The 57,671-nt window shown below is 53.8% G+C and carries 53 protein-coding genes, 2 tRNA genes and 2 pseudogenes (1 of these 57 running past the window's edge); 33 read left to right on the top strand and 24 right to left on the bottom strand.

Annotated elements, in window-relative coordinates:
• Positions 1-375, top strand: the 3' portion of a protein-coding gene (locus tag IE105_RS07350) for a hypothetical protein (RefSeq protein ID WP_189496995.1). The gene continues 102 nt to the left of window position 1, outside the view; only the last 375 of its 477 coding nucleotides appear in the window; its start codon lies beyond the left edge, outside the window; it ends in the stop codon at positions 373-375.
• Position 376: 1 nt separating this feature from the next.
• Here IE105_RS07350 and IE105_RS07345 read toward each other — a convergent pair whose 3' ends face one another.
• A complete protein-coding gene (locus tag IE105_RS07345; RefSeq protein WP_189496993.1) occupies positions 377-823 on the bottom strand; it encodes a prepilin peptidase in 447 nt (148 codons plus the stop codon).
• A 104-nt stretch (positions 824-927) separates the two neighbouring features.
• Here IE105_RS07345 and mgtE point away from each other — a divergent pair, with 104 nt between their 5' ends.
• From mgtE to IE105_RS07325, 4 genes are all read left to right on the top strand, one after another.
• Positions 928-2,307 carry a magnesium transporter gene (mgtE, locus tag IE105_RS07340; protein ID WP_189496991.1) on the top strand — a complete coding sequence of 460 codons (1,380 nt, stop codon included), beginning with the start codon at positions 928-930 and terminating at the stop codon, positions 2,305-2,307.
• A gap of 130 nt (positions 2,308-2,437) precedes the next feature.
• Positions 2,438-4,195, top strand: coding sequence for a lysozyme (locus tag IE105_RS07335; RefSeq protein ID WP_189496990.1), 1,758 nt, complete (start codon positions 2,438-2,440; stop codon positions 4,193-4,195).
• Positions 4,196-4,329: 134 nt separating this feature from the next.
• Positions 4,330-5,349: a hypothetical protein gene (locus IE105_RS07330; protein WP_189496988.1), complete on the top strand. Its 1,020-nt coding sequence runs from the start codon at positions 4,330-4,332 to the stop codon at positions 5,347-5,349.
• A 268-nt stretch (positions 5,350-5,617) separates the two neighbouring features.
• Entirely contained in the window at positions 5,618-6,037 is a 420-nt protein-coding gene (locus IE105_RS07325; RefSeq protein WP_189496986.1) for a VOC family protein, read from the top strand.
• Positions 6,038-6,042: 5 nt separating this feature from the next.
• Here the strand turns inward: IE105_RS07325 and IE105_RS07320 are convergent, their stop codons facing one another.
• Entirely contained in the window at positions 6,043-6,813 is a 771-nt protein-coding gene (locus tag IE105_RS07320; RefSeq protein WP_189496984.1) for an enoyl-CoA hydratase/isomerase family protein, read from the bottom strand.
• A 197-nt stretch (positions 6,814-7,010) separates the two neighbouring features.
• Here IE105_RS07320 and IE105_RS07315 point away from each other — a divergent pair, with 197 nt between their 5' ends.
• The 7 genes from IE105_RS07315 to IE105_RS07285 all read left to right on the top strand — a co-directional run bounded on the left by IE105_RS07315 (position 7,011) and on the right by IE105_RS07285 (position 14,600).
• The gene (locus IE105_RS07315) at positions 7,011-8,186 is read left to right on the top strand and encodes an acetyl-CoA C-acyltransferase (RefSeq protein ID WP_189496982.1); all 1,176 of its coding nucleotides are present in this window, start codon (positions 7,011-7,013) and stop codon (positions 8,184-8,186) included.
• A gap of 183 nt (positions 8,187-8,369) precedes the next feature.
• Positions 8,370-9,284 carry an SDR family NAD(P)-dependent oxidoreductase gene (locus IE105_RS07310; protein WP_189496980.1) on the top strand — a complete coding sequence of 305 codons (915 nt, stop codon included), beginning with the start codon at positions 8,370-8,372 and terminating at the stop codon, positions 9,282-9,284.
• On the top strand, positions 9,281-10,465 hold the full coding sequence (locus IE105_RS07305) for an acyl-CoA dehydrogenase family protein (protein WP_189496978.1): 1,185 nt from the start codon (positions 9,281-9,283) through the stop codon (positions 10,463-10,465). The genes IE105_RS07310 and IE105_RS07305 overlap by 4 nt, the downstream gene beginning before the upstream one ends.
• A gap of 142 nt (positions 10,466-10,607) precedes the next feature.
• Positions 10,608-11,726, top strand: a complete 1,119-nt coding sequence (locus IE105_RS07300; protein ID WP_189496976.1) for an acyl-CoA dehydrogenase family protein — start codon at positions 10,608-10,610, stop codon at positions 11,724-11,726.
• 128 nt (positions 11,727-11,854) lie between these two features.
• Positions 11,855-12,310 carry a MaoC family dehydratase gene (locus tag IE105_RS07295; protein ID WP_189496974.1) on the top strand — a complete coding sequence of 152 codons (456 nt, stop codon included), beginning with the start codon at positions 11,855-11,857 and terminating at the stop codon, positions 12,308-12,310.
• Between the two features lie 8 nt (positions 12,311-12,318).
• Positions 12,319-13,515 (top strand): acyl-CoA dehydrogenase family protein, encoded by a 1,197-nt coding sequence (locus tag IE105_RS07290; protein WP_189496972.1) that lies wholly within the window; start codon positions 12,319-12,321, stop codon positions 13,513-13,515.
• Positions 13,516-13,526: 11 nt separating this feature from the next.
• Positions 13,527-14,600: an acyl-CoA dehydrogenase family protein gene (locus IE105_RS07285; protein ID WP_189496970.1), complete on the top strand. Its 1,074-nt coding sequence runs from the start codon at positions 13,527-13,529 to the stop codon at positions 14,598-14,600.
• Here IE105_RS07285 and IE105_RS07280 read toward each other — a convergent pair.
• The gene (locus IE105_RS07280) at positions 14,544-15,569 is read right to left on the bottom strand and encodes a glycosyltransferase family 2 protein (protein ID WP_189496968.1); all 1,026 of its coding nucleotides are present in this window, start codon (positions 15,567-15,569) and stop codon (positions 14,544-14,546) included. The genes IE105_RS07285 and IE105_RS07280 overlap by 57 nt on opposite strands.
• Before the next feature lie 93 nt (positions 15,570-15,662).
• Complete coding sequence (locus IE105_RS07275) at positions 15,663-17,099, bottom strand: MFS transporter (protein WP_189496966.1); 1,437 nt, start codon at positions 17,097-17,099, stop codon at positions 15,663-15,665.
• Between the two features lie 100 nt (positions 17,100-17,199).
• Between IE105_RS07275 and IE105_RS07270 the strand changes: the two genes are divergently transcribed.
• On the top strand, positions 17,200-18,972 hold the full coding sequence (locus tag IE105_RS07270; RefSeq protein ID WP_189496964.1) for an autotransporter assembly complex protein TamA: 1,773 nt from the start codon (positions 17,200-17,202) through the stop codon (positions 18,970-18,972).
• 11 nt (positions 18,973-18,983) lie between these two features.
• Positions 18,984-23,027, top strand: a complete 4,044-nt coding sequence (locus IE105_RS07265) for a translocation/assembly module TamB domain-containing protein (RefSeq protein WP_189496962.1) — start codon at positions 18,984-18,986, stop codon at positions 23,025-23,027.
• A gap of 346 nt (positions 23,028-23,373) precedes the next feature.
• On the opposite strand, the gene IE105_RS07260 is transcribed toward IE105_RS07265, so the two are convergent.
• Positions 23,374-23,449 (bottom strand) — tRNA-Asn (locus tag IE105_RS07260).
• Between the two features lie 254 nt (positions 23,450-23,703).
• Here IE105_RS07260 and IE105_RS07255 point away from each other — a divergent pair.
• Positions 23,704-24,048, top strand: coding sequence for an Mpo1-like protein (locus tag IE105_RS07255; protein ID WP_189496960.1), 345 nt, complete (start codon positions 23,704-23,706; stop codon positions 24,046-24,048).
• Here IE105_RS07255 and pyrC read toward each other — a convergent pair.
• From pyrC to IE105_RS07225, 6 genes are all read right to left on the bottom strand, one after another.
• Positions 24,033-25,301, bottom strand: a complete 1,269-nt coding sequence (gene pyrC / locus IE105_RS07250; RefSeq protein ID WP_189496958.1) for a dihydroorotase — start codon at positions 25,299-25,301, stop codon at positions 24,033-24,035. The two genes, IE105_RS07255 and pyrC, sit on opposite strands and share 16 nt — an antisense overlap.
• Complete coding sequence (locus IE105_RS07245; protein WP_233354038.1) at positions 25,298-26,245, bottom strand: aspartate carbamoyltransferase catalytic subunit; 948 nt, start codon at positions 26,243-26,245, stop codon at positions 25,298-25,300. Before IE105_RS07245 ends, pyrC begins: the two co-directional genes overlap by 4 nt.
• A gap of 55 nt (positions 26,246-26,300) precedes the next feature.
• On the bottom strand, positions 26,301-26,753 hold the full coding sequence (ruvX, locus tag IE105_RS07240; protein WP_189496956.1) for a Holliday junction resolvase RuvX: 453 nt from the start codon (positions 26,751-26,753) through the stop codon (positions 26,301-26,303).
• A gap of 11 nt (positions 26,754-26,764) precedes the next feature.
• Complete coding sequence (locus IE105_RS07235) at positions 26,765-27,361, bottom strand: cobalamin biosynthesis protein CobQ (protein ID WP_189496955.1); 597 nt, start codon at positions 27,359-27,361, stop codon at positions 26,765-26,767.
• A 23-nt stretch (positions 27,362-27,384) separates the two neighbouring features.
• Positions 27,385-28,044: a 1-acyl-sn-glycerol-3-phosphate acyltransferase gene (locus tag IE105_RS07230; RefSeq protein ID WP_189496953.1), complete on the bottom strand. Its 660-nt coding sequence runs from the start codon at positions 28,042-28,044 to the stop codon at positions 27,385-27,387.
• Positions 28,045-28,134: 90 nt separating this feature from the next.
• The gene (locus IE105_RS07225) at positions 28,135-28,728 is read right to left on the bottom strand and encodes a 1-acyl-sn-glycerol-3-phosphate acyltransferase (RefSeq protein ID WP_189496952.1); all 594 of its coding nucleotides are present in this window, start codon (positions 28,726-28,728) and stop codon (positions 28,135-28,137) included.
• A 109-nt stretch (positions 28,729-28,837) separates the two neighbouring features.
• Between IE105_RS07225 and IE105_RS07220 the strand changes: the two genes are divergently transcribed.
• From IE105_RS07220 to IE105_RS07180, 9 genes are all read left to right on the top strand, one after another.
• Positions 28,838-30,970 carry an alpha/beta hydrolase family protein gene (locus IE105_RS07220; RefSeq protein ID WP_189496950.1) on the top strand — a complete coding sequence of 711 codons (2,133 nt, stop codon included), beginning with the start codon at positions 28,838-28,840 and terminating at the stop codon, positions 30,968-30,970.
• A 210-nt stretch (positions 30,971-31,180) separates the two neighbouring features.
• Complete coding sequence (locus IE105_RS07215; protein ID WP_233354065.1) at positions 31,181-33,214, top strand: alpha/beta hydrolase family protein; 2,034 nt, start codon at positions 31,181-31,183, stop codon at positions 33,212-33,214.
• A 182-nt stretch (positions 33,215-33,396) separates the two neighbouring features.
• Positions 33,397-33,699 carry an Asp-tRNA(Asn)/Glu-tRNA(Gln) amidotransferase subunit GatC gene (gene gatC, locus IE105_RS07210; protein WP_233354037.1) on the top strand — a complete coding sequence of 101 codons (303 nt, stop codon included), beginning with the start codon at positions 33,397-33,399 and terminating at the stop codon, positions 33,697-33,699.
• A 3-nt stretch (positions 33,700-33,702) separates the two neighbouring features.
• A complete protein-coding gene (gene gatA / locus IE105_RS07205; RefSeq protein WP_189496945.1) occupies positions 33,703-35,169 on the top strand; it encodes an Asp-tRNA(Asn)/Glu-tRNA(Gln) amidotransferase subunit GatA in 1,467 nt (488 codons plus the stop codon).
• Positions 35,170-35,172: 3 nt separating this feature from the next.
• Entirely contained in the window at positions 35,173-36,651 is a 1,479-nt protein-coding gene (gene gatB / locus IE105_RS07200; protein ID WP_189496943.1) for an Asp-tRNA(Asn)/Glu-tRNA(Gln) amidotransferase subunit GatB, read from the top strand.
• Positions 36,648-36,872, top strand: a complete 225-nt coding sequence (locus IE105_RS07195; RefSeq protein ID WP_189496942.1) for a hypothetical protein — start codon at positions 36,648-36,650, stop codon at positions 36,870-36,872. Before gatB ends, IE105_RS07195 begins: the two co-directional genes overlap by 4 nt.
• The gene (locus tag IE105_RS07190; RefSeq protein WP_189496940.1) at positions 36,869-37,045 is read left to right on the top strand and encodes a hypothetical protein; all 177 of its coding nucleotides are present in this window, start codon (positions 36,869-36,871) and stop codon (positions 37,043-37,045) included. Before IE105_RS07195 ends, IE105_RS07190 begins: the two co-directional genes overlap by 4 nt.
• Positions 37,042-37,731: a nitroreductase gene (locus IE105_RS07185; RefSeq protein WP_189496938.1), complete on the top strand. Its 690-nt coding sequence runs from the start codon at positions 37,042-37,044 to the stop codon at positions 37,729-37,731. The genes IE105_RS07190 and IE105_RS07185 overlap by 4 nt, the downstream gene beginning before the upstream one ends.
• 287 nt (positions 37,732-38,018) lie before the next feature.
• On the top strand, positions 38,019-38,309 hold the full coding sequence (locus tag IE105_RS07180) for a hypothetical protein (RefSeq protein ID WP_189496936.1): 291 nt from the start codon (positions 38,019-38,021) through the stop codon (positions 38,307-38,309).
• Positions 38,310-38,442: 133 nt separating this feature from the next.
• Here IE105_RS07180 and IE105_RS07175 read toward each other — a convergent pair whose 3' ends face one another.
• On the bottom strand, positions 38,443-39,315 hold the full coding sequence (locus IE105_RS07175) for a polysaccharide biosynthesis/export family protein (RefSeq protein ID WP_189496934.1): 873 nt from the start codon (positions 39,313-39,315) through the stop codon (positions 38,443-38,445).
• Between the two features lie 128 nt (positions 39,316-39,443).
• Between IE105_RS07175 and IE105_RS07170 the strand changes: the two genes are divergently transcribed.
• On the top strand, positions 39,444-41,315 hold the full coding sequence (locus IE105_RS07170) for a GumC family protein (RefSeq protein ID WP_189496932.1): 1,872 nt from the start codon (positions 39,444-39,446) through the stop codon (positions 41,313-41,315).
• A 26-nt stretch (positions 41,316-41,341) separates the two neighbouring features.
• On the opposite strand, the gene IE105_RS07165 is transcribed toward IE105_RS07170, so the two are convergent.
• Genes IE105_RS07165 through IE105_RS07145 form a run of 5 tightly spaced genes read right to left on the bottom strand, consistent with a single transcriptional unit; the run spans position 41,342 to position 46,962 of the window.
• A complete protein-coding gene (locus IE105_RS07165) occupies positions 41,342-42,268 on the bottom strand; it encodes a glycosyltransferase family 2 protein (RefSeq protein WP_189496930.1) in 927 nt (308 codons plus the stop codon).
• A complete protein-coding gene (locus tag IE105_RS07160; protein ID WP_189496928.1) occupies positions 42,265-43,017 on the bottom strand; it encodes a polysaccharide deacetylase family protein in 753 nt (250 codons plus the stop codon). Before IE105_RS07160 ends, IE105_RS07165 begins: the two co-directional genes overlap by 4 nt.
• Positions 43,014-43,907 carry a glycosyltransferase family 2 protein gene (locus IE105_RS07155; RefSeq protein WP_189496925.1) on the bottom strand — a complete coding sequence of 298 codons (894 nt, stop codon included), beginning with the start codon at positions 43,905-43,907 and terminating at the stop codon, positions 43,014-43,016. Before IE105_RS07155 ends, IE105_RS07160 begins: the two co-directional genes overlap by 4 nt.
• Positions 43,904-45,391 carry a lipopolysaccharide biosynthesis protein gene (locus IE105_RS07150; RefSeq protein ID WP_189496923.1) on the bottom strand — a complete coding sequence of 496 codons (1,488 nt, stop codon included), beginning with the start codon at positions 45,389-45,391 and terminating at the stop codon, positions 43,904-43,906. Before IE105_RS07150 ends, IE105_RS07155 begins: the two co-directional genes overlap by 4 nt.
• Positions 45,388-46,962 (bottom strand): exopolysaccharide biosynthesis polyprenyl glycosylphosphotransferase, encoded by a 1,575-nt coding sequence (locus tag IE105_RS07145; RefSeq protein ID WP_189496921.1) that lies wholly within the window; start codon positions 46,960-46,962, stop codon positions 45,388-45,390. The genes IE105_RS07150 and IE105_RS07145 overlap by 4 nt, the downstream gene beginning before the upstream one ends.
• A 243-nt stretch (positions 46,963-47,205) precedes the next feature.
• Between IE105_RS07145 and IE105_RS07140 the strand changes: the two genes are divergently transcribed.
• Positions 47,206-47,296, top strand: a tRNA-Ser gene (locus IE105_RS07140).
• Between the two features lie 257 nt (positions 47,297-47,553).
• Here the strand turns inward: IE105_RS07140 and IE105_RS15520 are convergent.
• Positions 47,554-47,829, bottom strand: a complete 276-nt coding sequence (locus IE105_RS15520) for a recombinase family protein (protein WP_189496913.1) — start codon at positions 47,827-47,829, stop codon at positions 47,554-47,556.
• A 96-nt stretch (positions 47,830-47,925) separates the two neighbouring features.
• On the opposite strand from IE105_RS15520, the pseudogene IE105_RS07130 reads away from it, so the two are divergent.
• Positions 47,926-48,507: pseudogene (locus IE105_RS07130) on the top strand (TonB-dependent receptor domain-containing protein); the annotation flags it as partial.
• A 113-nt stretch (positions 48,508-48,620) separates the two neighbouring features.
• Here IE105_RS07130 and IE105_RS15570 read toward each other — a convergent pair.
• From IE105_RS15570 to IE105_RS07100, 6 genes and pseudogenes are all read right to left on the bottom strand, one after another.
• Positions 48,621-48,728: pseudogene (locus tag IE105_RS15570) on the bottom strand (cytochrome ubiquinol oxidase subunit I); the annotation flags it as partial.
• Between the two features lie 106 nt (positions 48,729-48,834).
• A complete protein-coding gene (locus IE105_RS07120; protein ID WP_189496911.1) occupies positions 48,835-50,580 on the bottom strand; it encodes a SulP family inorganic anion transporter in 1,746 nt (581 codons plus the stop codon).
• 37 nt (positions 50,581-50,617) lie between these two features.
• Positions 50,618-52,318 carry a bifunctional protein tyrosine phosphatase family protein/NAD(P)/FAD-dependent oxidoreductase gene (locus IE105_RS07115; RefSeq protein WP_189496899.1) on the bottom strand — a complete coding sequence of 567 codons (1,701 nt, stop codon included), beginning with the start codon at positions 52,316-52,318 and terminating at the stop codon, positions 50,618-50,620.
• A gap of 8 nt (positions 52,319-52,326) precedes the next feature.
• Positions 52,327-53,196: an MBL fold metallo-hydrolase gene (locus IE105_RS07110; RefSeq protein WP_189496898.1), complete on the bottom strand. Its 870-nt coding sequence runs from the start codon at positions 53,194-53,196 to the stop codon at positions 52,327-52,329.
• A gap of 2 nt (positions 53,197-53,198) precedes the next feature.
• The gene (locus IE105_RS07105; RefSeq protein WP_189496896.1) at positions 53,199-53,654 is read right to left on the bottom strand and encodes an ArsR/SmtB family transcription factor; all 456 of its coding nucleotides are present in this window, start codon (positions 53,652-53,654) and stop codon (positions 53,199-53,201) included.
• Complete coding sequence (locus IE105_RS07100; protein ID WP_189496894.1) at positions 53,654-54,346, bottom strand: peroxiredoxin; 693 nt, start codon at positions 54,344-54,346, stop codon at positions 53,654-53,656. The genes IE105_RS07105 and IE105_RS07100 overlap by 1 nt, the downstream gene beginning before the upstream one ends.
• Positions 54,347-54,502: 156 nt before the next feature.
• Between IE105_RS07100 and IE105_RS07095 the strand changes: the two genes are divergently transcribed.
• From IE105_RS07095 to IE105_RS07075, 6 genes are all read left to right on the top strand, one after another.
• Positions 54,503-55,132, top strand: a complete 630-nt coding sequence (locus IE105_RS07095; protein ID WP_189496892.1) for a peroxiredoxin — start codon at positions 54,503-54,505, stop codon at positions 55,130-55,132.
• Between the two features lie 68 nt (positions 55,133-55,200).
• Complete coding sequence (locus tag IE105_RS07090) at positions 55,201-55,626, top strand: YeeE/YedE family protein (RefSeq protein WP_189496890.1); 426 nt, start codon at positions 55,201-55,203, stop codon at positions 55,624-55,626.
• 1 nt (position 55,627) lies between these two features.
• Positions 55,628-56,044 (top strand): DUF6691 family protein, encoded by a 417-nt coding sequence (locus tag IE105_RS07085; RefSeq protein WP_189496888.1) that lies wholly within the window; start codon positions 55,628-55,630, stop codon positions 56,042-56,044.
• 173 nt (positions 56,045-56,217) lie between these two features.
• Entirely contained in the window at positions 56,218-56,418 is a 201-nt protein-coding gene (locus IE105_RS07080; protein ID WP_189496886.1) for a hypothetical protein, read from the top strand.
• Between the two features lie 369 nt (positions 56,419-56,787).
• Positions 56,788-56,922, top strand: a complete 135-nt coding sequence (locus tag IE105_RS15515) for a hypothetical protein (protein WP_267904664.1) — start codon at positions 56,788-56,790, stop codon at positions 56,920-56,922.
• 147 nt (positions 56,923-57,069) lie between these two features.
• Positions 57,070-57,291 (top strand): hypothetical protein, encoded by a 222-nt coding sequence (locus IE105_RS07075; RefSeq protein WP_189496884.1) that lies wholly within the window; start codon positions 57,070-57,072, stop codon positions 57,289-57,291.
• Positions 57,292-57,671: the final 380 nt, after the last annotated feature.

Genomic DNA, 57,671 nt, shown 5'->3' with positions numbered 1-57,671 from the left:
CGCGTCAATGCGGTTCTTGCGTCTCCACAACCGGCTGTTGGACTGCCCGCGCAAACGCTTACTCCCGGAGAGTGCGGGTTATTCGGGTGGGACACGTCGATCCGCCCGACATTTGTGTTTTTCACGACAGCCAAGCAGGCGCTCTACTTGTCTTCTGATGGCGTGACCAAAACTCTGACACCAGTGGGGCCGTTTCCAAGCGTGGATTATGGCTCGCTCAAACTGACCTTGGGCGCGGCGGAACAATTGATTGCCGGAACGCGCTACCCGCAAGCGCGGGTGACGCAAGTGCTAGACGATGGCTATACCCGCGTGCGTCCGCTCGTGATCTTGCGGAGCTGTCAAACCCCGGATCAGTCAGCGGGATTATTTTAGTCTAAAACAATTGTTGCGATAACCAGACAATGCCAATGCCGATGGCCAAGAACGGGCCGAACGCGATACGGCACTGCCGATCGCTTTTTGGCAGGACATAGGCGAGCGCCGCGAGGCTGGCGATCAGGACAATAATCGGGAGCGCCCACGCGCCGCACCACGCGCCGCCCACGGCCAAGAGCTTGGCATCGCCCCGCCCGAGCCCGTCGCGTTTTCGAATGAGGCGGTAGATGACTTCGACGGCCCAGAAGACGCCATAGCCCAAGGCCGCGCCCAGCAGATGGATATAAAAATCATCGACTGTTCCAAAGGCCCAGACGAGCCCGGCGGCAAGCAACGGCAAAGTAATGAGATTGGGCAAGCGGTGTGTCGCCCAATCGATCCGCGCCAATTGGATAAGGGCCACGATTAAGATAATTCCGCTCAGAAATGTGACGGTTGTGAACATGGGTCAGCTTTATCCGAAAAGCCTTTGGACGGAAGCAGCAAAATCGGTCATAGGCGCCCTGTCTTCCATTCAGTGAATCGCCCCGTTCTTCAAAGGAGTCACGCATGTCCAACACGCCTAATCTCCTCGAACAACAAGATGGCTTTTCCAGCGATTATGAGGCGGAAAACCCGATTGTGTCGGCGCTTGATCTGTCGAGTGACGCAGAAGTTCGGGTCCGGCTCGAAGCCCTGCATCCGGCAGATTTCTCTGATTTTGTCGAAGAACTGACAGACGCGCAACGCGCGACTTTAATCGAACGCGCGCCGGAATTGATTACGGGTGAGCTTCTCGCTGAACTCGATGATGATGTTGTTGAGGATGTTCTGCTCTTGCTGGAACCGCACCTCATTGCCAATGCGCTGACCGAGTTGGACAGTGATGACGTCACCCAGATTATGGAGGAGATGGAGGACGCCCAGCGCGAAGATGTGCTGGGGGCGATGCAGCCCCTTGAGCGCGCCGAAGTCGAAGCGTCGCTGGCTTTTGATGATGAGACTATCGGTCGTCTCATGCAGCGCGAATTTGTGTCCGCGCCAGAGTTTTGGACGGTCGGCGATACGCTTGATCATATGCGCGAAACTGGTGAAGATCTGCCGGACGTTTTTTACAATGTTTATGTCGTCGATCCGCGCCTGCGCCCGATCGGGTATGTGCCTCTCTCAAAATTGATCCGAAAGTCACGCACGACCACACTCGCGTCCTTGATGAAAGAAAAGCTGGTCACGATTGACCAAAATCTTGATCAGGAAGACGCCGCTTATTTATTCGAAAAATATCACCTGATTTCCGCCCCCGTCGTGAATGCGGATGGCCGGATGGTCGGGATGATGACCGTCGATGATATTTTGGAAATTATCCAAGATGAAAACAAGGAAGATATTCTTGCGCTGGCCGGTGTCTCGGAAGCGGGGATCACAGATACAGCGTTTGAAACGGTCAAATCTCGCGCGCCTTGGTTGTTGATTAATTTGGGCACAGCGATCCTGGCCTCCTTGGTCATCGCGCGATTTGACTATGCGATTGAACAAATTGTCGCGCTCGCCGTTTTAATGCCAATTGTTGCCTCTATGGGCGGCAATGCCGGCACGCAGGCGCTGACCGTTGCCGTGCGCGGCCTCTCTGAGCGGGACCTGACGTCGGCGACAGCGTGGCGCGCGATCCGGCGTGAGGGCGTATCCGCCCTGATTATCGGCATTATCTTCGCCGTGGCGATGGCCGGGATTGCTTATGTTTGGTTTAAAGACTGGCGACTGGCTGGCGTGGCCTTCGCCGCTATGATTATCAATCATGTGTTGGCGGGTTTGGCCGGTATTTTGATCCCGCTGGGATTAAAGCGCGCCGGCGCCGACCCTGCGGTCAGCAGTTCTGTCTTTGTGACCACAGTGACGGATGTGGTCGGCTTTGCGGCCTTCCTCGGCTTTGCGGCCTTGATCCTGCTCTAGCCCCCTTTTGCGTTGCAGGGCGCTCTGCGTTAACGAATGGCTAACCATGAATGTCGGTGGGTCTCTCCTGTCAGGGGAATCGGCATAACCCTTGCAACTTGGATCGGGTGAACCGAGCAAGAGTGTATTTATGACACGAACATTGGCAATATCCGATACTGGTCTTCGCCTGATCAAGGCGTTTGAGGGCTATCGCCCAGACGACCGCACGCTTGTGACGGGAACCCGCGTCGTGGGTTACGGTCATCGACTAAAAACAGACGATGACCCGGTCCATATGTCCCGTGCCGATGCAGAAGAGCAATTGCTCGACGACTTGGAACCCATCGAAGAGGTTGTGAATGATGAAGTTCACGCGCCGCTAAGCCAAGGCCAATTCGATGCGCTGTGCTCGCTCGCCTTTAATATTGGCATCGACGCCTTTCGCGCGTCCGACATTGTTCGGGCGATGAATAATGGCCGCGTGCTTGATGCAGCCAATGGCTTTGATGTGTGGCGTAAGGCGACCGTTAACGGCAAAACCTATGTCGTTGATGCTTTGATGCGTCGCCGGACAGCCGAAAAATCTCTTTTCTTGCGCAATGAACCCGCCGTTCCGGCCCCTAGCGCTATGTTACAACCTCGGCCAGACAGCACGGCTCCGTTCGGCCCCACGGATGATGGATTGCCCAAAGTGACAGCCGCCACCGCCACCGGCGTGATTGATGCGGCGAATATCATCAACGCAGAACGGGTTGATCCTGTTGAAACACCCGTCGATATTCTTTCTTTGTCCGGTCTCGCCGCGCGGACGGACAAGCTCGATGAGACTTTGGATGACGTCGACCGTCACGCAGATGATGACGTCGAGAGCATGGATGATGACGATCTCGAACTCGAAGAGATCGACTTTGCCGATAATGATGTTGACGCCGATGACTCCGATTTTGCGACTGAAGACGCATTCGAAGATGAAGACGTGTTGATTGATGAGGCGGTGTCTGACGAAGATGACAATGCCGACGAAGATGACGAAGATGACGATGACGAATATGACGATGATCTGTTGGCGGACGACGACGCTTTTGATGACTTACTCAACGCGGACGAAGATGATGACGAATTGGATGAGACCGAATTGGACATTTCCGCTCTAATTCCCTCAGCCGAAATTGACATGATCGCGCAAGATGAGGCTGATCATGTCGAGGCTGATGATATGTCAGATGTCGTAAAGTCTGACGCTGAGGATGACCAAAATTCATCGGCTATCTCATCCGCCGCGACGTCACTCGGTGACCGGTTGAGCGCCTTGCTCGATTCTGACGAGGTGGAGACGAAAGAAAAAACGCTCGAATCTCTGCCGACATCTTTGCTCCAGCCTGTGCAAACAGAGCGTGAGATTAAGGCTAAAACCGTGGACGAGCTTTTATTGGACCAAGTGGATGATAGCTCGAGATCAAATCTTGTGTCCTTCCCGAAACGGGAACTAGTTTTAGAGGGCCCTATCGCCGCTGATCCGGTGTCGGTCGATACGATCCAGCCTGACACCGTTGCAGAGACAGGTGACATGCTGGTCATTGATGATCTGGCCGCGGATGATGTCATTCGCGCCAGTCGTGACCCGGAAAACCCTGTCTTTGATCCTGAAGGGGATCCGATTGAAAACGCAATGCGTTATCTTGAACGTCAGGCGAGTGAAAAGCAGGCTAAGAAATCTGGCGGCGGAATGTGGATTCCAATCGCATTAGGGGCATTACTCGTGGGCGCGAGTGCCGTTTTAATCGGTCGCGGTGCAACGCAAATGCTCTCCACATGGGGGCCAACAGCCGTCACGGCGGCGGCAATTACGGGCGGGCTGACTATATTGTTTGCGATTTACGCTGCGGCGCGCGGGCGGTCGACTTAGTCTCGAATTACGGTTTAATCCCAGTCTGGAACAGAGCGTGCCTAGCGCGGAGTTAACGCCTCGGTGTCAGAGATTTAATCCCTTTGTGAGATGCTGGGCGTTCAAAACCCGAGAGTATTTTCAAGGATAGACCGATGACTTCCCTCGACGCTGCTGCCACAATTATGGACGCCGATATTGTTGAGACCCCAGAGACGGAGGCGCCTGAACCCGTTGCAGCGACGATACTGGACGGCTGGTCCGAAGAACAGACAGCTTCGTTCCAAAAAGACATTCTCACGTTCCGTCATCGGCTCGAAGACACGGGTCTGTTTACGGACGCGGCTTTAATCGACCTGTTGGAGCGCCATCCCGCCAATATGTTGGATGTGTGCACGATGGGCGCTACAAATGACCCGCTTTACCCGAATAAGTTCAGGACAGGCGACTTTCGTGATGCGTCAGCCGCTGACCTCCTCGCGGCCGCAAAAGCGGGCTGTATTTGGATCAATGCCCGTAAGGCCATGAATATTCATGCCGATTATAATGCCGTGTTAAAACGGATGTATGGAGATTTGTCAGAAGCCACGGGAAATCGCGCCTTTAACGCCAATGGCGGTATCTTGATCAGTTCTCCTGTCGCGCGGGTGCCCTATCATTTTGATAAAACTGAAGTGATCCTCTGGCATGTCCGGGGGCAAAAAACCGTCCATGTTTGGCCGGTATCCCAAGACTTTATCCCTGATCGTGCCGTTGAAGCGACCTTGACCAATATGATCGAGGATGACCTGCCTTATACGGCCGCGTTTGAGGATCATTCCACCGTTTTGAAACTCCAGCCGGGGCAGGGCGCGACATGGCCGCTGAATGCGCCGCACCGGGTTGATAATGAAACCTTCTGCGTCTCTGTCACAACAGAATATTCGACGACGGAAAGCGCCACAAAAAACGCGGCCATGATGACCAATGCAACGCTGCGACGTTATTTCGGCATGAATCCCCTCTATGAACGCGATGGTGCCGTCGCCCGTCGACTAAAATCCATTGCAGGACGTGTTATCCGCAAGACACCTCTGGCCGTGAATACGACGGGAACCGACATGGTAACCTTCAAGATTGATGCATCTGTCGAGGGCTATGTCGTAAATGTGGAGCCGTTTGAGCGCAACTTCTAAGCGGGCCTGACCCTTAATATACTCCGTCCGTGTCGCCGCGCACATCGGGGCGTTTCCAGTGTCGCGTGACACGCACCTGCGAATATAGAGTCGAACCTTCGTGGATCATTCGGCATTAAAACGATTGAAATCAGGGGGTCTTAGGGCAAGTTCTCCTAATAATGCCGCGTTTCAACGTGTTTGCTTGTCTTGAGCTTACCTTGGCCAGTCTCCATCCTATGAACTAGATTTCCCGCAATAGTTTACTGACAAACTGTAGGAGCGATCCATGAGCGCTATTTTACACCTCGCGATTCCTGCGGGCGATCTCAGCCGCACCGTGAAATTTTATACGGATGTGCTCGGTTGCGCGCTGGGAAATGGCGAAGAGGGTCGGTGGGTTGATGTTAATTTTTGGGGCAACGAGCTGACCCTGCATCAGAGCAAAGAACAACTCCCAACGGTCCGGCATGACGTCGACATGGGGGCTGTGCTCGTTCCCCATTTCGGAATCCATCTCACCCAAGACGATTTTGACGCGGTCAAACACCGTATTGCTCTAGCGGGCCTGGATTATATTGATGCGCCGTACCGCCGCTTTAAAGGCGATAAATACGAACAAGAGACGTTCTTTATTGCGGACCCGAACAATAATGTTCTCGAAATCAAATGTATGGTGAACCCGCAGCTGTTGTTCCCAGAAGTCTGATTGCGTCACCAATTCGGTTTTCGTTTTTCTAGGAAGCTCGCGACGCCTTCGCGGCCTTCGTCACTGCGGAGGCATTGCGCGAAACTGTCGGCGGCGCGGTCGAGGGCCTCATCACGGCTCAAGGTCGCGCTCCCTAAGATCAGCGCTTTTGTCGCCGCATTCGCGCCCGGCGCGCATTTCATCACGCCTTTGCGAACTTGGGCGTCAATCGCGTCCAGATCATCGGTGACGTAATCGGCGAGTCCCAGACTGTGTGCTTCGGTGCCATCAAAGCGCGCGCCCGTCAGCATGATCCGCCGCGCCGTCGAGAGTCCGACGCGGCCGACGACAAACGGCGCGATCTGTGCAGGCGGAATGCCGATCATGGTCTCGGTCAGGCTGAATTTGGCGTCCGGTGTCGTCGCAATGACGTCGGCGCAACACATCAAGCCGAGCCCGCCCGCAATGGCCGCGCCTTCAACGAGGACAACCGTTGGCTTTGGTAGGTGGTTGAACGCATCCAGCATGGTGCCGATGCGGCGGTTGAACGCGGCGGTCTCCGCCAGCGTTTTCTGATCCGACTGATAGACCTGAAAGCTATTCAGATCCCCACCCGCACAGAAAAACCCACCGTGCCCGCGCATCGTGACGCCGCGTATGCTGGCGTCAGCGCCAATCTCAGCAAATGCCGCCATCAGCTCGTCAATCATGGCATCGTTCATCGCATTGCGTTTGTCCGGTCGGTTCAACCAGATTGTGGCCCAGCCGGATGCCCGGATAATTTCAAGAGTGTTCATAGGGCGCGCTTATTCCGTCTCCTCAGAATTGCCAAGGGGAGGGGCTTGCCAAGGGTGGAGGCGTGGGGTGGCATCAGGCCCTTAAAAGTTGAGTGCAGTCATCACGTAGCTGTTTACGTCAACGTCAACTTGCCAAACCGATCTCTGACCCGCAAAAGGACCTTAGATTAAAGATTTAAGCTAACTGGAGAACCCTCATGCGCGAAGCCGTCCTCGTATCCACTGCCCGCACCCCTATTGGTCGGGCCTATCGCGGGGCGTTCAACGCCACGCCGTCGCCCTCCCTCGCGGGCCACTGTATCGACCACGCGGTTGCGCGTGCCGGTGTCGATGGCGCAGAAGTCGGCGATGTTGTCATCGGTTGCGCCATGCAGCAAGGTGTTCAGGTCACAATCGGCCGTAATGCCGTCCTCGCGTCCAAACTCCCCGTCACTGTGCCCGCGATGAGCGTGGATCGTCAGTGTTCATCCGGCATGGTCGCCATTGGCATTGCAGCGCGTAAAATTATGTGCGGCGAAATGGATATCGCGATTGGTGGCGGTGTGGACAGCATTTCTATGGTCCAAACCCCAGAAATGCGCGTTGCAGCCGATCCACAAGTGGTCGCGAATCACCCAGCAGCCTATATGGGGATGTTGCAGACGGCTGAAATCGTCGCGTCCCGTTACGGTGTGTCGCGTGAGCGGATGGACGAATATGCATTCATGAGTCAGCAACGCACACACGCCGCGCAAGTCGCAGGCAAGTTTGACGCTGAAATCGTGCCGTTCGCATCGACCATGAAGGTCATGGATAAAGTGACGAAGGAAATTTCCGAACACGCCGTGACGCTGGAAAAAGACGAAGGCAACCGCCCGTCAACAACGCTCGAAGGTCTGCAAGGTCTGAAACCTGTTTTGGGTCCCGATAAAACGATCACAGCTGGTAACGCCTCACAACTGTCTGACGGCGCGTCTGTGTCGGTCTTGATGGATGCAAAAACGGCTGAGAAGCGCGGTCTGGAGCCCCTCGGCTACTATCGCGGCATGGCTGTTGCGGGTCTTGAGCCTGACGAAATGGGCATTGGCCCGATCTACGCCGTGCCAAAGCTTCTTGCCCAAGCCGGTCTGAAAATGAGTGACATTGATCTGTGGGAACTCAACGAAGCGTTCGCCGTGCAAGTCCTGTATTGTGCTGAAAAGCTCGGTATTCCGATGGAAAAACTGAACGTCAATGGCGGCGCGATCTCGGTCGGTCACCCGTACGGCATGTCCGGCGCCCGCATGAGCGCACACGCGCTGATCGAAGGCAAACGCCGCGGCGCGAAATATGTGGTCAGCACCATGTGTATCGGTGGCGGCATGGGCGCAGCGGGCTTGTTCGAAGTCGCATAAGAAAAACTGTCCCCGGCATTTACTGCCGGGGTCTTTAAAGCCTGGTTCAATTTAGATGGAGACCCCGGCAGTAAATGCCGGGGACGTGTTCTCTATCACATCCATAGTTCCTCATCCCATCATCTTGCGCGCTCCGGCGCGTAAGAATAGCTAATTTACCAACACATTACCCAAAGGCGTTTCATGTCAGTTGAGTTCAATAATCGCGTAGCCATTGTCACAGGCGCAGGCGGCGGCCTGGGTCGATCCCATGCACTCGCGCTGGCCGCACGCGGCGTTAAAGTTGTCGTCAATGATCTCGGCGGGTCTGTTGACGGCACGGGCGGATCGGAAACGATGGCGCAATCTGTCGTCAAAGAAATCGAAGCGATGGGCGGCGAAGCGATGGCCAATGGCGCCAACGTCACGAAACAGGACGAAGTTGAGGCGATGGTCGCTGAAACGATCGAGCGGTTTGGTAAGGTCGATATCCTCGTCAATAATGCGGGTATCTTGCGTGATCGCTCCTTCTCCAAAATGACAATGGAAGATTGGGATCTGGTTGTCGCTGTTCACCTGAAAGGCTCCGCGACCTGTACCAAGGCTGTGTGGAACCACATGAAAGAGAATAAATACGGTCGCATCGTCATGACGACAAGCTCGTCCGGCATGTACGGTAACTTCGGCCAGACGAATTACGGTGCCGCGAAAGCGGGCTTGTCAGGCTTTATGCGCACGCTTTGCTTAGAAGGCGCAAAATACGATATTCGCATCAACACGCTCTCGCCTACAGCGCGGTCACGCATGACCGAAGGCTTGATGCCCGAAGAGATTTTGGCGCAGCTACGGGTCGAACCCGTCTCCCAAGGCCTTGTCTACCTCGTCTGTGATGACGCACCGAACCGCGTCATTCTAGCGGCGGGCGCGGGCGGTTATGCTCTGACCAAAGTGTTCGAAACCCAAGGGATTAACCTGTCCGAAGGCAATGCGACGGCTGAAAATGTCGAGGCGCATTGGGGCGCGATTGCGTCCAATGAGGGTATGGAAGAGTATACGAATGGCGGGCAGCAGGGCGCGAAGTTCCTCACCCGTATTGCTAATAAGGAGTTTGCCAAATGAGCGAGACCAATCTGGACACCTTTCGCGGTGAAGTCCGCACTTGGCTAGAGGCGAATTGCCCCGAGGAAATGCGCACGCCGATGCAAGGCGATTGGGATGTGTGCTGGGGTGGCCGCAATTTTAAATTCCAATCAGACGCACAAAAAGTCTGGCTTGAACGTATGGCAGCCAAGGGCTGGACCGTGCCGACATGGCCAAAAGAATATGGTGGCGCTGGCCTTACGCGTGCGGAGGAAAAAGTTATCTTGTCCGAAATGCGCAAGATTAATGCGCGCTCACCATTGACGAGCTTCGGCATTTGGATGCTTGGCCCCGCACTGCTGAAATTTGGTAATGAAGCGCAAAAGGCGGAACATTTGCCGCAAATAGCGCGCGGTGAAATTCGCTGGTGTCAAGGCTATTCCGAGCCAAACGCCGGGTCCGATCTGGCGGCGCTCGCAACCAAAGCGGAAGACAAGGGCGATCACTGGATCGTCAATGGCCAGAAGGTTTGGACCTCCTATGCCGATCAAGCCGATTGGATTTTCTGCCTCGTTCGCACAGATAATACTCAAGGGAAGCATTACGGTATTTCCTTCGTCCTCTTCGACATGGAAACACCGGGCGTTGAAGCCCGTCCGATCAAGCTGATCTCTGGGCGTTCGCCGTTCTGCGAAACGTTCTTTGACGATGTGAAGGTTCTAAAAACGAACCTTGTTGGCGAAGAAAACAAAGGTTGGACGATTGCTAAATACCTCCTGACGCATGAACGCGAAGGTATTGGTGGTGGCAATAGCTCCATGCGTCCATTGCACGAAGTTGCAGCGATGAGCTTGGGACTGGATGAGATGGCGCGTCTATCCGATCCAGTTCTTCGCACGAAGATTGCCGAAGCGGAGATCGATGAGTGGGCCTTTAACCTGACAATGTCGCGCAAACTCGCCGAATCCAAAGCCGGACAGAGCATGGGTGCGGATAGTTCCATGCTGAAATATTACGGCACAGAACTGAACAAGCGGAAGTTTGAATTGATGATGGACGCCTCCGGCCATGATGGTCTGGAATGGGAAAGCGATCGTTCACAAGACGGTAAGCTGGCGCGCAGTTGGTTGCGGACGAAAGCAAATTCGATTGAAGGCGGGACATCCGAAGTGCAGCTTAACATTATCAGTAAGCACATTTTGCAATTGCCGGGCGCGTAGCCTCCGCAATCGACCTGGGCGGTCGATTGCCGCGGAGTAACGCAAACAAAATGAGCAGATGGCCGTTATGCGGCCACATCAAAAACCGATAGACGTCCCGGCCGTAAATACCGGGGACGAACATATTTTAAAGGAGCCACCGATGGCCCTAGTTCTGAACGAAGATGAAGTCATGCTCCGCGACACGGCGGAAGGATTTTTTGCGACTAAAGCGCCGATCAAAGCGCTGCGCACCTTGCGCGATACGAACGATGAGACCGGGTTTGACCGGACGCTTTGGTCCGAGATGGCCGACATGGGTTTTGCCGGAATCGCCATTGGTGAAGACCATGGCGGGGTTGATATGGGCTTTCAGGCGGCCGGTTTATTGGCGGAACAAATGGGACGCAATCTGACCGCGTCGCCTTTCCTGTCTACCGCCATCCTCGCGGCGACCGTGTTGCGCGAAGCCGGGTCTGATGACCAAAAAAATACATGGCTCCCCAAAATCGCCGCAGGCGAAACCATTATGGCCGTCGCGCTGGATGAGGGCCCGAAACATAATCCGGCCGGCATCGAAACCACAGCGGTAAAATCGGGCAACGGCTTTAAACTCAATGGCTCGAAAGCAATGGTCATTGACGGTCACGCAGCGGACACGTTGATCGTGGCGGCAAAAACGAATGACGGTTTAGCCTTCTTCCTCGTTGATCCGAAAGCCAAAGGGGTTGCGATTGAACGCACCATTATGGTCGACGCTCACAATGCGGCGCGGATCGATTTGGATGACGTCGAAGTCGATGGCGACGCGCTAATCGGTGAAACCAATTCTGAAGATGCGCTGCGTAAAGTTCTCGCCGCAGGTCGCGGTGTTGTCGCGGCCGAGCTGTTGGGCGCGGGCGGTGAAGCTTTCCGCACGACGGTTGAATATATCAAAGAACGCAAACAATTTGGCGTCCCTGTCGGGAGCTTCCAAGCCCTCCAACACAGATCTAGCCACCTTTATACCGAGTTGGAAATTTCTCGATCCGCAGTTCTTGGCGCGCTTAGCGCTCTGGACGCAGGGGATCCGAAAGCGGATCGCTATTGTTCTATGGCGAAATCTAAATTGGGTGACGTCGCGAAACTTGCCGCCCTCGAAGGCGTACAAATGTTCGGCGGTGTCGGCATGACAGATGAATATGATATCGGCCTGTTCTTAAAGCGTGTGCGCGTGCTGCAAGAATTACTTGGCGATGCTGCCTATCACCAGAATGAACACGCTAAAGCGAATAAGTTTTAGAATGACTGTCCCCGGCATTTCTTACCGGGGCCTTTATTGAAATCAGCGTTCAGGGTTGCGAAGACAACTTGGTCCACAAAATATCCCGGCAATCAATGCCGGGGACAAACCTAAGAGGGAGAGTGAATATGCCAGCTATAAAAGTTAGCGAAATTGCCGGAAAAATCGGCGAATCTATGGGAACATCCGATTGGATTGAAGTCGGTCAGGAACGCATTAATCAGTTCGCTGAATGTACGGGCGATCACCAGTTCATCCATATTAATCCTGAGATGGCGAAAATGACGCCATTCGGCACGACTATCGCTCACGGTTTTCTCACCTTGTCGCTTATTCCATTGATGAGCGAGACCGCGGGCGCGTCAGTTGAAGGCGTGCGCATGGGCGTGAATTACGGTCTGAATAAGCTGCGCTTTATTACGCCAGTCAAGAATGGAAAAAAGGTGCGCGGTCACTTTAAACTGACGGGTTATGACGAAAAATCTCCGGGCCAGCACTTGCTGACTCAAGAAATCACGGTCGAGATCGAAGGCGAAGATAAGCCTGCACTCGTCGCGGAAACTCTCACCCTTCTGTTTACATAAGGTTGCCCATGATTAGCGTCGAGGAATTCGCAAAACAGGCCGACGCATGGTTCGCGGAGCATACGCCCCGCGAGGTGCCCTTCATGATGCCATTGACCTTTATGGAGGTCGGCACAGATGAACAGTTCGACTTCCTCCGCGATTGGCAGAACAAAGTCCATGCCGCCGGGTTCCTCGGCGCGCATTGGCCGGAGGCCTATGGTGGCGGCGGGCTTACGCAGGCCCATCAAGACGTAGCCACTCGCGCGATGCGCAAAAACGGCGCGCCGATCATGCTCAATGCGATTGGTATTGGCTGGGCCGGGCCGCTCATTCTCGATACGGGGTCAGAAGACGAAAAGCGGCGCTACTTGCCCGGTATTCTGTCGGCTGACGATATTTGGTGCCAGGGCTTTTCTGAGCCCGATAATGGGTCTGATTTAGGAAATGCCCAACTCAAGGCTGTCAAAGACGGCGATGAATATGTGCTCAATGGGTCTAAAATTTGGACGACGCAGGGCAATTACGCGAAATATATGATCCTGCTAGCGCGGACCAATATGGACGCGCCGAACAAATATGCCGGCTTATCTTTCTTCCTATCCCCGATGCGGATTCCCGGTGTGGAAACAACGAAAATCCGTAAGCTGACAGGCGAATTCGGCTTTACGCAAACCTTCTTCACAGACGCGCGCATCTCTGCCGACTGCCTGATGGGCGAAGAAGGCGAGGGCTGGAAAGTCGCCATGCGTACACTCGAATATGAACGGGGAGCGCGAAAGGGCGAAGCGGGCGGTTATACGATTAGCCAGACAAACCCACTCGAAGTGGTCGACTTAGCGAAACGCGCTATCCGCAACGGAAAGCCTGCGCTCGAAGACCCTGTGATGCGCGACCGCCTCGTCACGCAAATGATCGAAGCCCAAGCGATGATGGCGAACCGGGAGCGCGCGAAAATTGCGCCTCTCGTGAGCGAAAACCCGTTCGCCCTTCCGGTGCTGAGCAAGTTGCAATTCACGGAATATGCGCGCGTCACTGGTGAACTCGCGCTCGAACTCGAAGGCGCGCAGAGTGGGTATTATGTCGGCGAACGGGCCAGCCGCGAAGATGGCTATTGGCAGCGATCTTACCTCAACGCGTTCTCGGCCACGATTGGCGGCGGCACGTCGCAAATCCAACGTAATATTATTGGGGAGCGCGTTCTTGGCCTTCCCAAAACGAAATAGGGCCAGACCACATGACCCAACATCTCGCAAAAATTGCCCTGACTGACATGCAAGCGGAGTTGCGCGATCAAGCGATGCGCTTCTGCGCTGATAAAAGCCCGATTGCAAAAGTGCGGTCACTCTTAACCGACGATCATGGGTTTGATGCGGCCGTCTGGGCGGAAATGGCGGCGCTCGGCTGGCTCGGAATAGCCATTCCAGAGGACTATGAAGGTCTTGGGCTCGAGCTGGCTGATTTGGTTCCCGTTGTAGAAGCCATGGGCAAACATCTCATGCATTCGCCGTTCGTCTCCACCACATTAGCGGCGCAAGCGATCTTAGCAGGCGGATCAGACGCCCAGACGGCGCTTTGGTTGCCGAAGTTGGCGTCCGGCACTGTCGCAACAGTGGCACTATTTGAACCGACGGGGGCGTGGGATTTGAATGCTGTCGAAGGCCAGACGAAGACGTTCGTTATGGACTTGGATGCGTCTGAGCTCATCGTCACGACCGTGAAATTTGAGGGGCAAACGCGCTTAGCACTGATCCCACGCGACCGTATTACCGCGCGGCGCGAAACGATCATCGACGAGATGAAACGGAGCTATACGTTCGAGGTTCCGGATGTCACGGAATCAGACCTGATGCCCGCAAAAGACGCGGTCACTGCGTTAGAGCGGATTGAGCTGGTGGCGAACCTGTTACAAGCAGCCGAGCTTTCCGGCGCCGCAATGGCCTGTATTGACTACACAGTCGACTATCTCAAAACGCGCAAGCAATTCGGCAAGGTAATCGGGGCGTTCCAAGCCCTAAAGCACCCCACTGTTGATGCGTTCGTTGATGCAGAAGGCGCGCGCTCTCTGTTGTATGCGGCGGCGACCCATTGCGAAAAACAGGGGGAGGGTGAAATTGCGGTGCGTATGGCCAATGCCAAGGCGGAAGGCGCACTGTCCTTTGCGGCAGACCGGTCTATTCAATTTCATGGCGGCTTTGGGTTCACCTATGATTGTGACGCGCAGCTCTATCGCCGGAAAGCGATGTTTGCGGCCTCACAGTTCGGGGATGCGGCTTTCCACCGAGCGCGTCTTGCTGAGTTGTTGCTCTGAGGTAGCCGAGGGTTTCGGATCGATTTTGCCATATAGTTCAAGACTGAACCGCTCGCCCCAAAATATTTTGCCCAAGCCCCGTGACGCCAAAGCTAGATATTTTACCGATGCGGGCTTTCGTAGACTCGCTGTGAGCGCATAGGCGAGCCCGTAGACAACGGTTTGAATACTGCCTGTCATCATAAAATAAAGAATGCCGGGCACGCCGGATAGGCCACGGCTGGCATGAATGCGGGTCGGCCCTTGGCCGAAACCAAAGTTCCGCGACCGAATGTAGCTGGCCTGTGTCCGGCGTTCAGGCACAATTTCTTGACAGGTGGCCGTCGGTGTCCAAGCTACGCGTGTGCCATGCAGTCGTAGATAATCGAACAAGATATCATCTTCACCCCCGCGCTTATTCAGATCAATATCGAATGGGGGCGACGGCATATTGCAATGGTCAAGATCTAACAAACAACCGCCTGCGCCCAATGTCGTTTCCACAAGTCCTTCGTCATTCTTGTCAAGGAGCCGCGAGAATAGAGGTTGCATGTAAGGATTACGGACGTCGTCTGGATTGGGCATAATCGCAACAGTTGGGCCGAAGACAATTCCGGCGTCATATTTTCGCGACGTGGCCAAAAGTTCGGCCAGCCATTCAGGGGAGGCAAGCATATCATCATCTAAAAATGCGACGAACCGTGTCTCTACGACAGCCATGGCCGCGTTGCGGGCATTTGACAGTCCGGCGTCAGAGACATGGACATAGGTGATAGGGTTTTTGAAAAGGCTGGAAAGGGACTCGATGAGACGGCGTTCTTGTGGCGTCGGATTATTGTCGACGACAATGATCTGCACCAAATCTGCGGCAATACGTTGGGTGCACAGGCTTTTAATCGCGTTGGACAGTCCGAGTGACCTCTGAAAGGTTGGAATCACGACGCTGACAGCTTCGTTTTTCCGAAAATCTAAAGTGTCGATTTTTTCCACGTCGTTCTCTTTTGACCAAATAATAAGAGGGCTTTTGTATCAAACGCGCACGCAGCAGATTTCCTACGCGAAAAGCTTAAATTTTTAGGTCAATCAGTCGTCAGATTCTGGGCGGGCCTCCCGAAGTTGCTCTTGCAGCGCAACTTGCCGTGCACGTGTCATAGAATAGCGGCGATAGGCCGACCAAGCGAGGGCCGCGAGTCCCAGATTAATGGCAATAGAATAGATCGCGAGCGTCCGCGTTGCCTCTATTCCGACTTCGCTCGGTAAGGCGGCTTCGGGCAGGTCAATGAGGGTAAGCCCAATCGTCGCCAGCACCAGTCCAGCAGCAAAGGCCAATTTATTAGCGAAGGTAAAAGCCGCGAACAGGAGCGCTTCGCGTTTGCGCCCTGTTTCCAAAGTCACCAAGTCGGAAACATCGGCCATCATGGAATAAGACAGGATCAAGGATCCGACCATGCCCGCATAGCCAAACCCGCTACTCACGGCAACGAGCACGAGGAGCGCGGTAGATCCAGCCGGCGGTGTCAGACCAAATAGATAAAGCGCAAACGGGAGCGAAAAAGCCAAGCCAAATGTCCACGTCAACCACATCGCAGCCAACCGCTTATCGCGACGCCGAGAGAGCCATCCCGCAAATACTGCCGCAGGAACAATAACGAGAAACGGAACCAGTGACGCGATCAGCTTTTGCACCTGATCAAAATGCCACACGTAAACGCCGACAAACAGCGTCAGCTGGCTGATCGCGGAATAAAGCGTGACGAGGACGGAAAATCCGAGGGTTAAGGTCCGAAATTCTGGAAACTGAAACGCTTTGGCGATTTCGCGAAAGGCGTGATGCCACGGCAGGCCGGGTTCCCAATTTCGTGGTTGCGTTGCGGCAATTTGATTGCGTGTCCCGAGGGTCATGAGCAAGGCCGCGACAATCGCGATCCCGCCGAGTGTCATCGCCATGGGCGCATATCCGGGTTCATATAACATGCCATCTTCGAGACCCTCGCGGTCAGGCAGAAAGATCATAAAGCCGAGAATAAAAACCAACAGATTGAAGATGTTTTCGAAAATTGTCCGGGTTCCGACGATGGACGTGCGTTCGTCATAATTATTGCTCATATCGGCGGCGAGGGCGAAATAAGGGACCGTATAGCCAGTAATGAAAACGCGCGTTGCGATCATGAATGTCGCCATCCAGAAGAACAGCATCGTGTTGCTCATGCCGTCCGGCGGGCTGAACAGCAGTGTCAATGCAATCGCGGTTGGAATACTGGACATCAGGATCCAGCCATGCCGCCGACCCCAGCGTTTAGACCGGGTATTGTCGCTAATTTGCCCCATGACCGGATCGGAAAATGCATCGATCATCAACGCCAAGAAGGTCGCGGCCATGACCTGCCATTCTGGCAAGCCTAAAACATTGGCGAAATAGAATAAAAAGAAGAAGTGGAAGAGCATATTCTTCGCACTAATCAGACCATGTCCGACTCCGTAACTGATCCGGTTTGTGACGCTTGTTTGGTTCTTCCCCATCTATGGTTCATGACCCGACAGACTACGGCTGTCTACACTTTGGAACGAGTTACCGCGTAAAGCATTTGTATCGTTATTGGAGAGCGTTACGAACGTCCAAATGCGACTAATTTTGACAACCCTTTCGATTGCGATCTTAGCTCTTGGGGCAACGTCAGCCTATGCCGATCCGGTCAAGGTTGTTTACGCGAAATCTGTGACGGACGAGGTCCAAGACCAGGTCGCGGAACGTCTGCCCGATGAACCGGCAGCAGACGGGCCCTTGCATGCCAGACGGCAAGGCCGCCGCGCCAAAAAAATCGTCGAAGGTGTGTTGAATGCCTACGGTTATTTTGACCCTATGGTGACGGTTTCGGTCGTTGGTGAAGGTGACTTGGCCCGCGCTGAAGTGACAGTTGATCCGGGGGTGCTCTTTGCTGTGCGACGCCTAATCATCCGCTATGATGGCCCGCCGCCGCGTGTGGAGGATCAGGAGCAGGCCAACGCCGCGATCAGTCTCCAACCCGGGATGCCCGCGGTTGCAGCTCAAGTTCTGGATCAAGAGCGCCAAATTGGGGCGAAGCTAAGAAACCTCGGCTATCCTTATGCGCAAGCGACAGGGCGCGAAATCATTGGCGATAAAGAGGGTAAGACGATTAGCGTGCGCTATTCTGTGAGCGCAGGGCCGCGTGTCAGATTTGGCGACACGGTATACCCGGACAATATCCGCACCCGAGAGAGTTATCTCAAACGGATCGACCCGACGGAAGAAGGCACGCTATATGATCCGGCGCAGCTAGCGCTTTATAACTCTCGTCTGTCCGAAACACGGTTGTTCAAAACGTCGATTGCGAAACTGAGCGATGAGCCTCTCGCCGTTGACGCGGAAGGAACGGAAACGCGAAACGTTGAATTGCGGCTTGAAGAACGTAAACGGAATACGATCACACTGGGCGCAGGGTATGACACGTCTGAGGGGTTTGGGGTCGACGCAGAGCTACTCCGTCGAAATTTGACGCGGCGGGGGGATTTGCTTGTTGCGACGGCCCGTGCGGCGGAACGCGAATATGGTCTTGATCTGGTATGGCGCCGTCCGAACGAGCTGGGATATGGCAAAGGGCTAAGCCTCTTTGGGTCAGTCGCAGACGAAAATACGGATGCGTTCGATCAACAGACCGGTAAGATCGGCGTGGGGCTGGAAATTATCAAAGGCCCTCAATTTCAATATAGTTATGGGGCTGAGGCCCGTTATATCCGGCAGTCGGGTGAAAGTGATCGTCGTGATTTCCAAGTCTTAAATTTGAATGGATCGGTGCTCATTGATCGGTCTGACTCGCTCCTCGATCCGCGTAAGGGGTGGCGCGCAGAGGGTCGATTGAAACCAACCTATTCTTTTTCCCCCGACGGGCCAGATGTGCCCTATATTCGGGCGCAGGTGCAGGGTCGCGTATACCTTCCGCTCACATCAGATAGTCGATATGTTGCGGCCGCGCGGTTGCGGCTGGGGACTTTGGTCGGAGCGACGGTCGATAATGTACCGGGTGAAGATCGGTTTTATTCCGGCGGCGGCGGTTCGGTCCGTGGCTATGCATTCCAAGGGATCGGCCCGTTTGACGATGATGATGTGCCCCTGGGTGGGCGGAGCCTTACGGAGGCGAGTATCGAAGGTCGCGCGCGCATTACGGATACAATCGGCGTTGTTGGCTTTCTTGACGCGGGTAATGTTTCCAATACGGAATATCCTGCCTTGGATAATTTCCGGCTCGGGGCCGGTGTGGGTCTTCGCTATATGACTCCCGCGGGACCGCTTCGCTTCGATATCGCGACGCCCCTCAACCCGTCAGACAGAGACGAGTCGGTTCAAGTTTACATCTCAATTGGGCAGGCATTTTGATGTCGGATCGTGTGACAAACAAGTGGCCGAAGCGGATTGGTTTGACCTTGCTAGGTGTGTTCGCCGGTCTGATCATCGCCGTGCTTACGCTCATGCTTTTGCTGCAAAGCGGACCGGGCAGAAATTTCGTCGAATCCCGTATTGAGGGCATGGAAATTGTTGGGCAGACGGTTGAACTCGAGGGTTTAACTGGCTCGGTCTTGGGCAGCTTCGGAATTGATCGTATCACCCTAAAGGGCCGGGACGGACCCTGGCTTGTCGCGCGTGACGTGCGTGTGGATTGGGGGCCGCGGGCGCTGCTGTCCAAAACGTTAAATATTGATAGCGTTCGCGTCGGGGAACTTGATGTTTTGCAGCGCCCGATATTGGTGCGCGGTGAGTCTGGTGGCGACCCCGCCATCACAAATTTTGTTATAAAAGGCATCGACCTGCCGGATGTCAGCGTCGCGGAAATACTCTTTGGGCAGGCGATCAACCTGTCCGCGTCGGGCAATTTTCTCCATGACCCCGACGGCGGAGGCGCTGTGATCTCTGCGACCTCAGATAAAGGCGATATAGTTGCGACGAATTTGATCTGGTCGCGTTTATTGGTTTTGAGCGGAGACGCCCATATCGAAGGCGCGCCGGGCGGGTTGCTGGCGGGGTTGCTCCGCTTAGAGCCGGGTCAACGTGTGACCGCGGATGTATCAACCCAATCGCAGCAGACGACAGTCAGCGCTAAAATTGACGGGATTGATTTTGCCAATCTGACGATTGAGCGCGGCCAGTCATCTGCCTCTGTCGTCGGGTCAATCGAGCCGTCCCGATTACCCCCGTTAGAGCGTATCGCCCCGTATCTGGGCGGCACAACACACATTGATGCGGTGCTGCCGCTTGACCAAGGCGCGCGAGCGAGCCTGACGCTGCGTTCCCCGCGCCTTATTTTAGAGGCCACAGGCGAGCGCCGGGGCGATACCATCGTGCTGGACCGTGTGATGTTAAATGCAGCTGATCCGCTTCAGCCGTTAGAATTGGACGGCATAGCCATCGGACGGATCATTGCCGAAGGTCGTGGAGTGATCGGCGAAGTTTATGAATTTGATGGGACGATAGAAGGCACGACCCTTCATTATCAAAATTACCACGTTGACCGACTGACGGGGCCGATCATTTTAAGTTTTTCTGATGGGGTTCTTGGGTTTGATACCGCTCTACGTGGACACGCATCGCAATCGGCGATGACCAGCGTCAGCGGCGCGAAATTAGTGGCGAAGGGGACGGTAAATCTGTCGGGCCGTACCTTAGCTCTGACGCAAGCGGATATAAATTTGCCCGGACTCGCCGTGCGCGGGCAAGGGAAAATCGGTTACGGCGCCAGCAAAACGGCTGATTTTACCGGGCGTTATGACATGAATACGGCCCTGTTCAGAGACGGCCCCAGCGCGACACTGACGGGCCGGGCGACTGTTAAACAGACGGCCAAGGGCCCTGTCGCTGAGCTGTCTGGACAGGCTCAGAACATTGCAAACATTCCGAACGCCGCAGAGCCATTGGTCGTCGGCGGCCTCACTTACACGGCGCGTGTGCAGTTCGAGCAAGGCCGGATTGTCGTGCCGCGTTTTACAGCGAAGACGGAGCGGCTGACAGCCTCAGGCACGGGGCGTTGGCAAGGCGGGCGCCTGTCCTCGGATATTCAATATCGGGTTGATCAATATGAATTTGGCGCCGTGTCGGCTGATAATGTCTCTGGAACGGCCAATCTATCAGGTCCGCCCCGCGCTCTGGCGTTCGAAACCAATCTCATCACATCGACGTTGAAATCCGGGGCTCTGAATGTGGCGGACGCTGCTCTCTCTGCCGTGGGAACGTATTCGGACGGTGTCATAGCGCTTTCGGGGATATTGGCGGGGGACAGCGCGCAAGGGCGGGTGCAAACGCAAGCGGACATTCGTCTGGCCAATGGCGGTTGGGACGTGACCGCATTAGACGGCTCTTTGGGGACCTTTAAGGCCACCGGAAGTCTATCGGGAACAGGGTCGGATATTGCGTCCATTCATGCCGATCTTGTGCTGTCTGGAACCAGCGATCTCATTCCGGCAGAATCTATGGCCGCGAATGTTTTAATCAGCGATTCTAAAGTTGATATAGATGCCACCCTGAACGGCGTCACAGCCGGGCCGTTGCAAAACGGGACCGTTCATATCCTCGCCCAAGGCCCGCGCGAAGCGGTCACTTATCAAGTGGACGCTGAGGGCACGACGATCATCGAAAATTTGGAGCGCCCCCTCAATGCGCGCGCCAACGGACTGGTTGACCTGAGCGATAGCGCCTTCGCGTCCCAGACGGACTTTGATGTCGCGATCAGCGATTTGGCATTAGCCGGGACTGCGTCCGTGCAGCGTGCAGAGACGGGGTGGGACGCCGCAATCAACGCGACCGGACTTGGCGGGGCGTTCACACTGGTGCTAGACCCGACCGAGGCTGGGACGCTCTCCTTTAAGCTTGAGCGACTGTCTGTCCCAAAGCTGGCTCGGCTCATCGGACGTCCAGCGACGGAAGGGACTATCTCTGGGCAAGGCCGCTTTGCCATTATCGCCGATCATATCGAAGGCACAGCCCGGGTCAGTTTAGACGATTTACGCAGCCCAATTAGTGATTCAGAGCCGATCACAGTCGCAATCAATTTAAGCTTGGCCAATGAGCAGCTCGCTTTATCTTTGGGGGCAACAGAGGGCGGTCTATCTGGACAAGCCCGACTTGCAGGGGCCGTCGACACGTTCCCTCGCGCGCCATTCCTTCTCTATCCGCCGGCAGTTCCCTTGTCCGGTAGTGCCGATCTTCGCGGTGAAATTGGCCCGATTGTCGAAATTTTTCTGCCGCCTCGTACCAATGTCGCAGGACAAATTGAGACGGATATACAGTTTACCGTGCCGTCAACGCGCACCGGTCTACAGGGGCATATCGCCTTATCGGACGGTGTGTTTGAACAGGGCGCACTCGGCTTAGAGTTGATCGATATTACCGTGTTGGCAGAGCTATCGGGGCAAACCATTACCGTGCCGCGCGTATCGGCGCGGGGGCGCGATGGTGGGACGTTGGAAGGGTCTGGCCGCATGGGTCTGGGCGAAGGGACGGGGACGGTTGATATCAAAGCTGAGAAGTTGCGTGTGATGTCACGCCGCGAAGGGCAAGCCGAAGTGAGCGGAACGCTCGATATATCGCGGACGACGGCGTTGCTTCGGTTGGGCGGTATGTTGCGCGTGACCGATGCCGACCTCAATATCGCGCGCCTCCCGAAACCCGGGTTGCCGACGTTAGAGGTGGATTTTGGGGAACAGACGGCTGAGGAAGAAACTCGAAGCTTTGCCTCAACTGCGACAGAAATTGACGTTCGCATTGTCTCGGATGGTCGGATTAACGTGCGCGGTCGGGGCCTGAATGCCGCGATGAACTTAGACGCTGCGATTCGAGGTCCGTTTGATGCACCCGTCGTGACAGGACAAATGTCGATTGAACGCGGCCGGTTTGATTTTCTCAGCAAGCGATTTGAATTTCGCGAAAGCGTCGTCACCTTGCGCGAAAATATCTTGCAATCACGCCTGTCCTTAGAGGCCGTTCGACAAACGTCTGAGTTGACGGCCGTCGTCGCCATTACGGGTACGTTGGAACGGCCTGAGATCAAACTGACGTCCGAGCCTAATTTGCCTGAAGACGAGGTTTTGTCGCGCATTCTATTTGGCCGGTCCCCGACACAGCTTACAGCCATTGAAACAGCGCGACTTGCCGCTGCGATCGGCCAACTATCCGGTGGGTCCGGGTTTGATTTGTTTGGCACACTTGAGAATGCCATTGGACTGGATACGCTGGAAATTGGTCAGAACGACACGGGGCAAACGCAACTGACGACGGGTAAATACCTGTCAGACAATGTTTATCTGGAGATCCGCTCAGCGGCCGAAGGTAGCCCCGGAGTTGCGGTTGAATGGCAAGTTCGAGAGAATATTTCGTTAGAAGCAGAAACAGTGCCAAACGAAAGTCAGCGCCTCACTGTGCAGTGGAAAAAAGATTTCGACTAAGTGGTCTGGGGTTTTCTCCGTGATTGACAATCAGGCTAATAAGCCGGGTTTTAAACCGAATTTGACCCTCTCGCTGAACCTATAAAGCGATAACTCCTGCCGAATTCGAAGGCGAACTTGGAATAGAGCAGGGCGCTCACACTTACGCCGCCTATCAGAGGCCATGTCGATGGATAGCCGGCGGTGCGCGTCGGTCGGTCTACAAGACGCATGACGAATACACGCAGCGGGCCCTCTAATCCGGAATCCCTATAATCCGGAGCACAGTAAAGTGAGCCGAAACAAAGACCTGAGATCAGGTGTTACCGAAGTATCGTTGTAAGGGAAGGGTTTGATAGCCCCTGTGTGGCTCCGCAAGCAGGACTCGAACCTGCGACAAGCTGATTAACAGTCAGCTGCTCTACCAACTGAGCTATTGCGGATCACCACACAGGGTAGGCGCGCTATATAGCGCGCGTTCCGCACACCTCAAGCCGTTTTTGCGTCTCAACATGTGAAAGTTTCAGCGCCGACGAACCCAGTGTGGATAAGCCAAAAAAAAGGGCGCCGAGGCGCCCGTAGGTATTAGGTGAATGGTGGGTGTCTTGGTGAGACAAGATTGTGGTAAACGAACAGGGTAAATAAATGCCTAATGACGGCATTTTGCTTTGTCGGCAGTGTTTGCTAAGATCAGCATATGAAAACGATCACAACTTACGCGGACTTCTGGCCTTACTACCTGCGCGAACATGCCCAGCCGTCAACACGCGCGTGGCATTATGTCGGCACCGCTGCAGCCTTGATCGTGCTCATCGCCGTTATCGTGACTGGAAACTGGGTGTTTTTACCGCTCGCATTCGTGTCTGGATATTTTTTCGCGTGGATGAGCCACGGGCTGATTGAGAAGAACAAGCCCGCGACGTTTACCTATCCACTCTGGTCACTCTATTCTGATTTCAAAATGCTGTTTTGCTTTCTCACAGGACGCATGAACGGCGAGTTGGCAAAGGCAGGCGTCTCGTCGGCTCACCGCGCAGAATAGACGATCCGCCCGTCTTTGATTGTGTGACGGACGCGCCCGGTCATACGACGATCATCAAAAGGTGTGTTCTTTGAGCGTGATAGCAATTGTTCGGAATCCAGGACCCAGGGTTCTGTTTCACTGAAAATGACAAGATCGGCCGGCGCGCCGACGCTTAATCGTCCGCCTTTCAAACCCAGCAGGTCGGCGGGGGCCACGGTCACGGCCCGTAGATAGGCCATCAGATCGATTTCATCATCCGCCGCGAGTTTAAGCCCGACCGGGAGCATGAGTTCGAGGCCAACCGCGCCGTTCGCCGCTTCTGCATAGGGCAGGCGTTTGCGGCCTGCGCTTTGCGGATCGTGGTCTGACACAATGATATCGATGGTGCCGTCCTCAACGCCGCGCAAGAGCGCCTGACGATCACGTTCTTCGCGCAAAGGCGGGTCAAGTTTGGCAAACGTGCGGTAGTCGCCAATGTCCAGCTCATTCAGGGCTAGATGATTGATGGAGACGGAGGCGGATACGTCAATATCGCGCAGTTTGGCGCGGCGCACACTCTCGACGGTTTCAGCGCTTGAGATGAGGTCGAGGAGCAATCGCCCGCCGGTTAATTCCGCCAATGCCATGTCGCGTTCCGCCATGATTCGTTCGGAAATCGCAGGCGCAGACGGCAGTCCGAGTCGGGCGGAGACATCGCTTTCATGCGCGCACGTCCCCCGCGACAGAGCCGGCGTAACGGGGCTGTTACTAATGAGCGCGTTAAAGGTCGCCGAATAGGCCATAAGGCGACGCATGATTTGTGCGTCCTCAATCGGCTCAGGGCCGGAGGCAAACAAGACCGCGCCCGCATCGGACATGAGCCCGATTTCGGTCATGGTTTTGCCGTCTAAGCCCTTGGTCAGCGCCCCGGCGACATGCACATCAATCGGCAAGGCGTCGCCCTTGCGCATAATGAAGTCGACCAGGGATAAATCGTCAATGATCGGTACGGTCTGCGGTTGTACGACGATTTGCGTGACTCCGCCTGCGAGCGCGGCGCGTGAAGCGGAGGCCAGAGTTTCCAGGTTTTCCTGTCCCGGTTCGCCGGCTTTGACTCTGGCGTCGATAAGCCCCGGTGCGCAGGTGAGGCGGTGACCATCCATCACTTGGCCGCGAACGGGTGTATCGCCTAAAGCCACGATAAGGCCGTTTTCAATTACGATATTGCCGATTTCATCGCGACCGCTGGCGGGGTCCATAATGCGGATGTCGGTGATGGTGAGCACGCTCATCGGATCCCCTCCGCCAAAGCATGAAGCACCGCCATGCGCATCGCGACGCCTGCGGCGACCTGTTGTGTGATCAATGAGATGTCAGGATCATCGGCAATGCTGGAGCTAATTTCGACGCCTCGGTTCATCGGACCGGGGTGGAGCACGACCGCCCCGACTTTGGCGTAGCTGAGCTTTTCGCGATCAAGGCCGTAATAGTGAAAATACTCGCGCCTTGACGGCACGAAAGAGCCGCTCATCCGCTCGAGCTGTAGGCGCAGCATCATGATGGCGTCACAGCCCGCGAGGCCGGCGCGCATGTCGTGAAAGACTTCAACGCCCCACTGGTCGGCATCGGTCGGAATTAAGGTCGGCGGGCCGACAAGCCGAACCTCTGCGCCGAGCATGTTCAACAATTGTACATTAGACCGCGCGACGCGACTGTGTAGCACGTCCCCACAAATGGCGATGCGAATGCCGGAAAAATCACCGTCGAACGCTTGCCGTAACGTCAGCGCGTCAAGCAGGGCTTGTGTGGGGTGCGCGTGCATCCCGTCGCCAGCATTGATCACGGAGCAGGAGACTTTTTGCGCCAGTAAAGACGGCGCGCCGGAGCTGCCGTGGCGGACCACTAGCAAGTCCGGGTTCATCGCGTTCAGCGTCGCCGCGGTGTCCAGCAGGGTTTCCCCTTTTTTCACGGAAGAATTGGCAATTTGCATGGAGATGACGTCAGCGCCGAGACGCCGTCCAGCCAGCTCAAATGATTTCTCGGTTCGGGTGGAATTTTCAAAAAACAGATTGATGAGGGTTTTCCCCGCGAGCACATCACGCGGGCCGTGCTTTTGCACATCCACGTCGGAATAATGCGCGCCCAGCGCCAGCAGATTTTCAATATCTGCGCGGTGGAAATCAGAAATATCGAGGCAATGCCTCTTGGTGAACTCATATCCCTCGAATGGGGTCACAGACACTCCAATTTAAAACTCTGTGGCGCTTAAGCAGAGAGGCGGAATGAGTCAATCACGCGCGCAGTCGGTCGAGCACGCCTTGGAGAATATAGCCTGCGGCTAGCGCGTCAACTTTTTCCGCCCGTTTGGATCGGCGTACATCCGCTTCGATCATACTGCGCGTGACAGCGGCGGTGGATAAACGTTCGTCCCACAGGAAGATGGGGATGTCTTCGAGCCGTAACAGGTTGCCGCAGAAATCTCGAACAGATTGAACGCGGGGTCCGGAACTCCCATCCATGTTCAGCGGCAATCCGACGATCAGCGCGCTGCACTCATTGGTGTGATATTGCGCCAACAGCGCCGTCGCGTCGGGCGTGAATTTCTGGCGACGAATCGTGTGCAGCGGTGTCGCGATCAATCGGGTGCGATCCGAAATCGCGAGGCCCAGCGTTTTGGTCCCCGGATCAAGGCCGAGAAGCGCGCCTTTTGATGCGGCAAGGGTATCGAGATCAATGATGGCCATGGTCGCGCGCCCTAGCTCGGGATATTGATGGCTGCAAGCTGTTGTGCGCCTGCGCCGAGCAGCGTGAAGGCAAGCAAAATGAAAAGGGTGATCTTGACCCATCTGTTTGGAAAGCGTCGCCACAGCATAGTCGCGCTAATGAGCACAAGCACGGCTTCGATGAGTGATACCCACCGCGCGTGTAAATCGGCCTCCCAATAAGACACCGGACTATAAAACCGCCAGTCGCTAAACGGCCAAAAGTGACGATAAGCGTCATGTCCGTGAACCGGGGCATCTAAGCCAATATGGAGCAGGGCGGCGAGGCTGAAAACCATCAACCAAAGGCCCCATTTTGTGCTGCGTTGCCACCACGCAAAGGCGAGCAGAGCGGCATAAATCGGGACGCTATTGAACATTGCGATGAGCGTCTGCATCGGCTCTTCGAAATAATGTTGGGTCCAGATCGAGTCCCAGTCTTTCCTTAAGCCCCAGCGTTGCCATGGGGCCCAAAGGAAGACGATAAGGTCAGGTATCAGGGCGCCTGCGAGAACCCATAAGTTACGGGGCCGATCGCCGTGTTGGGAAAATGCCGCAAGCGCGACAAGCGCATGGGTCGGCGTATTCACGAGCGCGCTATCTCCAGCATAGCTTAGCCTTTATCGGCGCGGATGCCTTGATAATGTTCGCGGTAATAGGCTTCAATTGCGGCGTTATCCGCGTCCACATCACCCGTCAGGGGCCAGAACCTGTCCAAGACCAAGCGCTTGTTCCGCGCGTCCACGCCAACTAAAAAGACGGGGACGTCTGCGGCGTTTGCCATGCGGAGATACCCTTTTCGAAAACCACCGACTTTAGAGCGTGTGCCTTCGGGCGTGATGCCAAGGTGTAATTGTTTATGCTTCGCAAAAGTCTCGGCGGTTTGGGTTACGACATCTTGCGCCGCCTTCCGGTCGATCGGGATTCCGCCCATGGCGCGCCAAAGTCCGCCCAGGGGCCAGAAAAAAGCTTCGCGTTTCATCATCCAAGACAGGCGAAGATTCAAACTCAACATCATGCCCATGGCCAGTCCGAGGTCCCAATTGGACGTATGCGGTGCGCCGATTGTGATGAGCTTCGGGGCTTCGGGCCATTCGCCCTCCAACCGCCAGCCCATCGCCTTTAATAGGGTATGACCCATAGCCCGGGTGAGCCAGTTTCCCTGACGGGGAAAGCCAAGTTTGGACGGATCTGAAGGGGTGGCGGGGACCTGCGTGTCATCAGACGATGTATCGGGATGAGAGGTCGCAGACGACGTGGCAGGGTGTTCCATAGTTAAATCCTAACACGCGTTCGAAGAGGCGACGACTAAGGAATGCGGTTTATCGCATTACATGTCTTCAAGAATAACGATTGGCAATAACTATTGGTTTTCAGGGTTCACAGCGACCCACGTGGCATCCACATAATCTTTAATCGCTTTTGCATCGATATTTATGTCGCCCGTCAACGGGAATTCCCGGTCCAACACGACATGCTTGTTCAGCCCGTCAAAAGCGCAGATGAAGACCGGAACATTGGCCGCGTAAGCAACACGCAAGAATCCAGTTTTGTAACGGTCGACCTTTGCGCGGGTTCCTTCGGGTGGGAAACCGATGCAAATTCGGTCATTCTCTTTAAAAATGCGCGATAGCTGCCGGACAACATTTGCGCCTTTGCTGCGATTGACTGGATAGCCGCCGATGGTCCGTAAGAGCGGCCCCATTGGCCAGAAGAACCACTCCTGCTTGATCAGGAACGTATATTTAAATCCAGAGGCCAGCATGGCGAGCGAGGCAGCAATCGCATCCCAATTGGACGAGTGCGGAACACCGATAATAACAAATTTCGGCGCATCGGGCATCCGCCCTTTCAGCTTCCACCCGATGAGTTTTAACCCCAATGACCCGAGCCCTCGGGTAAAGGCATTCCCGCCGCGGGGGGACAGTTCGGACATATGCGGATTATCATACTTCATCGCGCGACCCGATAACCACCCAACGTCAGAGTTACAACGGCTTTACTGTTTTGCTATGGACATCATAAGTTGAGTTGTGATTACGAGGACACGTTAAGGGGTTAGGAATATGATGTTTCGTATCTTCGGAAAACAGGTTTGCCTTGGCATTGCGGTCTTGGTGGCCAGTGTGAGTGTCAAAGTGACGACTCACGCAGCCTCACCTCCAACTCCGCCCTCAGCCCACGACTTTGCGATGAAAAAGACGGTGAGCTTGCTTGAACTAGGACCCGAAGGCCAACAAGCCGCCTTATTATCGCGAACCTATGCCAAAATTTGTCGATCAGACCGATGGGAGCGGGAGCCACTCGATAAGTGTAAGCCTGACGAGCAAAAGCTTGCGGCAACGGACAAAGTTCTAATTGTTGATTTGAAAACCAAAAAGCCTGTCAACGCGATTTCGATCCCGGATGACGTCACCGTGAATTGGATGGAGTGGACATCACCGAACAATCTCTTGGTGTCTATTACAACGGGATGGAAAATAGGCCGACGGAGCTACACCCCCCCAACGGGACGAATTTTGTCGGTTAAAACCGATGGGTCAGCCCCGATGGTGATGTTGTTTGGCGATGAAGAGCGATTACTCCGGGATAACCGCCGCTTATCGCGCACCGTGGACTTGCTACACGATGATCCTCACCATGTCATTATGGGCGCTTGGCGAAATGGTGATTACGACTTGTTTCGCGTCAATGTGGATGATGGGGATGCTGTACGAGTCGCAAAAGGACGTGCTCTGACCATCGCGTGGTATACCAATCGGGACGGCGTTCCGTCTGTCAGATTGGATTGCACATCACGATCCTGCAGAAAGATCAAACTTCACCGGCCCGCTGACGGCGCGGATCCGAATGACGAAGAGACGGATTGGATCAATGTTCGAACGTTCAAACAAACCCGCCGCGGCAAAGAGGATGTGCTCGAAATTGATTGGGTCGCACCGACAGATGTTGATGACGAATATTACGTGATGGTCGAAGGCGAGGGCGAAGAACGTCGGTCGATAAAGATTTATAATATCCGCACAGACACATTTGTACGGGATGTGTTTTCAGACCCGGTTTATGACGTCAATTGGCCGCTCATAAACAGCGAAACCGGAAATTATGCGGGGGCGGCCGTTTGGAAAGACAGGCTGACCTACCATCTTCTCGATACGGATCTGCAAAAACATCTCAACGCCATCAATGCGTTTTTCGAAGACCGTTGGAATATCACAATGACGGGGTTTTCTGACAATGGACAAGTGGCGGTTGTGAAGGCGTCGGCGCCGAATGACCCTGGGTCTTATTATCTCTACGATTTCACGACCCATAACGTCGTCCCTCTTACCAATACGCACACCAGCCTGCCCGGTGAGTTTAATTCGCGGACACAAGTTGTGTCGGTCACGACGCGGGATGGTCAGTCGATCTCAGCTTACCATACAGTGCCGAGCCCAGACCGTGTTCGAGGGGGCATAGCCCCGTTAATTGTGCTTGTTCATGGCGGGCCAGAGGTGCGCGATTATTTCGATTATGATCGTGATGTGCAGTTTTTGGCCTCAAGAGGGTTTCAAGTCTTGCAAGTCAATTTTCGGGGATCATCCGGATATGGACGGAGCTTTGCCGAGGCTGGCCATCGGCAGTGGACGGGAATCATGCATAACGATGTCATGGATGCCACGCGACAGCTCGTAGCGGACGGGCACGCCACACCCGCTACAACCTGTATAATGGGCCACTCCTATGGCGGATTTGCGGCGCTTTATGCGGGCGCGATGCAAGCCAACGAATTTGCCTGTGTAATCGCCGGGGCGGGGGTCAGCGATTTGTATGAGTCACTAAAACAAGACCGCAAAAAATATGGGTATGATTCCACGACATTTGAGTATTGGTCCAAGTCCATTGGCGACATGAAGACCGAGCGAGATCAATTGCGAGCGTCATCTCCTGTAAATCTCGCGGATCGGTTTGATGACCCCGTGCTTTTGATTCACGGCGAGAATGACGGTATTGTCGATTTCAGTCATTCTGAGGACATGAAAAAGGCTTTGGAAAAGGCCGGTAAAACGGTTGGTTTTCTCGAACTGGACGAAGGTCATTATCATAATCGATGGTCAATTGAGTGCTCAACCGAGTATTTTGAGCGGCTTGAAAGCTTTTTAGAGACGGTATTCCCCGTTGCGACGGACGGTTCCGTGCAGGCGGTTTCCCCGTAACGTGCGTAAGCTCAGAATGTCACAGAAACGGGCGGTCCCGTTGCTGAAATATGCGGGTTAGTCTGATTTTTATTCTGTTGCGCTGATTTGGACAAATTTAGTCATGACAAGGCACGCTTATCATGACAACTCTAAGTTATAATAAACGGCCAAAATCATAGTAATTTGATCTAGGTAATAATGACGCGAGAGGAGAGCCCCTTGGACCTTGTGCGACCGAAAGCCGCTTTATATTTTTTGATGTCGGTGTCTTGCGCAATTGTCCTCGCGCTTTTTGCAACGACAATTTCAGCGCAGGCGCAAAGTGTTAGTGATTTCGCGGGCGCGACCTATTTCGAGCATGTAGGGTTGAGCCCTGACGGTGATCATTATTCCATGGTCCGTTTTGGACAGGGGGGCTCATCCGAGGCCCGTGTTTATAACCGTCGGACGGGCCGCCGTGTTGGCGGGTTGACTATTCCCGGCGGGATGGATTTCACGTGGGTCGAATGGGCCTCTAACACAACTCTGCTCGCCTCTGTCTCGACACGCTTTAAGGTGGACGGTCGAAAGCTACATCTGCCGACAGCGCGAATCTTCTCCTATGATATCAAAGAGCGTCGCGAGCCTGTCATTCTGTTTGACAATGAAGACAGAATTTTGCGGACGAATATTCAGCTTAACCGTGTAGTCGATATGTTGCCTGCGGATCCGGACAATATCATTATGGGGGCATGGCGTAATGGAGACTTCGATCTTTATTATGTCAATGTCGAAAACGGGCAGGCCGCGCGCATTGCAAAGGGACGTCAACTGACACTTGCTTGGTTCACCGATGCGGGTGGGCAACCCAGTCTACGAATGGATTGTGTTGGGAAAAAGTGCCGCAAAATCAATCTCTATCGGCCTGAAGATGGCGCAAATCCGAGCGACGCAAAAACTGACTGGCGGTATTTAAGAAGTTTTGAGCAGAATGATTCACAGGATGAAACATTCTTGAAGCTCCAACCGATCGGTCCGACAGGCAAAGCGGACGAGTTTTATGTTTTGGACGGGCGGGACGAACTCCCCCGTCGATCGGTTCGAATTTTCAATGTGCAAACCAATGAATTTGTTTCCACACTTTATACGGACGATACTTACGATGTCAGCGGCATATTAATTGATCCCAAAACACGCGCCTATATGGGCGCGCAAGTCTGGCGTGATCGGATAGACAATGATCTTGTCGACCCTGAACTTCAGGAACATATGGACGAACTCAATAAGTATTTTGACGGACCTTGGAACGTCTCTTTGCACGAGATTTCTGAGGATCGCAGTGCGGCTTTAGTTTTTGCGAGCGCCTCGAATGAACCCGGCGCGTATTATATTTACGACTTTGAGACGCGAGACACAAAGCGGATCGTTCGGGTCAATCGTAACCTTCACAATTCAATCAGAACTGACACGACCGTTGTGTCTGTTCCAACACGCGACGGACAGCAACTCACGGGCTACCTCACGGTTCCGAAACAGGACGCGAATGGCAAGATGGTTGTGCTGGTCCATGGCGGACCCGAGCAACGTGACGTGCTGGATTATGACCGCGATGTTCAATTTCTGGCTTCCCGCGGATATACAGTTGCGCGTGTCAATTTTCGCGGATCAAGCGGTTACGGACGCACCTTTGCGCAAGCGGGTTATCGGCAATGGGGCGGCACGATGCATACCGACGTCATTGATGCGACGGTCTGGTTTCAGAAACAACACAGCATCGCGCCGAATGAAACCTGTATCATGGGATATTCTTACGGAGCCTATGCCGCCTTGTTAGCCGGGGCCATGCAAGCACAGCTGTATAACTGCGTCATTGCCGGGGGAGGTCCAACGGATTTGAATCAATTATTGAAAGACGAACGCAAAGCCTATGGCAGCGACTCCCCGCAATATGCGTACTGGGAAAAGTCAATTGGGGAGCGAAAAACTCAGAGATCAGAGTTGGCGTCGATCTCGCCTGTTCATTTGGCCAAATACTATGATGACCCTATCCTACTCGTTCACGGTGAATACGATAGGGTTGTTCAGCCAGACCATGCGTCTCAGATGGAGAGTGCACTTCTCAAAGCCGGGCAATCGGTCGAGTATATCGAGCTTAATGGCGGGCACCAATATTCAACCTGGTCGCGGAAAAGCGATATAATCTATCTGAAAAAAATAGAGGAGTTTCTCGCAAAACATTTGCCGGACAACTCAACCTCTTCTGATGAAAAAGTTGCCCCATAAGCGGGTGTCATCGGGCGCTGATTGACCCAAAATCCGGTCGCTGATCTTTCCCGTAACCAGAGTATCCTCAAAATTGTGGTCATAGTCACCCGGATCAATAGCAGGACGCTACACCGTAGCGCTTGCAGCCTATCCGCCCCATTGGTAACGGGCTACGAATTCCTTAGTTTTCGGAGACCCTTGTGGCTGAGCCCCAACATGGTGTGAGTAGCACTGACGTTAAGAAAATTGCCCGTTTGGCGCGCCTCCATGTCGAGGACTCGCAATGCGGCGCAATTGCCGCTGATTTGAACGGTATTCTCGCGTGGATCGAACAGTTGGCTGAAGTTGATGTCGAAGGCGTTGAGCCGATGACATCTGCCGTCGCCATGAAAGCGCCCATGCGCGCTGACGTTGTGACCACGGGCGGTATTCGCGACCTGATCCTCGCCAATGCGCCCAAGTCCGACGACGGCTTCTTCGTTGTGCCCCGGTCGGTGGAGTAGACCATGACTGACCTCACAAAAATGACCCTCGCGGGTGCGCTGGACGGCATGGCCAAAGGCGAGTTTTCATCGGTTGATTTGACCGAAGCGCATATCACGGCGTGCGAAGCGGCGACGGGGCTGAACGCCTTTATCACACCGACTTTTGATTTGGCCCGTGCGCAGGCGGCAGCGTCTGACATGCGCCGCAAATCCGGCGATGTGGGCCGTCTCGAAGGCGCGCCGCTCGGTATGAAAGACTTGTTCTGCACCGAAGGCGTCAAAACGACGGCCGCGTCCAAAATTCTCGGTGACTTTACCCCGCCTTACGAATCCACTGTGTCGGCGAATATGAAAGCTGACGGCATGGTGATGCTGGGCAAGCTTAATCTCGATCAGTTCGCGATGGGCTCGGCCAATGAGACCTCCTGTTTTGGTCCTGTGATTAATCCATGGCGCAATGGGGAAGATCTTGTTCCTGGCGGCTCGTCGGGTGGCTCAGCCTCCGCCGTCGCGGCAGACCTCTGCCTCGGCGCAACGGCGACGGATACGGGCGGCTCTATCCGCCAGCCAGCAAGTTTTACCGGCACTGTCGGCATTAAGCCAACTTACGGTCGATGTTCACGCTACGGCATTGTCGCCTTTGCCAGTTCTCTGGATCAGGCCGGGCCAATTGCCAAGACGGTTGAAGACGCCGCGATCCTCTTGCAGTCCATGGCGGGTTATGACGCGAAAGACAGCACGTCATTGAACGAAACCGTGCCGGACTGGCGCGCGGCTTGTGGTCAATCGGTCAAAGGACTGCGTGTTGGCGTCCCCAAAGAATATACGATCGACGGTATGCCCAAAGAGATCGAAGACCTCTGGGCCGAAGGCATTGAATGGATGCGCGACGCCGGTGCGGAAATTGTTGATGTATCTCTCCCGCACACCAAATATGCGCTGCCCGTCTATTACGTCGTCGCACCAGCCGAAGCCTCATCAAACTTAGCCCGCTATGACGGTATGCGTTACGGTCTGCGTGTGGACGGTGAAAACCTCGCCGACACTTATGAGCGCACCCGCACTGAAGGCTTCGGCGACGAAGTCCGCCGCCGCATCATGATTGGCACCTATGTGCTATCCGCTGGTTATTACGACGCCTATTATCTGCGCGCGCAAAAAGTCCGCACTAAGATCGCTGACGACTTCCGCAATGCGTGGGAGACATGCGACGTGCTGCTGACGCCAACCGCGCCAAGCGCCGCGTTCGCCGTGGGCCGCAAGATCAATGATCCCGTGCAGATGTATTTGAACGATGTGTTCACGGTGACTGCGAACTTGGCAGGACTGCCGGGAATCTCTGTACCGGCGGCGCTGGACGGGTCCGGCTTGCCATTGGGCTTGCAGATTATTGGCAAAGCGCTGGACGAAAGCACCGTGTTTACAGCGGCTGGCGCCCTTGAAAAAGCGGCTGGCTTTACAGCGAAACCTTCAAAGTGGTGGAGCTAGACCATGTTTATCGCCCCTAGAGTTGCTGACAAAAAAGACTGGTTATCTGGTGAGACGGGTGATTGGGAATTGATCATTGGGTTGGAAGTTCACGCGCAGATCGCGTCGAAATCCAAGCTGTTTTCTGGTGCGTCGACAGAGTTCGGCGCGGCGCCGAATACGCAGGTCGCGCTTGTCGATGCAGGCCTGCCGGGCATGTTGCCTGTCGTGAATGAGTTCTGTGTCGAACAGGCCGTTCGTACGGGCTTGGGCCTGAATGCGCAGATCAACAAATTCTCGCGCTTTGACCGGAAAAATTATTTCTACGTCGATCTACCGCAAGGCTATCAGATCAGCCAGTTTGAATTCCCCGTTGTCGGCGAAGGCGAAATTGAGATTACACCGGAAGACGGCGAGCCCGTAATTGTTGGGATTGAGCGGCTGCATCTGGAGCAGGATGCGGGCAAGTCTGTGCATGATTTGTCGCCGGACGAAACCTATGTCGATTTGAACCGCTCTGGCGTCGCCCTGATGGAAATTGTGTCCAAGCCGGACATGCGTTCGGCCGCCGAAGCCTCAGCCTATGTCGATGCGCTGCGCCAGATCGTGCGCGCGCTCGGCACGTGTGACGGCGATATGGAAAAAGGCAATCTACGCGCCGATGTGAACGTGTCTGTGCGCCGTCCGGGCGGAGAGCTTGGCACGCGCTGTGAGATTAAAAATGTGAACTCTCTGCGCTTTATTCGCCAAGCGATCCATTATGAAGCCCGCCGCCACATCGAAATCCTTGAAGCCGGCGGCGAGATTGATCAGGAAACGCGGCTCTTTGACAATGTCAAAGGGGAGACACGGACGATGCGGTCCAAAGAAGACGCGCATGATTACCGTTATTTCCCTGATCCAGACCTGTTGCCGTTGGAATTGACCGACGAGTTCATTGCTAAAATAAAAGCTGATCTTCCAGAGCTTCCCGAAGCCCGCAAAGCGCGTTTCGTTGAGCAATATGGCGTGCCCGCCTATGATGCCGGCGTGCTGACAGCGGACAAAGCGACAGGCGATTATTTCGAAGCACTGGCAGCTGGGCGTGATGCCAAGATTGCCTCTAACTGGATGATGGGCGAGCTGTTCGGCGCGCTGAACAACGCTGAGCTGGGTTTAGCGGATAGTCCGATCAGTGCAGAGGCACTCGGTGGTTTGATTGACCGGATTTCGGACAAAACGATCTCCGGCAAAATTGCCAAGGATGTGTTCGGGAAAATGCTCGCGGGCGAAGGCACGGCCGACACAATCATTGAACGTGACGGTCTCAAGCAAGTGACCGATATGGGCGCGATTGAAGGTTTCGTGGACGAAGTCATCGCCGCGAACCCGGATCAGGTCGAAAAAGCGAAGCAGAACCCGAAATTGCTTGGATTCTTCGTGGGCCAAGTAATGAAGAAAAGCCAAGGCAAGGCCAATCCGAAAGCGGTGAATGATCTGCTACGGAGTAAGCTGGGTCTGTGAAGCGCGTCTATTCCGCAGAAGAAAAGCGAAAGCTAACCCTCATCAAATTCGTTGGCCCGATTTTGATGTTGATCGTCGCTTTCTATATTTTGAGACTCTATTTCGATCTAACCCCGTTTGTCGCGGGATTGATCGCAATCGCTGTGGCGGGCGCAGACTACATGGTTTTGGCGGCCTTACTGGCTCGTAAGACGTCGACTGACTCTGATAACATCGGATGAAACTCCCTTTCCGTGAAGGTCCCGCATTTGGTGCGCTCATCATCGGCAGCGGGCTCGCATTTGTGATGAATTCGAAAGGGTTTCCGCTCTGGCAAGCGCTTGGGGCAGGGATAGCGCTCGGCTTAGCCGACTATCTATTCATTGTTTTCATTCAGGAGCGCTTCCGCAAATGAGTTTCACGACCGATCCGACCCCTAAAGTGTCTGACGCCATTTTGTCGCGTCTTACGGTGCGCGATTTCCTCGATACGCCTGTGCCTGAAGCGACCTTGACGACGATTTTAACGACAGCCCTGCGGAGCCCATCCGGCGGGAACCTTCAGCCTTGGAACATCCACGTTATGCAAGGCGATACGCTCGCCCGGTTTAACGCGGTGGCGATGGAACGCACATTACGCGGCGATCAAGAAGAGCCGACGTTTCGCGCCTATCCCTCGCCGCTGTGGGAACCGCACCGGACATGGCGTTATAAATTGGGTGAGGACATGTATGCGCGCCTCGGAATCCCGCGTGAGGATAAAATCGGCCGTTTGCGTTGGTTTGCCGAAAACGCCCGTTTCTTTGGTGCGCCTATTGGGATGATCATTACCGGGGACGCACGGTTAGAAATGCCCCAGCACATGGATATCGGCATTCTCTTACAGTCAATGATGCTGCTGGCGCGCGAACATGGGCTGCATACCGCGCCGCAGGGCTGGTGGCGAAATTGGCCGTCCGTCTGTCATGAAACGCTTGATATTGCCGAAGGGCAGCAAGTCATGGTCGGTCTGGCGATGGGGTATGCAAACCCCGATGCGCCGGTCAATTCGCTTTATTCTGACCGCGCAGAGCTGTCAGATGTGGCAAAATTCTACTCATAATCAAAAAAAACAAAGTTTTTCGTCACCGAAAGATGAACTAGCATACTTGAGATGGACAAGTGTTTCTATAAGTATACGTCTATGTATAGTTCATTTACACCACGTTTTAACACGCTGTAAGCTAATATAAGCCCTAATTAACAAGCATAAAGGCGTATTAACGCTATTGTTGTTTACCGCTTGTTAGCCTCGCTCGGCAAATGTTCCTTCATCGGGGACGTCTGGACAACACAGACGCCCCACTGATCCGATCCAAATGATTGGTGAATGGAAATCTGGAGGGCAAAATGGCCTATACGATTATGGAAGTGAACGAAGCGACGGACGCCGTGATTGACGCAGCGACCAAGGATGATTTGTTTAAGCTCGGTTTGATCTACTCGACTGACGTCGAAGATCGCGGACCAGACTATGTGGAAGCCCACAAATGGTTCAGCCTCGCGGCAATGATGGGTTCGGCGCCAGCAAAAGCGTATTGCGACGAAATTAAATTCGAAATGACGTCGGAAGATCTGACCTTGGCGCAAAAAGCGGCCCGCGGTTGGCTCTCTGAAAATCGCGATAACCTAGCGGCCTAATCGGCTCTTGCCCTTATGCTTTAGGGGCGCTGCGCATTCGCGTGATGCATGAGACGATGTCTGCCAGCGATGGCGGGCTGTTGGTGACTGATCGAGTTTAATCTCGACTGAGATATGTTCAGTTCAACGAACGCTATGGCGTGATGATGGTCGTTCCGTTTCCGCCATTGGCGCCGAACTGATAGCTCAGATTAAAGTCAACCGGCATGGCCGTGCGAACGTTTTGGACGAATTGACCGACCTCGGCGAGGGTTGTGGCGGGCACAAATACGATATCCCCACGGCGCAACTGAATTGTGTCGTTATAATCGGCAATATTTTTTAGACCGCCGCGTATGTTGACGCTCCGCATCATCATGCCGCCATTGGGCGCGCGACGCAGGATCGCCACTTCGCGAGCTTTCGCGGATGAATTGGTTCCTCCCGCCATTAAAATCGCTTCGAGCGCACCAATCCGGTTGTTGATCGTGTAAGTCCCCGGCTGGCCAACTTGACCCCCCACATAAATTTGTTCTGGCGCGTAGGCGCGGGGAGTCACAGAGACTCGTGGGTCGCGAAGTTGTTGACCGAGTTCGGCGCTCACTAACGCCTGAATTTGCGTAAACGTCTTGCCAGCCGCCATGACGGGTTGGCTCATCGGCATGACAATGCGCCCGTCCGGACCGACGGTAAGGGTGCGGGATAGTTCAGGGGCTGAACTCACGACAATTTCGAGCTGATCACCGGGGACGAGTTGATATTGCGGTTCCCAATCGATCCACTGCTGAAAGACACCTGCCGGGAAAGACGGTTGCATGGCATCGTTCTGTCTATACCGGACTCCGGCCGTGCTCGGATGCGTGTTATAACGGCCTGCGGACGTCGCCCCATTATTGGTGGGTACGGTTTGCGCGCCACCATAGCGTGACTGCGCGGACGCATCTGTTGCGTTACCAAGCACCAGCACAGCCGAAGCCGTCAGGGCCAAAAGCGATACCTTTGTCTTATGGGGTGTGTGAGAGGCCATAGCCGTTCCGATGAAGCGTTTTCTGCTGACCCTGTTTCTTAACAAGAATGGATAAGGAATTGTTAAATCTCCCACGTCATTAACCATACAACGCATCGAATCGACTGCGTGTGGTGAAGGCTGGCAGGATGCTCATGTTTAAAGGCAAAGGTCGCAAGGATGGGAAAGGGGCGGCGACGCCTCAACCCACGGCCTATGCGCCGTCTGCCTATGGCTATGCCCCACAACCCAGAGCCGCAGACCTGACTGTCGGTGACTACGCTAATGGTGTACCCAATATCCGGCTTGGGGCTATGTTCGGCTCGCTTATGCGCCAGCTTTTATGGGTGATTCCATTATTTGCCGTCGGCTGCTTCGTGGCCTGGATTTTGACCGCCGACTTCAAGCGCACCTATACGGGCGAAGGCACGATCATGGTTCAGATCGGTGATGAATATGTCTATCAACCGATCGCGGGCACCCAAGCTCAATCGAGCCTGTTGCAAACGCCAGATACGATTACGCTCAATGAAGTCGCTTTGATCAAGAATTCAGAAGTGATTGACCGCGTGATTGGCGAAATCGCCTTACGGCCGGGCGGGCTATCGGCCTTTGACGCCCGCATCGCAGCGAAAATGGCGCGTCATCCTGAAGGATCGACCGCCTATCAGCTCGACTATATGGAACTTCGGAAGAAGATGAATGACAGCTTTTATGTCGCGGCGCGTCCGAAATCCTCCATCATTGATATGAGCTTCAAGCATGAAGACCCGCAAATGGCGGTTTCGACGTTAAACGCCTTGATGGATGCCTATATGTCTTATCGCCGGACAATTTTTGTCGATGGCGCGAGCGATATTATTACGGAGCGTCGTAAAGACACGGAAGCTCAGTTGAATGCCAATGAGCGGCGTATGGCGTCTTTTCTGGCGGGAAACCAAATTTCTGATTTTGATTCTGAGCATAAAGGTGCGAGCAAGCGGACCGAAGATTTACGGGCCAGCCTCAACGCGCTTCGCGCCCAGACTGTCGCGGCGGAACAGTCACTGGCGAGTATCGAGGATCAGCTTCGTCAGACACCTGACGTCATCAACCTGTATGTCGATGACCGGGCGTCTAACCGTATTGCGCAAGCCGAGTTGGAACTAAAACAATTGCTGGCAAAATATCTGCCGAGTTCTGACCCCGTGCGTCAGAAGCAGTTGGAAATTCAAGAATTACAATCTTTGCAGCAATCCAATAATGGTCGCGCGACAGGTGGTCGTCGCGTTGGTCCCAACCCTGTCTACCAAGATTTAATGCGATCGCGAAATACCGCGCAAGCCTCCGCAGATAGTCTGCGCGAAAGCGAAATTCTTGTGCAACAACAGCTTAATTCGGTTGATGGGAAACTCCGTCGGATGACGGCGCTCGTACCCGGTTACAGCGATATTCTGCGCGAACGGGAGACGTTGACCACGCGGTTGAAAACTTATTTGAATAAGGAACAAGAAGCGCTGATTAATCAGCAACAAGCGGCATCCTCCTCTGAGAATGTTCGTGTAATTGCCCCCGCAAGTTATCCGGTGAAGGGCCGCAATATGCGCATGCTGGCCTTTGTTGGCGCGTCGGCCGCGTGGGGCTTTACGCTGTTCATGTTGGCCCTATTCCGCGTCTTTATTGATCCGCGCCTTTATGCTGTGCCAGCGGCCATGCCGGGGGCTTATGAGGCCGATCGTAGACAGCCGCAAATGCCGCAAATGCCACAAGTCTATCATGACCCAATCCCAGAAGGGGTCCAGTCGCAGCATTATGCCGCGCCCGTTGGGCATCATCCGCAAGAATATGTTCCGTCTTCGGCAGAAGAGACTGAGTATAATCAGTATGATCCAGAACCACAGCAAGATTGGGCGCAGGCTGAGCAACGCTATTTACCGACAGCGGACGGCACTTATCCGGCGCCGCTCCCGCACGCGATGGGACAAAGCCCTATGGGGCAGCATGGAGCCCGCCAATGCGCACCCAAGAACCCCTATCAGTAGGCCTTAAGTGTTACGGCGACAGCGCGTTATCGCGCGTGGCGACCATAAAGGCGGGGGCTAAGTCCGTCCCACCAAAATATTTTACCAAGCCCTTGGGCTAGCCGTCCGAGATGTTCAATGCGGGAGGGACGGCGCAATAGCGTCTGGACCCCGTAAAGCCCGCCGTGAACGAGCGCTTGTAACGCGCCGATGATCGTCCACTTTACAATGCTCAGCCAGCCTTTGACGCCGCGATCAGCTGCTTGGCGGGTTGGCGTTTGGCCGAAAGCGAAGTGACGACGCCAGAGATAATCCAATGTAGCGCGGTGTGGCGGAACATGTTCCCAGGCTGTTGTATCCGCGCACCATCCCACAGTTCCGCCTTGGGCGATAACCTCAGCAAAGAATGTATCATCTTCACCGCCAACTTCGTTGAGCGCGGGGTCGAAAACGGGAGACGGCAGAGCGATATTCTGAAGATCAACGAGGCATCCACCCGTCCCCAATGTCTCCTCAACGACGCGCGTGTTCCCTTCGAAAACGCGCGAGAACAGGGGCGATAACCACTGCTCGAACGACTCGCTACCGGGGGGCAAGGCGGCGACAGCCGGAGCAAAGGTGAGGGCGGTGCCCAAGGTCTTTGATGTTTTTAAAACGGTATCGAGATAGGGCGGGACGACTTCCATATCGTCATCCAAAAACAAAACATAGCGAGATTGAACACGGGCCATGCCCGCATTGCGCGCATTGGACACACCCGGCTCAGGGGCAACCGTGTAGTCAATAGGGATTGAATGGGCGTCGGATAGGGCTTGGACGGTATGTTCGGCGCTCCGCGAGACATCATTATCGGCGACAATGATGACCGTGTCAGTGCGCCCAGAGATATCAGTGATGATGCTCCGCAATAGCCGCGCCAGACTGTCTGGTCGCTTGAAGGTCGGAATAACAATGCTCACTAAAGGTGGGGTCATGCTGTCACCTTTTTCACCGCGTCGCGCACGGTCAGGACGTCCAATCCAAGATAGGCGATCGTGTCGATCACTCTGAACAATTCTGCCGGGGTGCAGCCAAACTCAGAGGGGTTGTCGCGTACATCATGACCGAACAGGATCAGCCACCGTTTTTCCCGTGCGGCCGTTTTGATCAGGGCTAATGTTGTCTCGATATGTTTGGAATAGAGCCGCGCAGAGGCGGCTAAGCCAAGGTCCAGTGCGCTGCTACCGGGATTATGGATCCCGCGCGATAAGCCGAACTCACCCTTAAGGCTGCGTTTGAGCAGCGGAGTCACTTCACCGTAAGGGTAGGCGAAGGTTTCTGCGCGCGGCAAACCCAGCGATTGGAAGGCCGCGCGGTTGCGCGCAATATCACTCAAGACAGTGTCGGGTCCGGCTTTCAGGCCATCAATATGTGTAAACGTGTGGTCTCCGATCTCATGACCGGCGGCGTGCGCCGCAACAATGTCTTGCTCTGACATATGAAGACCCAGATGGTTTGTTATGCCGCACAGTCCCATCGCGGCATAGATGGTGGCCTGCCAGCCCCGCGCTTCGATAAGAGGCAGGGCGTTGTCCATGACAGACCGAGGGCAGTCATCAAAAGACAGGCTTATCAAGCCCCGTTCGAGTTGCGGACGGATCATCTGTCGATCAACATGGCGGGCCATGCGGCGTCTGACTTTTGCGACGAGGTCGGTTCTGGGCTGATAGGCTGCGGCGTTCATTTCATTGCCTCCGCATAGTAAGACGCCCGCCAGAGCTTGAGCGCGATGACCCGAAACCGTGTGGGCATGGTCCGCATCCGCACGAGGGTCCGAAGCGGCAGGCGCGCAAGGCGATGGCCGGGCACATGTTTGAGGCGCGACACAACCCGGAAGAGCGGCAAAGTTTCTGCCAGCGCCGGATGCGCATGTACAAAGCGACGATAGTTTGGGCCGGAACTGGCAAACCGAGACAGCAGAGTTTCCGTAGTTTCGAGGCCAAGATGAACGGCGGGATTATCAATATGGCGAAGGCGGTGAGTAGCAGAGACACGCGCGGCCCATTCACTATCTTCCCAGCCCCAGCCTTGAAAACCCGCGTCAAACGGCTCCGCATTTAAAACGGATTTGCGAACACACAAATTGGACGAGGCGACGTTCTGTGCGCCATTAAGGGCGCGTTGTTCCGCGCTCAGACAGTCAGAGCTATGCGACAATAGGCGGTGGAGATCCGTGTCCCAATCTGTTGATGAGTTTTCGACGTCAAACCCGCCAAAGACAATGTCGCAATCATCGGCGTCAATTCGATCAAGATAACGCGATAGGAAGTCTCTGTGGTCGAGGCGCATATCTGCGTCGAGAAACAGAACCCAGTCGGCCTTTGCAGCCTCTTGTAGCGCATTACGGGTGGCGGAGCGGCCACGATTGTCTGGTGCCGTCACTAAGCTTGTCGGAAGAGACATGGCATCAACAGTCGCTTGCGCGGTGGCGGTTAAGGCCGGATCGTCCGTTCCGTCATCCATAATGCGAATTTCCACGGCTTTAGGGTCAATGGACTGCACGTCGAGAGACCGGAGCAAGACCGACGGGTCGTCGCGGTAAAACGGGATCAGAATGGAGAGGCGCGGCGTCATTTAGTGGCCTCAATCACAGGGCGGCGACGTAGACGCGAAAGCGCCTCCCCGATCATCGTCCGGCACTCTGCGGCATTAATGATGTAGCAGGTTAAGACATAGGTGAGCGCCCCGACGGATCCTTTGATGGTGAGGGTTAGGAAGCCCGGATCAAACTGATCCAGCGGTAAGGCACTGACGGCGATGGCCATGACGCCGCAAGCAAATGCAATTTCAGCGGCCGCCCGGATCGGTAAGGGCAGGGGATAATGGCGTCTTGCCATCAACACTGACAGGACAAGCGCCATGAGATACCCGACGATGGTTGAGGCAACCGCGCCCATCAAACCAAATTTTGGGATCAGAATGATGTTGAGCGCAATATTCAACGCAACGGGCGGAACCATAAGCCAAACAATGTCTTTTGTCTGACCAGACAGCATAAACGCGCGTTGGACATAATAGGTCACGATCCCATTGATGAGGCCCGCGAAGGCGATGAACGGCATGACGATGACGGCTTGATCACGAACACTTTCGCCTAAAATAAATCCGGCATCCTTTGACACTAAGGCAATGCCGACAGCGGCCGGCATGGCGAGAAACAACAAGCTCGCGCCGTAGTTTCGCATAATCTCTTGAGAGGCTTTCGTCCCTGTCTTTTCAAACGCGGTTACAGCGGCCGGAGTCATGGCCATCGAAATCCAGACGAAGAGGATTTCAAGCGAGCGGTTGGCGAGATTGTAGCCCGCATTATATTGCCCCGCAGAGGCTTCGCCCATAACGGCGGCGATGATGTAAACGTCCGACGAATTGAGCGTATAGCCGAGGAGCAAACTCATACAGATCGGTAAGCCATAGGCGGCATATCGCTTTGTCCGGGCGGTCTCAAACTGGCCCCCTTTTTGACGGCGTAACATTGAGGGCAAATCAAACATTAAGACAACGAGCAGGCCCAAAATGATTCCCAGAAACGGTCCGCTTTCGCGTAACGGTGTCAATACAACCAAAGCAATCCCGATGGTGAAGGACAATAAAGTCTGACTCGAATAGGTCAGGCTGTACCGGATAACGCGATGCGCGGCCCGATGGGCTTCCATCCCGAGGTTGAACAGGACTTGCAAACCGGCGGACCCGATCGCGAAGGCGAGCACAGTCTGGAGTTCGCGAGACAGTGGCAATACGTAAATAATGGCCAAGAACAGCGCGACGAGAAGCGCCCCTAAACCTGCGGCAAGCACATAAAGTGTCCGTAAGTGCGAGGCGACATCAGCATCTTTCTCGGCGCGGGCTTGAAAGCGCGCCATCGCCGCTTCGAGCCATGTAAACGCGCCCATATGCACAAATTGCAACGTAATCATCGCAATGGCGTAACGGCCAAACTCCTCAGGGCTGAGCAGGCGCGTCAGCACCACGATCAGCCCGAAGCTAACCACCACATTGGCCAAATTGACCGGCAGGTAGGCGAGGAGTGTCCGACCTAAGGAATTTTGGGCAAGCTTCATCGGATCGTATTTCGGTCGCTCAGCATGACGGGGATTGTCTTCGCCATGATAACCAAGTCCCAAAACACGTTGGCGCGTTCAATATATTCCACATCGAGTTGAACGCGGCGTTGGACATCACCGCCAGAATGTAAGGGTCCGCGGGAGCCGTTGATTTGTGCCCAGCCGGTCATGCCCGGCTTTACCTTGTGGCGATGGGCATATTCTTCGACAAGTTCCATACTATCACGCCCAGATGTCTTCATCCCGACCGCGTGGGGACGGGGCCCGACGAGGCTCATTTCGCCCCGGATCACGTTTAAGAGCTGCGGCAACTCATCAATCGATGTCTTGCGAATGAAACGACCAATGCGCGTGATGCGCGGATCATCGGCTTCGGTTTGACGCTCCGCTTTCACATCACATTGATCCGTGCGCATGGTCCTGAACTTCAACACGTTAAAGACGCGGTTGTTAAAGCCGTGACGGGGCTGACGGAAAATAATGGGGCCTGGACTATCGAGCTTGATGATGAGCGCCACGATGAGGAGTGGAACAGCGAGTAAAGCCAAGGCGACAGACCCAATTAAAATGTCGGTCAATCGCTTTAGCGCCGTATGCATGCCGGACTTTGGGCTCCCCGTTACATCATTCATCGACACTTCTGCGATTTCGGACAGGCGCTGTTTGACGTGATCAAGATTTTCGAACGCATCTGACACATAGGCGATCCGGTTGGGAAGCAGGCGAACCTTTTCGATGAAGTCCTTTTTACGGGCGGCTGCCGCGCTCGGCAAAGTGACGACGATCCGGTTGACGTAAGGCAGGCCTTCCCATTGTATTAGGTCGCCAATTTTACCAACCACGGGAACGCCGTGAATGTCCAACGGGGCGCGTGCCAATCGTTCATCGAAAATTGCCACAATATTGAGTTCTTTTGTCTTGGCGTTTTCTTCAATGATACGACGGGCGCTCTCTGTGGCGCCCAGCATGACAACTGTCGGGGCAAGCCGTCCTTTGACATGAAGCCGTTGGAGCTGATGCGTATAGATCATGTGCAGAACAAAGAGCGCAGCCAGTGCCGCTAAGCCGGATCGGGCTAAAGTGTCAGGGAGAAAGCTATCAGGTCGCAAGATCAAGGCCGTGGCCAACCAGACGCCGAGCGCGGCCAGTCCGGCCACAAGGACAGTTTTGAGGTGGGTCTTCGTTTTTTCAGTCGGTTTGAATAGATAGGCGCGGCCGAACATCATCATGAAAATGAATATGCCTGAGCCCAGCATCGCCGCCGCGATCGGGGCGACGATGGTTTGTTCGTTCGTGCCGACATAGCCTTGCCACACACCGAATGCGATAATGGCCAAAACGGCCACCATATCGATGGCTTGCAGCCCAAATCGAACCGCGTTCATATTCAGTTGCGCGGATGGAACGGGCAGCGTGTCAATGTCAGGGCGCGTGCGTCGTCTGTCGACCCCTTGTACGGGGTCGTCATCACCCGGTCTCGCGACGCGGCGTTCATCGTCGCGACGAATATAAGCCTTGCGCGCTGGGTCCGGTGTTTCAATTCGGTCCATTTTTTGACTATTCGACATTCATCCCACCAACTTTGTTGCGCTTCCGATACAGGTCACGGGCAAACATCCGGTAAACGTGTGATAAAAAGTTAGTGATGCAATGCAGAGGCTCGAACGGGTTGATTGTGCCGGGTTCGACCGTTCCGCGAAAACTCACGGTTAATCACACACTAACGTCTTCAATGCCGCACCTGCATTTGACTGCAAGGAAAGCACGACAAACGCTTGCAGGCTTGCGCCCGCATCGTTAGACGCGCCGACGGAGACGTGGCCGAGTGGTCGAAGGCGCTCCCCTGCTAAGGGAGTATGGGTCATAAGCCCATCGAGGGTTCGAATCCCTTCGTCTCCGCCACTACCCTTCTGAGTAAACTCCCCCTTGGGGGAAAGTGGCTATATATACCGCAATATCAGTGGATTAGGGCGAGGTGCCCGTCGAACTGTGTGTCAGGCTGTCTCTCAGAGGCCTATTGGCGACGCATTTTTTCGACCTATCTCTACCGTGCGTTTTCGAGCTCCGCTTTCGCAAAGGGTCGATGCTGCATTCATGCTTCAGAGATGTCGTATGGGTGGTGAGCCGTTTATCGGGCGAAGCCGAGCTGCTGACGCTGCTCACACCATGATATCGTAAGAGACGAATGAGACATAATGCGCATCAAAGACTTCGACCAAATTTCTGACGTCCGTTACTGAGCGTGTATGGCGATCAAGCTTATAGACGACAATGATGTCGACTTTGACGGCTTTAATATCTGCTGGGAGTGCCCTCTGCACGGGCCGCTCTAAGCGGATGTCGGACAAACTGCGACAATAAAAACGATGCGGGCCGAAACCTAACTCTTTATACGGCCACCAATGTTCGACCGTGTGACAAGAAACACGGCACATTTCTGTGCGAGACTGTTAATCTGCTTGCAGCTATTTCTGTCGAGTTCGCATGTCTAGGATTATGCGAGTAAGCAAGCCTATTTTAGACCCACGGCCTACATCCGGTCCATCGACGATTTTATCCAAAGCATCGCTTTTGACGATAGTATCGGCGTCATTAACAGTCCGGTTGAGATGATTGCCGATATGAACGGAGATCCGACGCCACTGCGGTGGGACAATGTTGATTCCCGCCTTATCGGGGATGATATGGACGTGGGATATGATTTTGACGGCCCGCTTCGTATTGATGGCGTCGCGAATTATGTTCGAGGAACGCGCCGCGACATTGACGATAACCTTTACCGTATTGCCCCGCCGAACGTGACAGTCGGTTTGACATTTGAAGCGTCCATTTGGTCCGTCACAGTAGAAGGTCGTGCGGTGGTAAAGCAAAGTAAAGTTTCTGCGACAGATAGCGAGGCGACAACAGGCGGTTACGCGCTGCTAAGCTTATATGGCGATTGGCAGGTCAAAGATAATGTAACGCTATCCGCCGGTGTAGAGAACGTATTTGATGAGGTTTATCAGGATCATCTGTCTGGATATAATCGTAATGGATTTGGCGGTATTCCTGTCGGCGAGCGTATACCCAGTTCGGGCCGGGGCCTATTTTCACGCTTGAGTGTTGTGAAGTAATTCAAAAAAATGGCGCGGATTTCTCCGAGCCATTTTAACCTAAGAGGTATCACTCCCTACCTGATTGATCTTTCTAGACGAGCCAAAGGGAATCCAGGTCAGTGTGAGCCTTGTGTATCATTTCCAGTTTTTAGCCATAAACCTTCCTGCACCATCAGCTCAATGGCAAGACCGATGGAGAAGGCCGGAAAGATTATATGAAAGGAAACTGTAAAAGCAAATTACGCTCTTGCGAGGTTAATTGCGTGTTCGCTGACAGCAGGGTCCATGTCATAGTTTCCACGTAAACATTTTGGGAAAGGGTGAGACCCATCAGCAAGGCAAGAGTTAGAGGTGATACTCCAACTCCACGCCGTGAGAATTTCCAATGGTTTGCCGAATGGCATCAATTTGGGACAGGAAAACTTCACCTGTCAGGTCTTGTAACAAGTGTGAACGCTTAAGTTTGTCCATCACGGGCCCTTTAACTTCAGACAGATGGAATTTTATATTCACGGTTTTAAGGCGTTCATTGATGGCTTCTAAGCTTTCTAAAGCGCTTAGATCGATGTCATTGACGGCCGAACACATGAGGATCACATGCTCCAGCTCTGGCTTGTCTAACGCCAGATCATAGATCGCATCTTCCATGAAGCGCGCATTCGCAAAATAGAGTGACTCATCGATCCGCACGGTCACAAGCCTCGGGTTTGTTTGAACCTTGTGGCGCTCAATATTTCGAAAATGATCCGTATCGGGCACTTGCCCAACGATCGCAAAATGCGGCCGTGATGAGCGGAATAGATAGATTGCGATAGAGATCGCAACGCCCGACATAACGCCTACTTCAACGCCTAACGTCAGGGTCAGAACAATGGTTACCATCATCGCGGCGAAGTCAGATTTGGAATAAGCCCATGCCTGCTTAATGGATTTAATATCAACAAGCGACAATACGGCAACAATGATCGTGGCAGCCAACGTCGCAATTGGAAGAAAATACAGAAGGGGCGTAAGAAATAAAGTGGCGAGCGCGATGCCGATGGCGGTGAAAGCGCCCGCGGCAGGGGTTTCGGCACCCGCATCAAAATTAACCGCCGAGCGCGCAAAACCACCCGTGACAGGGTAACCCCCTGAGAAGGCGCCTGCTATATTGGCGGTGCCGAGCCCGATAAGTTCTTGGTCAGGATCGATCCTCTGACGCCGCTTTGACGCCAGCGTTTGCGCGACGGAGATGCTTTCTACGAAGCCAATGATCGCAATGATCAGAGAGGACGCTAATAGGCTACGCCACAGCCCCAGATCAAATTCTGGGACGGTCAAGGGAGGAAGGCCTTTAGGAATATCGCCGACAATTTTTACGCCCTCATCGGCAAGTCCCAAAGAGAACACGGCAAGAATTGATACGACAACCGCAATAACAGGGCCGACTTTCGTCCCAATACCGGCCAAGCGTTCGGGTAAACCGAGTTTCATCAAAAGGGGCTTGAAGCCTTTGCGAACCCAAAAGAGAAATAAGGTGGATATGACGCCAATCGCCAGTGTCGGCATGTTTGTTTCAGCTAATTTGGAAATCAGCGCCTGGCCCATCTCTAAAATATTATGCCCCGAGGCGTTTACGCCAAGAATGTGCTTTAGCTGACTTACAGCTATCAGGATCCCAGAGGCTGTGATGAATCCCGAAATAACGGGGTGGCTCAAAAAATTGGCGATAAAACCAAGTCTGAAAAGACCCATGACTGTGAGCATAATGCCAGAAATAAGCGCGAGCAGTATGGCGACAGCCAGATATTCGGGTGACCCTTGAGCGGCTAACTTGCCAGCAGCCACAGCCGTCATGAGTGAGATGACCGCAACGGGCCCGACCGCAAGTGTGCGACTTGTGCCAAAAATGGCATAGGCAACAAGAGGTAATATACTCGCGTATAAACCCACCTGCGGCGGCAATCCTGCTAGCAGGGCATAGGCCAAAGACTGCGGGATCAACATGATGGTGACAATGACAGCAGCAATGCCGTCATTGACAAACGTGTCTCCGCGGTAGTGGCGCCCCCAATCGAGGATCGGAAAATATTTAGAAAGCTTGAACGTCATTTTTGCTTTTTCATAATAGAGTGCAAACTCTCATTTCTTATTTAACGACATCCGTAATTTCGTCTCGGTCATTCGGATGTGGTTTCACAAGCCATTCCTTACCCTTCAGCATGCCCTTCCAATAAAGGGGCGGTAGGATACGTTCTTTCAAGAGCCAAGACAGACGAGAGGGCTTTGTGCCGTCAATAATCCATTTGGGAAAGGACGGGATGAGTTTTCCACCATAGCCAAATTCCGCCAATACAATTTTTCCACGTTCCACGGTGAGAGGGCAAGAACCATACCCATCATAAACCGCGCGCTTATTAATACCGTCCAGCTTTGCCAGAACATTGGTCGCCACGATGGGCGCTTGTTTGCGTGCGGCCGCCATGGTTTTTGCATTAGGCGCAGAGCACGCATCTCCCAGCGCGTATATGTTTGAGTATCGCGTATGTCGGAGGGTTTCTGGGTCAACATCAATCCAGCCCGCTTCATTGGCGAGAGGACTTCTCTTGACAAAATCCGGGGCTGATTGGGGTGGGCTGATATGGAGCATGTCAAACTTACGCTCGACCAAGCTTTTATGGCCGTTGGCATCACTTTTTTCAAACCAGGCTGTTTTATTTGGACCATCGATTTTCACGAGGTTTTCGCCAAAATTCAAGTTAGCGCCATATTTTTTTACGTACTCCATCAGGGAGGGAACATATTCTTTAATGCCAAAAATAACGACGCCTGCAGTGCAAAACTCGATGTTGATCTTATTCAAGACGTTTTCGCGGAGCCAATGGTCGGCAGAGAGATACATGGCTTTTTGAGGGGCGCCCGCGCATTTAATTGGCATGGGGGGCTGGCTAAAGATCGCTGTTCCGCTTTTAAGTCCTTGGACAAGTTCCCACGTATAAGGGGCCAGATCATAACGATAATTCGATGTGACGCCATTTTTTCCCAGCGTCTCTTCGCAACCTTCAATTTTTTGAAAATCAAGTCGCAAGCCTGGAGCCGCGACCAGCATGTCATATTGAACAAGGCTGCCATCCTCTAATTCGACACTATTGGTGTCGGGATGAAACTTGGCGACGGCGCCTTTAATCCACTTGGCTTGGCGAGGTATGAGATCCCGCATTCTCCGTTCTGTTGATTTTGCATCAAATATGCCGCCGCCGACCATTGTCCAGCCGGGTTGGTAATAATGGACCCAGTTGGGTTCAATGACTGCGACATCCAAATTCGGGCGCCTTTTTAGGAGGCTTGACGCCGTTGCTATACCTGCTGATCCACCTCCGACAACGAGAACGGTATACTTTAGTGTTTCCCTGTGACTTGACGCCATTTCGTCGGCCATTCTTTCCAATTTTGTTTTCGACGTCGACAAATCATAGCCTGCCTTGGCGGCCGTGCTTATGATCGCGTCTACTGGCAGCACATCAACGACCGCGTGGGCCCACAGCGTTGTGGAGCGCGTCCCAGTACGGCAAAACGCGATAGCGGGCGCAGGAGCATCAGTAAGCGCGGCTTTGAAGTCCGCAATATCATCTGTGCTCATTGCGCCCGGCGTTACGGGGATAAACCGATAAGATAACCCCAACTCAGCCGCACGCTTCTCAAGCGTAACGCTACGCGGTTGGCGCGGAACTTCCCCATCGGGGCGGTTGTTAATAACCGTCTTGAAGCCGGCTTGGGCAAGCGCCTTTAAGTCGCTGAGCTTGATTTGTTCAGCGACAGAGAGCGAGTCTGTGAGTTGTTTCGTTTTCATGACAAGGTCTAAACGGCGTTAAGTGGAATTTTGAGATAACGCGTCCCGTTCTCTTCTGGCTCGGGTAACTCTCCCGCTCGCATATTGATTTGAATGGACGGCAAAATCAATTTTGGCATGTCGAGTGTCTTGTCGCGCGCTGTTCTCATTTGAATAAATTCCTCTCGACTAACGCCAGTGTTCAGATGGATATTGTTTGCTTTTTGCTCGCCTACTGTCGTTTCCCATTTATAATGATCACGGCCTTTTGCTTTATAGTCATGGCAAAGATACATCCGTGTATCGTCTGGAAGCTCATATAGCTTATGGACTGAGTCATAGAGCGTACCAGCATCGCCCCCTGGAAAATCACAGCGCGCGGATCCGTAGTCCGGCATAAAGAGGGTGTCTCCGACAAAGACGGAGTCACCAATGTGATAAGCGATGCAGGCCGGGGTATGGCCCGGTACATAAATGACGTCAGCCTCTAAATTGCCAATTTTGAAACGCTCGCCATCCACGAACAATTTTCCAAATTGACTGCCGTCGCGTTTGAACTGCGCATCTTCATTAAACAGTCCGCCGAAGACCTTTTGAATGTCAGGGATATGAGCGCCGATCGCAATCGTCCCGCCTAACGTCTCCTGCAAATAGGCCGCTGCAGAAAAATGGTCAGCATGGGCATGGGTCTCTAAAATCCATTGTGTTTTCAAACCGCCATTTTCAATGAACGTTATGACGGCGTCAGCAGATTTTGTGGATGTGCGGCCTGAATTCGCGTTGTAATCCAATACAGAATCAATGATTGCGCATGCCTTGGTTTCGGGATCAGAGACAATATAAGTCACTGTATTCGTAGACTCGTCAAAAAACGAAATAACATCTGGTTTATGGACCATGACTAAACTCCTTGTTTTTTTGTAGATGCGAATTCGCTGTAACCGATCTCCTCAGGAGAGGGCGGACGGGATTTTGTAAATTTTGGCCGTGGGTTGAAGGCGATAGCTTTACTGTCTCTCTTAGCGACGGACGCTGTGCCAACAGTTTGGTGTCGGCGTGAACCGCCAGATTTTGACTCGCAAACAGCTTCAATCAGATTGCGCATAGGCGCGCTTGTGAGCGAATAGAATACGACTTTAGACTGTCGCCGCGGCGAGATAACTCCGGCTTCGCGAAGATGACCGAGTTCACGCGAGAGCGTCGGTTGCCGTATTTGCAGTTCTTCCTCAATATCGCCTACGGACATTTCATTGTACAAAAGGCGGCACACAATCATGAGGCGATTGGGGTTTGAAATTAGTTTCAGCTGCGCCGCCGTGTGAGAGGCGTTTTCGATCATATCTTGATTGAAGGCCATTACGTTGCCTCATCGGCTTGACCCATGTCGTTGGTGGCTTTGCGGTAATACCAAGCCTGACCATCGTTAGAGCCAAAGTCTTCGTTAAAGAGGCACGGTGCATTGTGTAAAACCTCTCCTCCTGGCAACCATTCTGCAGGGATCGAGACGTTTTTCCGTTCGGAAAGCTGCAGCCCTTTCAATAAGCGTAAAAGCTCATTCACAGAGCGGCCGACAGTAAGAGGGTGGTGGGTGAGGGCTTTTAAAACGCCGTTGGGATCTATGACGAAAACAGATCTGACCGTAGCTGTACTTGACGAGCTCTCATGGATCATTCCGTAAGCGGTTGAGATGGCCATCGATACGTCTTCAATCACTGGGAATGTGACCTTAACGTCAAACTTTGTTTCGATGCTCTCAAGCCAAGCGATGTGGGAGTAAATACTATCAACCGACAATCCAATCAGTGCACAATTTATAGCCTCAAAGTCAGGCAGAGATTTTTGAAAGGCGATGAATTCAGATGTGCAAACGGGCGTAAAATCTGCCGGATGTGAGAACAGGATCACCCACTGGCCGCGATAATCTTCAAGCGAGCGCGTACCGAGTGTTGTGCGCGCGGTAAATAACGGGGCGGTCTCTTCGAGCTTAGGGCCCGCATTCGCATTGGAGGTGCAACCATCGTTAGAGGTAGTGTTGTTAGGGGGCGTCACGATGTTCTCCAGCGCTTGATTTTAACAAGAGTTCTCATATGAGTATCAATATACAAAATCAACAATAAAGTTTACTGAAGTGTATATTGACATGATCGGATTCTAAGCTTAGCTTTCTCTCGAAACGCAATCCCTCTTGGATAAAGGAACATTGTTATGGGCTTACGTATTGGCGATATCGCCCCAAACTTTAGCGTTGAAACGACAAAAGGGAAAATCGACTTCCATGATTGGATCGGCGATAGCTGGTGCTTCTTCTTTTCTCATCCGGCCGACTTTACGCCTGTCTGCACAACGGAAATGGGCCGCACAGCTCAACTCGCGGGGGAGTTCGACAAGCGAAACACCAAGCCGCTCGGACTTTCAACGGATGGCGTGAAAGAGCATCTGGCGTGGATTGAGGACGTCAACGATACGCAAAACACCACTTTAACATTTCCGATCGTTGCCGATGCGGACACGAAAATTGCTCAGCTCTTTGATATGATTCACCCTAACGAGAGCGATACCGCGGCTGTTCGGTCAGTTTTCATTATCGATCCAAACAAAAAAATACGTCTAACGATGACTTACCCGATGAATGTTGGTCGTAATTTTGATGAAATTCTTCGCGTTATTGATGCCTTACAGGCGGGCGACAAGAACGGAATCGCGACACCTGCGGATTGGAATGTTGGCGATAAGGTGATCATTCCGCCGTCCGTATCTAACGAAGATGCGGCCAAGAAATTCCCGCAAGGCTTTGATGAGATCCGGCCTTATCTCCGCTTCACAACAATTGGCTAACCTTCCCCTCTAGCCAGATCTCCCTTGGCATCTTTTTGCCAGGGGAATTTTCTATATTAGGAAATAAAATGGAAAACTTCACGCCTGTTTCTGCCGCTATTGGTGGCGCCATGATTGGGCTGTCGGCCGTTTGGCTGATGGCCAGCGCAGGTCGGATTGCCGGTATTAGCGGTATCGTCGGCGGCGCTCTTGATGCTGGTAAAGGTGACAAATTATGGCGTTGGACGTTTCTTGCGGGGCTTCTATTGGCGCCGTTGATTGTTGGCTTTTTTGACGCCTCTTTTCTTGAAATAGATTTTCCAACAACCGGTTCTTTGCTCGTCCTCGCAGCGGTGCTTGTGGGTATAGGCACGCAACTTGGAAACGGCTGCACGAGCGGTCACGGCGTCTGCGGTAATGCGCGGCTATCCATACGGTCTCTGCTCGCAACGCTCACCTTCATGGGGACAGGAATCGTGACTGTCTTTATCATGCGTAGCTTAGGAGGCGTGTAAAATGCGGATCCCGATTTCAACATTTATTGCAGGCTTGTTGTTTGGGGGCGGTCTGACCGTGTCCCAAATGGTTAATCCTGAGAAGGTTATTTCTTTTCTTGATGTTACGGGCAACTGGGACCCCAGCTTGGCGTTTGTAATGGGTGGGGCTTTAATCGTCACATTTCTTGGGTACAAGCTCGTCTTAAAGCGTAGGGGACCTTTGTTTGACGACCGGTTTCGGTTGCCAACCCGCAAAGATATCGATGCGCCGCTACTCGGGGGCGCGGCGCTGTTCGGAGTCGGATGGGGTTTGGCGGGACTCTGCCCGGGACCGGCTATTGCTAGCGCAAGCTTCGCTGGGCCGAACGCCTATATTTTTGTTGGGACGATGATCGCAACGGTTTTCATCTATCGATTTATCAAAGCGAGAGCATAATGCTGACAAAGCCTACAATATCGGTGCTTTTCACAGCGATATAGTTGGCTGGATTTTAACCGTCCGAACCCGCGTCGGATATCTCGAAAGTCTAAGGGGTATCGATCCCGGATCCAAATGAGCGAATTAGCATTTCGCTTAAACCAGAGCAGCGTCAGCATATCTTGGAGGAAATGAGTCAGTTCCTTCTCTTTACGCAAGAGATCGTCGACGGTGTCGCATCGCGTGACCCTGAGTTAATCCGATGCACCGTGTCTGACGGCTTGGGCCGTGGTCAAGGTCAAGGTTTAATGAAAGGCGTCTTGCCGCCGGAATTTAGGCAAATGGGTTCGGCGATGATGCTGGAGCTCATGAAAATTGATACGATGACATAGGGCGGGGCGGATGATGCCGCCATTCTCGATCAACTCAGTTCCGCGCTGATGCATTGTCACTCCTGTCACGTCACCTACCAAATTTGTCTGACTGAAAAGCCATAATTTGAAGGAGACCGTTATGCGTATCTTGAAGCCCGTCATTGGCGCTCTCGTTTTTGGAGTGGCGCTTACAGCGTGTTCGCAAAACTCTAACGCTTTAGACACTGACGCTGAGGAGATTAAGGTGGCTGCGCCCATATTGACCGTGATTACACGACATGAGCCAGAGACGCAGTTCATGGCATTAATTTTAACAAAAACGGCGGCTGACCAAGGGAATCCCGTGCGGATATTGCTTTGTGACAAGGTGGGGAATTGGCATTAAAAGTGCCGCCAGCCATTTTGCAAACACCATTGGCGGCAAAGAATATGAGTCCGGCTGAATTACTTGCGAAACTCGTTGATAACGGCATCAACGTGGATGTTTGCGCCATTTATCTCCCGAACCGGGACTTTGGTTAGGAGGCACTTCTGGAAAATGTGGGAGTTGCAACGCCGTCAGACATTGCCGCTTACTACACGCATGACGGAGCGAAGGATTTGTCCTTCTAAGCTGAACAGTTGATGAGAGGCGTCTATCAGCAGTCCAGATTGTTGTGAGTTGGCGGTATGATTTCCACCCAAACTCAGGCCCCTATTTCAGCGGTAATATGTCTGCATTTCATCAGCCTTCCAGTGAAGGCTTTGGCTCAGGATGTGGTTGAGGTCACTAACGCCAAACGCCTTGCCATCGGTATTGAAGCCGAAATACTCAAATCCTCAACTAGTGTGGATGTCGTTATTGACCTCGTGACGGAAGGGAAATGGGCGTCTATGTTCGACGCTGGCTAAGAAAGCCTTTTTGCCGAAAACGACCGCCGGCTAGTCAACAGATTCAAATGGTGAATAGTGCAGACAGAACAACAATATAGACCTAAGTAAACGACTAATCTGTCCCCCGTCTAACGGGTGAACGCGGACTCAAAGTTTTTCATAATCTCATATTTCACCGACTTCTTTGAAAAAATCTCACTGACCGCAGAGTTGGCCCCTCATCTGGCACTGGCCTTGGCCATGTTCTGCTTGCTAGCCCTTGCCATCCTCGCCAACATTATCACCAAATATCTGTGTCTGACGTCAGCGCTCATGGCACAGATTTGAGCCTGGGCTAAGAGAGACTTTGCTCACCTCCATCCTTATGGAGTGAAGCATGAGACAGACTAAAACAACGT

This window comes from Algimonas arctica, assembly GCF_014652695.1.
In the GTDB taxonomy this organism is placed as follows: Bacteria; Pseudomonadota; Alphaproteobacteria; order Caulobacterales; family Maricaulaceae; genus Litorimonas; species Litorimonas arctica.
This window is presented reverse-complemented; position numbering and strand designations above follow the sequence as displayed.

Bases quoted from the DNA above. Each gene is read 5' to 3' on its own strand.
- IE105_RS07345 (WP_189496993.1), bottom strand. From the start codon at position 823: ATGTTCACAACCGTCACATTTCTGAGCGGAATTATCTTAATCGTGGCC.
- mgtE (WP_189496991.1), top strand. From the start codon at position 928: ATGTCCAACACGCCTAATCTCCTCGAACAACAAGATGGCTTTTCCAGC.
- IE105_RS07335 (WP_189496990.1), top strand. From the start codon at position 2,438: ATGACACGAACATTGGCAATATCCGATACTGGTCTTCGCCTGATCAAG.
- IE105_RS07330 (WP_189496988.1), top strand. From the start codon at position 4,330: ATGACTTCCCTCGACGCTGCTGCCACAATTATGGACGCCGATATTGTT.
- IE105_RS07325 (WP_189496986.1), top strand. From the start codon at position 5,618: ATGAGCGCTATTTTACACCTCGCGATTCCTGCGGGCGATCTCAGCCGC.
- IE105_RS07320 (WP_189496984.1), bottom strand. From the start codon at position 6,813: ATGAACACTCTTGAAATTATCCGGGCATCCGGCTGGGCCACAATCTGG.
- IE105_RS07315 (WP_189496982.1), top strand. From the start codon at position 7,011: ATGCGCGAAGCCGTCCTCGTATCCACTGCCCGCACCCCTATTGGTCGG.
- IE105_RS07310 (WP_189496980.1), top strand. From the start codon at position 8,370: ATGTCAGTTGAGTTCAATAATCGCGTAGCCATTGTCACAGGCGCAGGC.
- IE105_RS07305 (WP_189496978.1), top strand. From the start codon at position 9,281: ATGAGCGAGACCAATCTGGACACCTTTCGCGGTGAAGTCCGCACTTGG.
- IE105_RS07300 (WP_189496976.1), top strand. From the start codon at position 10,608: ATGGCCCTAGTTCTGAACGAAGATGAAGTCATGCTCCGCGACACGGCG.
- IE105_RS07295 (WP_189496974.1), top strand. From the start codon at position 11,855: ATGCCAGCTATAAAAGTTAGCGAAATTGCCGGAAAAATCGGCGAATCT.
- IE105_RS07290 (WP_189496972.1), top strand. From the start codon at position 12,319: ATGATTAGCGTCGAGGAATTCGCAAAACAGGCCGACGCATGGTTCGCG.
- IE105_RS07285 (WP_189496970.1), top strand. From the start codon at position 13,527: ATGACCCAACATCTCGCAAAAATTGCCCTGACTGACATGCAAGCGGAG.
- IE105_RS07275 (WP_189496966.1), bottom strand. From the start codon at position 17,099: ATGGGGAAGAACCAAACAAGCGTCACAAACCGGATCAGTTACGGAGTC.
- IE105_RS07270 (WP_189496964.1), top strand. From the start codon at position 17,200: ATGCGACTAATTTTGACAACCCTTTCGATTGCGATCTTAGCTCTTGGG.
- IE105_RS07255 (WP_189496960.1), top strand. From the start codon at position 23,704: ATGAAAACGATCACAACTTACGCGGACTTCTGGCCTTACTACCTGCGC.
- pyrC (WP_189496958.1), bottom strand. From the start codon at position 25,301: ATGAGCGTGCTCACCATCACCGACATCCGCATTATGGACCCCGCCAGC.
- ruvX (WP_189496956.1), bottom strand. From the start codon at position 26,753: ATGGCCATCATTGATCTCGATACCCTTGCCGCATCAAAAGGCGCGCTT.
- IE105_RS07230 (WP_189496953.1), bottom strand. From the start codon at position 28,044: ATGGAACACCCTGCCACGTCGTCTGCGACCTCTCATCCCGATACATCG.
- IE105_RS07225 (WP_189496952.1), bottom strand. From the start codon at position 28,728: ATGAAGTATGATAATCCGCATATGTCCGAACTGTCCCCCCGCGGCGGG.
- IE105_RS07220 (WP_189496950.1), top strand. From the start codon at position 28,838: ATGATGTTTCGTATCTTCGGAAAACAGGTTTGCCTTGGCATTGCGGTC.
- gatA (WP_189496945.1), top strand. From the start codon at position 33,703: ATGACTGACCTCACAAAAATGACCCTCGCGGGTGCGCTGGACGGCATG.
- gatB (WP_189496943.1), top strand. From the start codon at position 35,173: ATGTTTATCGCCCCTAGAGTTGCTGACAAAAAAGACTGGTTATCTGGT.
- IE105_RS07190 (WP_189496940.1), top strand. From the start codon at position 36,869: ATGAAACTCCCTTTCCGTGAAGGTCCCGCATTTGGTGCGCTCATCATC.
- IE105_RS07185 (WP_189496938.1), top strand. From the start codon at position 37,042: ATGAGTTTCACGACCGATCCGACCCCTAAAGTGTCTGACGCCATTTTG.
- IE105_RS07180 (WP_189496936.1), top strand. From the start codon at position 38,019: ATGGCCTATACGATTATGGAAGTGAACGAAGCGACGGACGCCGTGATT.
- IE105_RS07175 (WP_189496934.1), bottom strand. From the start codon at position 39,315: ATGGCCTCTCACACACCCCATAAGACAAAGGTATCGCTTTTGGCCCTG.
- IE105_RS07170 (WP_189496932.1), top strand. From the start codon at position 39,444: ATGCTCATGTTTAAAGGCAAAGGTCGCAAGGATGGGAAAGGGGCGGCG.
- IE105_RS07165 (WP_189496930.1), bottom strand. From the start codon at position 42,268: ATGACCCCACCTTTAGTGAGCATTGTTATTCCGACCTTCAAGCGACCA.
- IE105_RS07160 (WP_189496928.1), bottom strand. From the start codon at position 43,017: ATGAACGCCGCAGCCTATCAGCCCAGAACCGACCTCGTCGCAAAAGTC.
- IE105_RS07155 (WP_189496925.1), bottom strand. From the start codon at position 43,907: ATGACGCCGCGCCTCTCCATTCTGATCCCGTTTTACCGCGACGACCCG.
- IE105_RS07150 (WP_189496923.1), bottom strand. From the start codon at position 45,391: ATGAAGCTTGCCCAAAATTCCTTAGGTCGGACACTCCTCGCCTACCTG.
- IE105_RS07145 (WP_189496921.1), bottom strand. From the start codon at position 46,962: ATGTCGAATAGTCAAAAAATGGACCGAATTGAAACACCGGACCCAGCG.
- IE105_RS15520 (WP_189496913.1), bottom strand. From the start codon at position 47,829: ATGTGCCGTGTTTCTTGTCACACGGTCGAACATTGGTGGCCGTATAAA.
- IE105_RS07120 (WP_189496911.1), bottom strand. From the start codon at position 50,580: ATGACGTTCAAGCTTTCTAAATATTTTCCGATCCTCGATTGGGGGCGC.
- IE105_RS07115 (WP_189496899.1), bottom strand. From the start codon at position 52,318: ATGAAAACGAAACAACTCACAGACTCGCTCTCTGTCGCTGAACAAATC.
- IE105_RS07110 (WP_189496898.1), bottom strand. From the start codon at position 53,196: ATGGTCCATAAACCAGATGTTATTTCGTTTTTTGACGAGTCTACGAAT.
- IE105_RS07105 (WP_189496896.1), bottom strand. From the start codon at position 53,654: ATGGCCTTCAATCAAGATATGATCGAAAACGCCTCTCACACGGCGGCG.
- IE105_RS07095 (WP_189496892.1), top strand. From the start codon at position 54,503: ATGGGCTTACGTATTGGCGATATCGCCCCAAACTTTAGCGTTGAAACG.
- IE105_RS07090 (WP_189496890.1), top strand. From the start codon at position 55,201: ATGGAAAACTTCACGCCTGTTTCTGCCGCTATTGGTGGCGCCATGATT.
- IE105_RS07085 (WP_189496888.1), top strand. From the start codon at position 55,628: ATGCGGATCCCGATTTCAACATTTATTGCAGGCTTGTTGTTTGGGGGC.
- IE105_RS07080 (WP_189496886.1), top strand. From the start codon at position 56,218: ATGAGTCAGTTCCTTCTCTTTACGCAAGAGATCGTCGACGGTGTCGCA.
- IE105_RS07075 (WP_189496884.1), top strand. From the start codon at position 57,070: ATGATTTCCACCCAAACTCAGGCCCCTATTTCAGCGGTAATATGTCTG.